Source organism: Ruthenibacterium sp. (genome assembly GCF_017421385.1).
Taxonomy (GTDB): Bacteria; Bacillota; Clostridia; order Oscillospirales; family Ruminococcaceae; genus Ruthenibacterium; species Ruthenibacterium lactatiformans.
Map to the genome: position 1 here is coordinate 1 of NZ_JAFOIN010000117.1, position 57,671 is coordinate 57,671.

The 57,671-nt window shown below is 60.0% G+C and carries 48 protein-coding genes, 1 pseudogene and 1 riboswitch (1 of these 50 running past the window's edge); of the genes and pseudogenes, 32 read left to right on the forward strand and 17 right to left on the reverse strand.

The annotated features are described in order from the left end of the window. Positions 1-27 precede the first annotated feature (27 nt). A riboswitch (cobalamin riboswitch) is annotated at positions 28-208 on the forward strand. Between the two features lie 129 nt (positions 209-337). The 5 genes from IIY41_RS13275 to IIY41_RS13295 all read left to right on the forward strand — a co-directional run bounded on the left by IIY41_RS13275 (position 338) and on the right by IIY41_RS13295 (position 5,351). Beyond that, positions 338-676, forward strand: coding sequence for a CGGC domain-containing protein (locus IIY41_RS13275; protein ID WP_009326226.1), 339 nt, complete (start codon positions 338-340; stop codon positions 674-676). 58 nt (positions 677-734) lie between these two features. Further along, on the forward strand, positions 735-1,772 hold the full coding sequence (locus IIY41_RS13280) for an ABC transporter substrate-binding protein (RefSeq protein WP_009326225.1): 1,038 nt from the start codon (positions 735-737) through the stop codon (positions 1,770-1,772). Positions 1,773-1,877: 105 nt separating this feature from the next. Beyond that, complete coding sequence (locus tag IIY41_RS13285; protein WP_009326224.1) at positions 1,878-2,957, forward strand: FecCD family ABC transporter permease; 1,080 nt, start codon at positions 1,878-1,880, stop codon at positions 2,955-2,957. Continuing rightward, a complete protein-coding gene (locus IIY41_RS13290) occupies positions 2,954-3,718 on the forward strand; it encodes an ABC transporter ATP-binding protein (protein ID WP_050005590.1) in 765 nt (254 codons plus the stop codon). The genes IIY41_RS13285 and IIY41_RS13290 overlap by 4 nt, the downstream gene beginning before the upstream one ends. A 283-nt stretch (positions 3,719-4,001) precedes the next feature. Beyond that, positions 4,002-5,351 (forward strand): MATE family efflux transporter, encoded by a 1,350-nt coding sequence (locus IIY41_RS13295; RefSeq protein WP_287401143.1) that lies wholly within the window; start codon positions 4,002-4,004, stop codon positions 5,349-5,351. Positions 5,352-5,726: 375 nt separating this feature from the next. Here the strand turns inward: IIY41_RS13295 and IIY41_RS13300 are convergent, their stop codons facing one another. Beyond that, entirely contained in the window at positions 5,727-7,976 is a 2,250-nt protein-coding gene (locus tag IIY41_RS13300) for a helix-turn-helix domain-containing protein (RefSeq protein WP_058722941.1), read from the reverse strand. Positions 7,977-8,171: 195 nt separating this feature from the next. On the opposite strand from IIY41_RS13300, the gene IIY41_RS13305 reads away from it, so the two are divergent. The 14 genes from IIY41_RS13305 (at position 8,172) to IIY41_RS13370 (ending at position 25,960) form a co-directional block, all read left to right on the forward strand. After that, complete coding sequence (locus IIY41_RS13305; RefSeq protein ID WP_119980976.1) at positions 8,172-9,158, forward strand: ABC transporter permease; 987 nt, start codon at positions 8,172-8,174, stop codon at positions 9,156-9,158. Between the two features lie 25 nt (positions 9,159-9,183). Further along, positions 9,184-10,086 (forward strand): carbohydrate ABC transporter permease, encoded by a 903-nt coding sequence (locus IIY41_RS13310; protein ID WP_050005587.1) that lies wholly within the window; start codon positions 9,184-9,186, stop codon positions 10,084-10,086. A gap of 54 nt (positions 10,087-10,140) precedes the next feature. Further along, complete coding sequence (locus tag IIY41_RS13315) at positions 10,141-11,778, forward strand: extracellular solute-binding protein (protein ID WP_117472833.1); 1,638 nt, start codon at positions 10,141-10,143, stop codon at positions 11,776-11,778. A 75-nt stretch (positions 11,779-11,853) separates the two neighbouring features. Then, the gene (locus IIY41_RS13320; protein WP_287401147.1) at positions 11,854-12,894 is read left to right on the forward strand and encodes a Gfo/Idh/MocA family protein; all 1,041 of its coding nucleotides are present in this window, start codon (positions 11,854-11,856) and stop codon (positions 12,892-12,894) included. 14 nt (positions 12,895-12,908) lie between these two features. Then, positions 12,909-13,724: a sugar phosphate isomerase/epimerase family protein gene (locus IIY41_RS13325; RefSeq protein ID WP_058722940.1), complete on the forward strand. Its 816-nt coding sequence runs from the start codon at positions 12,909-12,911 to the stop codon at positions 13,722-13,724. Positions 13,725-13,738: 14 nt separating this feature from the next. Beyond that, a complete protein-coding gene (locus IIY41_RS13330) occupies positions 13,739-15,211 on the forward strand; it encodes a PHP domain-containing protein (protein WP_050005583.1) in 1,473 nt (490 codons plus the stop codon). Positions 15,212-15,307: 96 nt separating this feature from the next. Next, complete coding sequence (locus IIY41_RS13335; protein ID WP_009326214.1) at positions 15,308-16,027, forward strand: cupin domain-containing protein; 720 nt, start codon at positions 15,308-15,310, stop codon at positions 16,025-16,027. A gap of 126 nt (positions 16,028-16,153) precedes the next feature. Continuing rightward, entirely contained in the window at positions 16,154-17,188 is a 1,035-nt protein-coding gene (locus IIY41_RS13340; protein WP_287401150.1) for a Gfo/Idh/MocA family protein, read from the forward strand. Continuing rightward, positions 17,185-18,516, forward strand: coding sequence for a sulfatase (locus tag IIY41_RS13345; protein WP_287401152.1), 1,332 nt, complete (start codon positions 17,185-17,187; stop codon positions 18,514-18,516). The genes IIY41_RS13340 and IIY41_RS13345 overlap by 4 nt, the downstream gene beginning before the upstream one ends. 295 nt (positions 18,517-18,811) lie before the next feature. Further along, complete coding sequence (locus tag IIY41_RS13350; protein WP_009326211.1) at positions 18,812-20,557, forward strand: ABC transporter ATP-binding protein; 1,746 nt, start codon at positions 18,812-18,814, stop codon at positions 20,555-20,557. Further along, positions 20,547-22,454, forward strand: coding sequence for an ABC transporter ATP-binding protein (locus tag IIY41_RS13355; RefSeq protein WP_009326210.1), 1,908 nt, complete (start codon positions 20,547-20,549; stop codon positions 22,452-22,454). Before IIY41_RS13350 ends, IIY41_RS13355 begins: the two co-directional genes overlap by 11 nt. A 138-nt stretch (positions 22,455-22,592) precedes the next feature. Next, positions 22,593-24,569 carry an elongation factor G gene (locus IIY41_RS13360; RefSeq protein ID WP_009326209.1) on the forward strand — a complete coding sequence of 659 codons (1,977 nt, stop codon included), beginning with the start codon at positions 22,593-22,595 and terminating at the stop codon, positions 24,567-24,569. An 83-nt stretch (positions 24,570-24,652) separates the two neighbouring features. Continuing rightward, positions 24,653-25,369, forward strand: a complete 717-nt coding sequence (locus IIY41_RS13365) for a nucleotidyltransferase domain-containing protein (protein WP_287401156.1) — start codon at positions 24,653-24,655, stop codon at positions 25,367-25,369. A gap of 45 nt (positions 25,370-25,414) precedes the next feature. Further along, entirely contained in the window at positions 25,415-25,960 is a 546-nt protein-coding gene (locus tag IIY41_RS13370) for a hypothetical protein (RefSeq protein ID WP_050005576.1), read from the forward strand. Positions 25,961-25,975: 15 nt separating this feature from the next. On the opposite strand, the gene gpr is transcribed toward IIY41_RS13370, so the two are convergent. Beyond that, complete coding sequence (gene gpr, locus IIY41_RS13375) at positions 25,976-26,776, reverse strand: GPR endopeptidase (RefSeq protein WP_009326164.1); 801 nt, start codon at positions 26,774-26,776, stop codon at positions 25,976-25,978. Between the two features lie 124 nt (positions 26,777-26,900). On the opposite strand from gpr, the gene rpsT reads away from it, so the two are divergent. Then, the gene (rpsT, locus tag IIY41_RS13380) at positions 26,901-27,164 is read left to right on the forward strand and encodes a 30S ribosomal protein S20 (protein ID WP_009326163.1); all 264 of its coding nucleotides are present in this window, start codon (positions 26,901-26,903) and stop codon (positions 27,162-27,164) included. An 87-nt stretch (positions 27,165-27,251) separates the two neighbouring features. On the opposite strand, the gene spoVAE is transcribed toward rpsT, so the two are convergent. The 5 genes from spoVAE to adhE all read right to left on the reverse strand — a co-directional run bounded on the left by spoVAE (position 27,252) and on the right by adhE (position 33,259). Further along, a complete protein-coding gene (gene spoVAE / locus IIY41_RS13385) occupies positions 27,252-27,608 on the reverse strand; it encodes a stage V sporulation protein AE (RefSeq protein ID WP_009326162.1) in 357 nt (118 codons plus the stop codon). Next, positions 27,605-28,639 (reverse strand): stage V sporulation protein AD, encoded by a 1,035-nt coding sequence (locus IIY41_RS13390; RefSeq protein ID WP_009326161.1) that lies wholly within the window; start codon positions 28,637-28,639, stop codon positions 27,605-27,607. The genes spoVAE and IIY41_RS13390 overlap by 4 nt, the downstream gene beginning before the upstream one ends. Before the next feature lie 3 nt (positions 28,640-28,642). Continuing rightward, entirely contained in the window at positions 28,643-29,095 is a 453-nt protein-coding gene (gene spoVAC, locus IIY41_RS13395; RefSeq protein ID WP_082670694.1) for a stage V sporulation protein AC, read from the reverse strand. A gap of 275 nt (positions 29,096-29,370) precedes the next feature. Beyond that, positions 29,371-30,372 carry a DUF2804 domain-containing protein gene (locus IIY41_RS13400; RefSeq protein ID WP_009326159.1) on the reverse strand — a complete coding sequence of 334 codons (1,002 nt, stop codon included), beginning with the start codon at positions 30,370-30,372 and terminating at the stop codon, positions 29,371-29,373. A 253-nt stretch (positions 30,373-30,625) separates the two neighbouring features. After that, entirely contained in the window at positions 30,626-33,259 is a 2,634-nt protein-coding gene (gene adhE, locus IIY41_RS13405; RefSeq protein ID WP_287401160.1) for a bifunctional acetaldehyde-CoA/alcohol dehydrogenase, read from the reverse strand. A 332-nt stretch (positions 33,260-33,591) separates the two neighbouring features. Here adhE and prmA point away from each other — a divergent pair, with 332 nt between their 5' ends. The 8 genes and pseudogenes from prmA to IIY41_RS13445 all read left to right on the forward strand — a co-directional run bounded on the left by prmA (position 33,592) and on the right by IIY41_RS13445 (position 41,447). After that, positions 33,592-34,515, forward strand: a complete 924-nt coding sequence (gene prmA / locus IIY41_RS13410; RefSeq protein ID WP_055081576.1) for a 50S ribosomal protein L11 methyltransferase — start codon at positions 33,592-33,594, stop codon at positions 34,513-34,515. 30 nt (positions 34,516-34,545) lie between these two features. Continuing rightward, positions 34,546-35,286 (forward strand): annotated as a pseudogene (locus IIY41_RS13415) (TraX family protein). Between the two features lie 56 nt (positions 35,287-35,342). Next, positions 35,343-36,062, forward strand: a complete 720-nt coding sequence (locus tag IIY41_RS13420; RefSeq protein ID WP_009326154.1) for an RsmE family RNA methyltransferase — start codon at positions 35,343-35,345, stop codon at positions 36,060-36,062. A 52-nt stretch (positions 36,063-36,114) separates the two neighbouring features. After that, positions 36,115-37,026 carry a M15 family metallopeptidase gene (locus IIY41_RS13425; protein ID WP_287401163.1) on the forward strand — a complete coding sequence of 304 codons (912 nt, stop codon included), beginning with the start codon at positions 36,115-36,117 and terminating at the stop codon, positions 37,024-37,026. 38 nt (positions 37,027-37,064) lie between these two features. Beyond that, positions 37,065-37,775, forward strand: coding sequence for a VTT domain-containing protein (locus IIY41_RS13430; RefSeq protein ID WP_287401165.1), 711 nt, complete (start codon positions 37,065-37,067; stop codon positions 37,773-37,775). Between the two features lie 71 nt (positions 37,776-37,846). After that, positions 37,847-38,722, forward strand: coding sequence for a DegV family protein (locus tag IIY41_RS13435; RefSeq protein WP_055081570.1), 876 nt, complete (start codon positions 37,847-37,849; stop codon positions 38,720-38,722). Between the two features lie 227 nt (positions 38,723-38,949). Then, positions 38,950-40,464 (forward strand): MFS transporter, encoded by a 1,515-nt coding sequence (locus IIY41_RS13440; protein WP_050005568.1) that lies wholly within the window; start codon positions 38,950-38,952, stop codon positions 40,462-40,464. Beyond that, positions 40,461-41,447 carry an alpha/beta hydrolase gene (locus tag IIY41_RS13445; protein WP_055081568.1) on the forward strand — a complete coding sequence of 329 codons (987 nt, stop codon included), beginning with the start codon at positions 40,461-40,463 and terminating at the stop codon, positions 41,445-41,447. Before IIY41_RS13440 ends, IIY41_RS13445 begins: the two co-directional genes overlap by 4 nt. A 115-nt stretch (positions 41,448-41,562) precedes the next feature. Here IIY41_RS13445 and IIY41_RS13450 read toward each other — a convergent pair whose 3' ends face one another. The 10 genes from IIY41_RS13450 to IIY41_RS13495 all read right to left on the reverse strand — a co-directional run bounded on the left by IIY41_RS13450 (position 41,563) and on the right by IIY41_RS13495 (position 52,870). Continuing rightward, complete coding sequence (locus IIY41_RS13450) at positions 41,563-42,354, reverse strand: M55 family metallopeptidase (RefSeq protein ID WP_055081567.1); 792 nt, start codon at positions 42,352-42,354, stop codon at positions 41,563-41,565. Positions 42,355-42,393: 39 nt separating this feature from the next. Then, entirely contained in the window at positions 42,394-43,245 is an 852-nt protein-coding gene (locus tag IIY41_RS13455; RefSeq protein WP_287401171.1) for an acyltransferase domain-containing protein, read from the reverse strand. Positions 43,246-43,364: 119 nt separating this feature from the next. Next, positions 43,365-44,648 carry a Gfo/Idh/MocA family protein gene (locus IIY41_RS13460; RefSeq protein WP_287401173.1) on the reverse strand — a complete coding sequence of 428 codons (1,284 nt, stop codon included), beginning with the start codon at positions 44,646-44,648 and terminating at the stop codon, positions 43,365-43,367. 218 nt (positions 44,649-44,866) lie between these two features. Then, entirely contained in the window at positions 44,867-46,747 is a 1,881-nt protein-coding gene (locus IIY41_RS13465; RefSeq protein ID WP_287401175.1) for a beta-N-acetylhexosaminidase, read from the reverse strand. Between the two features lie 30 nt (positions 46,748-46,777). Beyond that, a complete protein-coding gene (locus tag IIY41_RS13470; protein WP_009326144.1) occupies positions 46,778-47,545 on the reverse strand; it encodes a glucosamine-6-phosphate deaminase in 768 nt (255 codons plus the stop codon). Further along, positions 47,542-48,738, reverse strand: a complete 1,197-nt coding sequence (nagA, locus tag IIY41_RS13475) for an N-acetylglucosamine-6-phosphate deacetylase (RefSeq protein WP_055081564.1) — start codon at positions 48,736-48,738, stop codon at positions 47,542-47,544. Before nagA ends, IIY41_RS13470 begins: the two co-directional genes overlap by 4 nt. Continuing rightward, positions 48,735-49,598 carry a sugar phosphate isomerase/epimerase family protein gene (locus IIY41_RS13480; RefSeq protein ID WP_058722923.1) on the reverse strand — a complete coding sequence of 288 codons (864 nt, stop codon included), beginning with the start codon at positions 49,596-49,598 and terminating at the stop codon, positions 48,735-48,737. The genes nagA and IIY41_RS13480 overlap by 4 nt, the downstream gene beginning before the upstream one ends. Before the next feature lie 84 nt (positions 49,599-49,682). Then, positions 49,683-50,711: a Gfo/Idh/MocA family protein gene (locus IIY41_RS13485; protein ID WP_009326141.1), complete on the reverse strand. Its 1,029-nt coding sequence runs from the start codon at positions 50,709-50,711 to the stop codon at positions 49,683-49,685. Positions 50,712-50,890: 179 nt separating this feature from the next. Next, positions 50,891-51,826: a Gfo/Idh/MocA family oxidoreductase gene (locus IIY41_RS13490; protein ID WP_009326140.1), complete on the reverse strand. Its 936-nt coding sequence runs from the start codon at positions 51,824-51,826 to the stop codon at positions 50,891-50,893. Between the two features lie 192 nt (positions 51,827-52,018). Further along, positions 52,019-52,870, reverse strand: coding sequence for a helix-turn-helix transcriptional regulator (locus tag IIY41_RS13495; RefSeq protein WP_055081562.1), 852 nt, complete (start codon positions 52,868-52,870; stop codon positions 52,019-52,021). A 192-nt stretch (positions 52,871-53,062) separates the two neighbouring features. Between IIY41_RS13495 and IIY41_RS13500 the strand changes: the two genes are divergently transcribed. The 4 genes from IIY41_RS13500 to IIY41_RS13515 form a co-directional block, all read left to right on the forward strand. Next, positions 53,063-54,052: a hydroxyacid dehydrogenase gene (locus IIY41_RS13500; protein WP_050005559.1), complete on the forward strand. Its 990-nt coding sequence runs from the start codon at positions 53,063-53,065 to the stop codon at positions 54,050-54,052. A 5-nt stretch (positions 54,053-54,057) separates the two neighbouring features. Beyond that, on the forward strand, positions 54,058-55,350 hold the full coding sequence (locus IIY41_RS13505) for an enolase-like domain-containing protein (RefSeq protein ID WP_172726055.1): 1,293 nt from the start codon (positions 54,058-54,060) through the stop codon (positions 55,348-55,350). Positions 55,351-55,386: 36 nt separating this feature from the next. Then, entirely contained in the window at positions 55,387-56,418 is a 1,032-nt protein-coding gene (locus IIY41_RS13510) for a Gfo/Idh/MocA family protein (RefSeq protein ID WP_009326136.1), read from the forward strand. 474 nt (positions 56,419-56,892) lie between these two features. Further along, positions 56,893-57,671: the 5' portion of an extracellular solute-binding protein gene (locus IIY41_RS13515; protein WP_009326135.1), read on the forward strand. Its footprint extends 595 nt past the window's final position; the window shows 779 of its 1,374 coding nt (coding positions 1-779); the start codon lies at positions 56,893-56,895; the stop codon falls past the right edge of the window.

The window sequence follows — 57,671 nt, forward strand, 5'->3', positions numbered from 1 at the left end:
AAAAGCATGTAGAATTTAGATACACAAAAGAATCAGACTGGTCATGGTTGCACGAAAGTGCATGAAAAGGGAATCCGGTGAAAATCCGGGACAGCTCACTCTACTGTAAGGGCTACGAAACGCGGCAAAGTCACTGGGAAACCGGGAAGACACGCGGAATAGGCATGAAGCTCTAAGTCAGGAGACCTGCCATGAACAGAAACAATCTGTCGGTGGGGATAAGATTGGTGTGTTTCGTATTGTCGGATACGATTCATATAAAAGGCGGCCCACATTCGTGGGCCGCCTTTGTTTGTTTGGAAAAACAAACGGAAATATACGAAAAAGGAGGGATGGAATGAAAAAGATCGTAATGCTCAACTGCTTGAGGGCAAACTCCGTCTGCACAGGAGCGGCATGTCTTCAGGCTTTCAACGCCAAAACAAAAACCTTTGCGCGCTATGGGGACGAGCCGCTGGAGCTGGTTGCGTTTTTTCGCTGCAACGGGTGCGATGTACCACAGGACGACGCAGGAATGGAGGAAAAGATCGAGCGGCTTTTACAGCTTCGGCCTGACGCTGCCCATATGGGCGTATGTACCCGGCGCAAAGCAGACGGCACACGCTGTCCCACGATTCAGAAAGTAGCGGACCGGCTTGCTGCAGAGGGTGTCGTTCTGGTGGACGGTACACATTGACAAGCGCGGCGGGGGACTCCACCGTCTGTGCAGAACAGAAGAAAGGAATGAAATAAGCATGAAAAAAATACTGGCAATCGTACTATCCCTGACTTTGGCACTCAGCCTGGCTGCCTGTACGGGGAGCGGGGCGTCCTCGTCTGCCCCGGCTCCCTCCGCAGCGCCGTCGGCCAGTGCCGTCCGGCCTGTAAGCACGGCGTCTGCGAACAGCGAATATTATTATCCCGTGACATTGGAGGTGTACAACAATGCGCGCGAACTTGTGCCGTATACATTTGAGCAATGTCCTGAGCGGACGCTGGTCTATGGAAAAAACAATGTGGAGATCATGCTGGCGCTGGGGCTGGAAGACAAGATTCTGATGACGGCAGACTGCAGCAGCGTTCTGCCGGAGTATGAGGAAGCTTTCGCGGAGTTGGACCGTGTGAAAAACCATCAGGATGTTGGATATTTTGTGAAGGAATACGCCCTCAGTTTGGAGCCGGATATGGTCATCGGATGGTATTCCCTGTTCAACATTGAAGATCGCATGGGTGACGTTGGCTTTTGGCACGAACGCGGCATCGGCACTTATACCAGCATCAACAGCGTGTTGAAGGATGACCAGTCTCTTCAAAATGAATATGCGGATATCCGCAACATTGCAGCGATCTACAACAAGCAGGAAAAGGCAGAGGAGATCATTGCCGAGATAGAGGCGGATGTCGCCAAAGGAAAGCAGGCGGCTGCCGGCAGCGAGCCGCAGAGGATTTTGATCGCGGAAAAGTATGAGGGCGAATATGACATCTACCATGCAAAAAGCTGTGCGGGCGACATTGCCGCGCAGCTGGGGGCAGAGCCCTTGGGCGAAAAAGGCTGGACAGATGAACAGATTGTTGAAGCCAACCCGGAGGCGATCTTCTCCGTGCATGTGAGTTCTGTGACAGACGAGGAGGCCGTGAACCTGTTTCTGGACAATCCCGCACTGGCCAGCGTGGATGCCGTCAAGAACGGGCGTGTATATCCTGTGGAATACGGCCTGGCCTATACGCCCGGTGTCCGCACGGGCCTGACGGTGAAGATGTTCCTGAAGGACCTGTACGGAATCGGGGAATGAAAGCGCCAGGCCGAGCGGCGGAAACAGACGCACCCGGTACCAGCGTCCGGGTGCGTCTGCTTTAAGAAAGCCGGGGAGGAATCGAATCACAAAGGAATTGAAGGCATGAAACAGAAAATGAATTTGAAGAGCGGCATGTTCAACGGGCTGCCGGCTTATGCCTGCGCGCTTCTGCTGCTGGCCGCAGGCTTGGTCCTTTCCGTGCTGTACGCGGTCACAGTCGGCTCCGCGGAGCTATCGGTGGGGGAGGTTTACCGGGTGATCCTGTACGAGCTGTTCCGCTGGGGAGACCCGGAGCAGCTCGGCAGCGGAGCGGTACACGATATTGTATGGCTGATCCGCCTGCCGCGCGTTGTATTGGCTGTTTTGGTCGGAATGGGTCTGTCCGTGGTGGGGGCAGTGATGCAGGCCATCGTCAAAAATCCGCTGGCGGATCCGTATGTGCTGGGTATTTCCTCCGGCGCATCGCTGGGCGCTACACTTACGCTCCTGCTGGGCGCAGGACTTTTCGGTGCGGCCGGAGTGGGACTCGGGGCGTTCATCGGTGCGCTGGCGGCCGCATTTTCCGTAATCGCCATTGCCGGCATCGGGGGGCGCATCACTTCGGTAAAGCTGATTTTGGCCGGCGTTGCACTGAGCTCGCTCTGCTCTGCTTTTTCGAACCTGATCGTGTACGTCGCGGATGACCCGAGCCGGTTTATGACGGTGCAGTTCTGGCTGATGGGAAGCCTGGCCGGCGCACAGTGGAGCGGTAATTTTCGTATTCTGTGCGTCGTGCTGCCCTGCACGCTTTTCTTTATTTCCCAGGCGCGGATACTGAACCTGATGCTCATGGGGGATGACACGGCGGTCACGCTGGGGACGGACCTGCAGCCGTACCGGCGGGTATATCTGGTCATCGCTTCGCTGATGGTGGGATTTGTCGTGCACGTGTCGGGCGTGATCGGGTTTGTGGGGCTGATCATCCCGCATACGGTCCGCGGGATATTCGGCGTGGACCATAAAAAGCTGCTGCCGCTTTCCGCGCTGACAGGCAGCGTGTTCCTTGTGTGGGCGGATGTGGCGGCGCGCACGATTCTGCCGCGCACGGAGGTTCCCATCGGAATTTTGATCTCTGTTGTGGGCGCACCCTTTTTTATTTTTCTTATGGTTCGGAAAAATTACAGCTTTGGAGGAAGAGCATGAGCTTTATCACGGCCGAAGGCGTTTCATTTTCATGGGGACAGGCAAGAATCCTGCAAGAGGTTTCCCTGTGTGCGGGAAAGGGAAAATTTGTCGGCGTCATCGGCCCCAACGGAAGCGGCAAAAGCACGCTTCTGAAATGCATCTACCGGGTGCTGCACCAGGACGCAGGCTGCATTTTTCTGGATGGAAAGGAAAATACAAAAATGGGCTATAAGGAAACGGCGCGTTTCCTGGGCGTTGTGGCGCAGCACAACATCTATGATTTCGATTTTTCCGTCCGGGATATCGTGTTGATGGGCCGATCCCCGCACAAAAAAACAATGGAGCAGGACAACGCGGAGGACCGCCGCATCGCCCGGGAGGCACTGGCGCGGGTGGGATTGAGCGGCTTCGAGGAGAGGACATTTGCGGAATTGTCCGGCGGCGAGCAGCAGCGGGTGATCCTTGCGCGGGCATTGGCGCAGCAGACCCGGGCGTTGATCCTGGACGAGCCGACCAACCATCTTGACGTCAAATACCAGCTGCAGCTTTTGAATACGGTAAAGTCACTTGACCTGACGGTGGTGGCGGCTTTTCACGATCTCAATCTGGCGGGGCTGTACTGTGATGAGATATACGTTTTGAAGGATGGACGGGTGCGGGCCGCAGGCGCTCCATGGGAGGTGCTTACAGCGCCGCTGATCGAGGAGGTCTACGGCGTACATGCGGATATCCTTCCTGGAAAAGACGGCAACCCCCGTATAATTTATTACGCAGGCTGACAGTGTGCCGCGTCCGGCTGTTGGAGAAACCGGAAAACGGGCTTCCCGTGCTCTGGGCATTTTGCCGCGGCGCGGCAAAAAAGGCGCGCACCGCAAAGAAAGCAAAAATAAAACGTCAAATATTGAAGCGGATATCAATTTTTGCAGATGGAAAATTTGAGGACGGCGGTGTAAAATACAACAAATGGACGGCCTGGCTGGTGCAAAGCGGCCGCGTTGCTTCAAGATGCAGCGGCGCGGGACGCTCGGAGCGGGCGGACACCGTTGACAGGGGGAGTTGTGTTTGGCGCGTTCTCACGATATGACGAGCGGTTCCATCTGGCGCAGCCTGCTGGGATTCTCCATACCGATCATGATCTCGAATCTGGTGCAGTCTACCTACAACGCGGTGGACATGCTGTTTGTCGGCCGGTTTACCGGCACGGAAAGCCTGGCTGCGGTTTCTGTGTGCGGGCCGATCATGAACGTGATGATCATTACTCTGTCGGGCATGTCGGCGGGGGTGCTGGTGGTCATCAGCGGCCTGCTGGGTGCGGGCGATATAAAGCAGGCGCAGGATGCGGCCCACGCCAGCGTGGCGCTGTATGCGTTGATGGCTGCTGTTATGACCGTACTGGGGCTTTTGTTTGTGCCGCAGATATTGCGGCTTGTGCAGACTCCGGCCGCCGCGATGCCGGAGGCAAAGCGGTACCTGTATACGGTGTTTGCGGGAACCGTGTTCACCTTTGGATATAACCTGATCGGCGCGCTGCAGCGCGGGCTGGGCAATGCGGCGGCATCCATGTCTTTCGTGATCATTTCCTCGGCGGCGAATATTGCGCTGGACGCGGTGTTCATTGTATGGCTGGGCATGGGCGCCTTCGGCGCGGCGCTGGGCACCGTGCTTTCTCAGGTGGCGGCATTCGTCATCGGCACCGTACAGTTCGCAAGGGGCGGAGCGGCGCTGCGCCTTTCGGCAAGGGCAGTGCGCTTCCATAAAAAGCATTTGAAAAATATCCTGCTGTTCGGCGTGCCCACGGCGCTCAACGAGGTCATGGTCAACCTGGCCATGCTCACCGTCAGCGGCGTGGCCAACAGCTTCGGGCTGGCCTCCAGCGCCGCCTATGGAGTGGGCTCGCGGATCAACAGCCTTGCCATTTTTACGGACGGAGCCATGAACCAGACCATGTCGGCTTACGCCTCCCAGAACATAGGAGCCGGCCGGCAGAAGCGGGCGCTGGAAGGGTTGTGGAAAGCAATCATCCTTTCGGCAGGAGCCGCTCTGGGGACATCGCTCCTGGTGCTTGGGTTTGCCTCCGAGTTTTCCGCCTGTTTTGATTCCGACCCTGCGGTCATTGAGCAGTCCGCAGCATTTTTGCGCGTTACGGTGTGGTCTTACCCGCTGTTTGCCACGGTCGGCCCGCTCATCGGGTTCATCCGCGGCACGGGAAATGTGGAGGCGAGCCTTTTGGTGGGGGTCGTCGCGCAGTTGTGCTGCCGCGTTCCGGCGTCGTTCCTGTTCTCCCGGTGGATGGGGTTCCCGGGCGTCGGGGTGGCTGTTCTGGTGGGGCCGCTGGTCAGCGTTTCCATTTATCTTTGGTATATCCTCACGCGCCGATGGCACAGAGGGCTGGCGCGTGTTGCAAGGCTGTGAGGCGCGTGGAACGCCGCAGCGGAAAAAATGAAAGCCCGGGCCCAGACAGACCGACGAAAAAGGTAAAGAAGCAAAAGAAGCGTCCGGGGAAAAAGCTGGCGGTGGCAAAGCCATGCATCTTTGCGCAGCAAAGTGCAAGCCACGCGGCGAATGCCGCCAAAAGGGGTGGAGCCCCTTTTTCATTTAAAATAACCCCGCGACGCCCCGCAGGGCTAGTGCCGAGGCGTGTAGAGCGAAGCGACCGCCGAAGGCCGCCGTGCGCGGCGAACGGGGCCGCAGGCCCTGTTCGTAGGTAGCTTGGCGCAAAAGCGCAGCTTTTTCGACAAGCTGAGCCCGGCGCTTTCCCAGAAACGGGAAAGCGCCGGGCTTTTGCCGTTATTTCTGCATGGCGCGGTATTGAGTGGGCGTAACGCCTTCATATTTTTTGAATTTGCGGGAAAAATTCGCCTCGTCGGTGTAGCCAACGCGCTCCACAATGGCCTTAACGGGCAAAGCGGTGGCAGCCAGCAGGCGCTTGCTCTCCTCAAAGCGCTTACGGTCGATGTACTGCATCAGGGAAATACCTGTCTTTTCCTTAAAATAACGGGTGAGATAAGAGGGAGAAAAACGCAGGCTCTCGGCAATGGAGGAAAGCGAAAGCGCGGGCGAGGCATAATTTTCCTCCACATAGTCATAAATCGTGCCCAGCAGGCCGCCGCTCAGCTGCGCCGAGCGCTGCTCGTACAGGGTATCGGCCAGCAGGATACAGAATTTGTACAGGTCCTGCTGGAGCACTTCCGTGCTCTCGTAACAGTTTTCATACAGCAGGTCCAACATGTTTACCAGCATGGTCTGCTTGTTTTCGGCGCATTCCGGAATCAGCTTGTTCAGGCGTGAAAGCATGTCAAAATAGGCGAGTTTGTAGGAGGGAAGGGTGGCGGCCCGGGTGATATCGGCAAAGAAGCGCCCCACTCCGCGGGAGATGTCCGGGTAGCTGCACGCCTTGACTGCTTGAAGAATATCGTCCGCGCCCGTATAAGAGAGACGCGTGCGCTGGTTGCGGATGTCGGCCACAAATTCCGGCGTAATGGTGGAATTGGCGTGGAAGAGGCGGTACCGGCAGTTGGCGCTCGCCTCCCGGAAGGCATGGGGCAGATCTCCGGCCGCATAGACCGCGCTGCTGATGCCGCAGGAGAGCGACAGCCCGCAGCTGCGGCACAGCGCTTCGCGGATGGCGTCCAGAATGCAGGCGCAGTCTGCGTCCGGCCCGAAGGCAGCGACCGCCGCGATCCCCTGCCCGTTTTGCAGGTCCACCGCCGCGCCGAAGCCGTCCTGCGCCCCGCACATCGCGGCAAATTCCTGCCGCAAAGCGGATTTGATGCTCCATTGCTGCTTGGGGAGATACGTCTCCACAAAATGAATGGTATCGTCAAAGCGGAACACCAGGACGCGCAGGCCGAAGCGGCTCCAGCGGGAAAGCAGCGTACTGTATTTCTGTACGACGGTTTCGGAAAAGTCCCGCCCGCCAAGCACGCCCAGCAGATACAGCAGGTACTGGGATTCCTCCAGTTGGCTGTGGCTCTCCATAGCGGCTGTCAGAGAAGTCTGCTGCTCCACGAGGTCTTCAAAAATATGAGAGAGCCGGGCGATCTCATCCGGTTCCTCCGCGGGCGTCACGCCGCCCAGCTGGGAGGCGCGCTGTACCAATACGGAAAACGGGCGGGCGGTATTTTGTGCCAGCACATAAGAAAGGCGGAGGCCCGACACCGTGACGAAAGCTGCCAGCAGCACAAGGCTGAGAACAGCTGTGAGCGTAGGCTGATAATATTGCCAGAAATCCAGGGCCTGCACCACCTGGATACCGTAATTCTCCAGCTCGTGGCGAAATACGGCCTTGCCGGAAAGGCTTTCAGGCCCGACTGCGGCAGCACGGGCGGCGGTGATATCGTTGCCGTAAGTGGGGCCAAAGTACAAAAGCAGGTTTTCTTCGCTGTCGAATACATAAATGTCGCTGTTTCCGGCCGCTGTGGCGCGCAGCCCGCGTGTAAAGGAGGTATAGTCCAGCCGCAGCAGCAGTCTGCCGGGAGAGAACACATACGAGGAGGGGATGGGCATCACATACAAAAGGCTTCTGGTATTGCCTGAGAGTTGGGGCACGAAATGGGCATGATCCGCGGCATACACCACTTCCATAAGCTGGTTTTCCGTGAGGCTGCCGCTCAGTTCGTCGCGGCAGTAATCGGCGTAGCTGAACCGCCCGGCGCTGGAATAGATGACGCCGTTGATTTGCGGGTACAGCGAATCTACGTAAACGATGCTGAGGGAGGAGAGAGAGTTGACGGAGGGCGCCAGCATTTCCAGCTCCCAGACGATATTGTGGGGCAGGTCTCTGTTATTATAAAGGTTATAAGCCATGAGCTGGGAATCATTCTGGACGACGATGCCCAACTGTTCGGCACTGGCGATGAAATCCCCGATTTGCTGGCTGGCCTGGCTCAGGGCCATCGTCTGCAGGCTGGCCTGCCGCTGCTGTGTGCGGACAATGGAAAAAACATTGAAAACAGAGAACATCAGAATGATGACCATTACAGCGGTTACATTGAATTTCATCAGCGGACGAAAGAGCCCGGGCAGCTTTTCTTTCATACTCATCACCTCCAATTGTAGAATTTTGCTGTTTTTTCTTCTGTTGTAAAAATATTATAGGAATATTTAACAATAAAAACAAGAATTAAGGGTGTATCTGGGCAAATATTGCGGCGGATGTCAATTTTTGCACATGGCAAATCGTGTTTTGGGTTGTACTATGAACACAAATCCAAAGGACGGACGGTGAAAAAAATGGTTAAAATGCTGCAGGGCGGCCGGACGGCCGCACCGGCACGGACACGCGCCGAAAAGCGGGCGCGCGGCAGGCAGCGGCGCAGGCGGGTGCTCACAAAGCTCAACCAAAGCAAGAGCCTTTACTTGTTTTTGATCCCTGCGATCGTCTATTTCATTATTTTTTGTTATCTGCCGATGTACGGCGTGCAGATCGCCTTCAAGTACTACTCGCCCCGGCTGGGCATCTGGGGCAGCACGTGGACGGGAATGGAGAACCTGAACCGTTTCTTTGATTCATATTATTTCTGGAGGCTGCTGCGAAATACGGTAGGGTTGAGCCTGTATAACCTTATAGTGGCGTTCCCGTTCCCGATTTTGCTGGCGCTGGCATTCAACGAGGTGAAAAGCCCAAAGCTGAAAAAAGCCGTGCAGACCATTTCTTACGCGCCGCATTTTATTTCTGTGGTGGTCCTTGTAGGCATCCTGAACCTGTTCTTCAACCAGGGCAACGGCCTGATCAACGTGTTCCTCGACAAAATGGGTTTTGAGAAGTTCGGGTTTCTCACAAGCTCGGCGGCGTTCCCGTCCATGTATGTATGGTCGGGCGTGTGGCAGAACGCGGGCTGGAACTCCATCATTTATATTGCGGCGCTGGCCGCCATCGACCCGCAGCTGCATGAGGCGGCACAGATCGACGGCGCGTCCCGCCTCCAGCGTATTCTGCACATCAACCTGCCGGGTATCCTGCCTACGGCCATCATCATGTTCATCCTGGATGTGGGCCAGGTAATGAATATGGGCTTTGAAAAAGTATTCCTGATGCAGAACGCCCAGAATACTGAAACGTCGCAGGTGATATCCACCTTTGTATATGAAGCGGGCCTCATCAACAGCGATTACGGGTTTTCCACGGCCATCGGGCTGTTCAACAACATTATCAACATTGTTTTGCTGCTGACAGTCAATAAGATCGCAAAAAAAATCAGCGATACGAGCCTGTTCTAATGGTGGGAAGAAGGAGGTATGGATTATGTCGGCAGTAAAAAGGCGCAAACAAAAATTGGGCGCAGGAGACAGGGCGTTCAATATTGTGCTTGGGGGCCTCACCGCAGTCAGCGTTGTAGTGATTTTGTATCCTCTGATTTTCGTGCTTGTCGCATCCATCAGCGACCCGATGGAGATATTTCAGGGGAACGTGTGGCTGTGGCCGAAAGGCTTCAACCTGGAAGCATACAAGCAGGTATTCCGCAACGGGGACATTTTTACCGGTTATAAAAACACTCTGATCTATACGGTTGTGGGGACGCTTGTCACCATCATAATCACATTCAGCGCGGCATATCCGCTGTCCCGCAAAAAACTGTACGGACGAAGCAAGCTGATGGGGTTTTTCCTGTTCACAATGTTTTTTTCCGGAGGGATGATACCCACTTACCTGATGGTGAAAAATCTGGGCCTATACAATACCATGTGGGCCGTCATCCTGGTGGGAACGGTGTCGGTGTATAACATTATCGTTGCCCGCACTTTCATGCAGAACACGATACCGGAAGAGCTGTATGAGGCCGCATCCATGGACGGCTGCGGAGACATCCGCGTATTCTTTAAAATGGTGCTTCCGCTTTCGGCGCCCATCCTTGCCGTTCTGGTGCTGTTCTACGGCGTGAACTTCTGGAACAGCTATTTCAACGGCCTGATTTATTTGAGCGAGCGCTCGGCCTATCCGCTGCAGATGTTCCTGCGGGAAATACTGCTGAACAACATGGCGGACAGCATGATCGACACCGCGGGTATGGACATCAGTAAGTTTATGGTGGGAGAGAGCATCAAATACGCGGTGATCATCGTTTCCAGCGTGCCGATGCTGGTTTTGTATCCGTTCCTGCAGAAGTTTTTCGTCAAGGGCGTCATGATCGGCGCGGTAAAAGGGTAGACGGGAGGCCGTAAGGCCTCCGGGATATATAAAAAAGAGAAAGAAGGATGAAAGATGAAAAAGTGGTTGAGCATGTTTTTGGCAGCCGTGATGCTGTGCGGCGTGCTGGCGGGCTGCGGCGGCACACAGAGCGGCAGTACGCCTGCGTCCGGCGCGCAGAGCGCGAGCGCGGCGGGGGACTCCAACGTGAACGCCGAGGGCTTCCCCATCGTGAACGAGCCGATCACGCTGCGGGGCATGGTCGCCCTGAACGCGAATGTGAAGGACTGGAACGAGCACCCGGCCCTCAAGCGCATGGAGGAGCTGACAGGCATCCACATCGAATGGGAATGCGTGCCGGACGCGGGCTTCACGGAGAAGCGCAACCTGGCCTTTGCCTCCGATGACCTGCCGGACATTATCCTGCGCGCGAAGATCAGCCCGCAGGAAGAGATGAAATATGCGGCCAACGGACAGCTCGTTGCGCTGGACGAGTATCTGGATTATGCGCCCAACCTTTCGGCGCTGATCGAGCAGGACGACGCCATCCGCAAGGGCATTACCATGCCGGACGGCCATATCTATTCCTGCCCGCAGCTCAACAAGACCGAGGGCAACCTGATCCACCACTACTGGATCAACAAAACCTGGCTGGACAACCTGGGCCTGGAAGCGCCTACGACGGTTGACGAGCTGTATGACGTGCTGGTGGCGTTCCGCGACAACGACCCCAACGGCAACGGCCAAAAGGACGAGATCCCCTACTGCGTGGTGGGTAAGGACTATCCCCACCGTATGTTCTACGACCTGCTCGGCTCCTGGGGCTTCGGCATCAACGGCGTTATGGATTCCGACTATGCCTTCAGCTGGCTGGATATCGACGACGCGGGCAAGGTGCGCTTCATCGGCCGTGAGGACAAATTCAAAAATATGGTGGAATTTTACAACAAGCTGTGGACGGAGGGCCTGGTAGACAAGGAAAGCTATTCTCAGGACCAGACCCAGGCCGCCGCAAAGGTGAACGCCGGCCAGGTGGGCTTTGTGGCCCGCGCGCAGAACACCCAGTGGATGGGCGCTGCCGCTGAGAACTATGTGCAGTGCCCCGTGCTGGAAGGCCCCTACGGCGACCGCGCGCTCATCAACGTGGAGAGCAACGTGCAGATGACGGGCGTTGCCGTCATCACCACCGCCAACAAATATCCCGAAGCAACCATGCGCTGGCTGGACTATTTTTACAGCGAAGAAGGCACCGTGCTGTGCCGCCTGGGCATCGAGGGCGAGAGCTATGAGGTCGTGGACGGCAAGTACCAGCTGCTGGATAACATCAAGAACAACCCCGACGGGCTGACGCTGGACCAGGCTCTGGGCCAGTGGGCCATCTTCCCGGGCGGCTACCTGCCTCAGTATATCACCAACGAAGTGGACCAGAGCGCGGCCCAGCTGCCCGAAACCAAAGCGGCCAACGATGTGGTACGCGATTATGTGGTGCCCTTTGAGACAGTGCCTCGTGTAAAGTTTACCGAGGAGGAGAGCATCAAGCTGGGCACCTATGCGCAGGATATCGTCAACTACGCCACGGAGAATGTGGTGAAGTTCATCACGGGCGAAAAGAGCCTGAGCGAGTGGGACGCCTACGTGGCGGAACTGAACAATATGCCGGTTGAGGATTACATCAAAATCAACCAGGACGCTTACGACCGCTGGAAGGGTTGAGCGGAAAATGCATTATGCGGCGCCCCGCGCCTGTAAACCAGGCGCGGGGGGACGCCGCTCCAAAGGAGAAGAACAATGAAAAAAATCAGATTTGGCGTGATCGGCTGCGGAAGCATCGCCAACGAATACCATCTGCCCGCGCTGCGGCGCGTGGAGGGCGCGCAGCTCGTGTGGGCCTGCGATCTGATCGAGGAGCGCGCGCAGAAAGCAAAGGACGACTTCGGCTTTGAAAAATATACGCTGGATTATCACGACATCCTGAACGACAGCAGCATCGACGCGGTGTGCATCTTCACAAAGATCGAGATGCACGCGACGCTCTGCATCGAGGCGGCCGCCGCGGGCAAGCATATTTTTTCGCAAAAGCCCTTTGCCTATAACATTGAGGAAGGCCGCAAGATCATCCGCGCTGTGGACGAGGCGGGCGTCAAACTCACGCCGTCCTTCATGCACAGCTATATGGACGGCTCCATCGCGGCGCGCAGGATCGTGGAAGAGGGGAAGATCGGTGAGATCCGCCACATCCGCATGCGCAACGCCACCAAAAATCCGTTCGATTCCGCGCCCGGCTACGGCGGCTGTATGATGGACATCGGCTGCCACGGGATGGACCTGATCCACACAGTGGCGGGGTCCTCCATTGAAGAGGTGTTCGCGCTGCACCTGTCCCCGCGGGACGAAAAGCGCAGAGAGGAATTCGGCGAGCGTGCCAACCTGAACGGTGTGGAAAATACCGCCATCCTCAACTACAGGCTGGCCAGCGGCGCAACGGTGTTCCACGAGGTTTTCTGGACGCAGGTGGCGCAGACCAACCGCTTTGAAATGGAAATCTACGGTGCGAAGGGTGTTATCTATCTGTACAATCCCCACCGCAGCGATATCGTATATTATGGCTGGAATCTGGACGGCCATCCCCGCAAGGATATCCACTGGCAGGCCGCCCCCGTCGACCCGCAGTTCTTTGGGTACATTCATCACAAGACATTTGTGGACGATCTGCTGAACGGCACGAACAACAGCAAAACAGCGCGCGACGCATTTATGCCGCTCCAGGTGGTAGAGGCCGCCCGGCGCTCCTTTGAATCGGGCCGCATCGAGCGCGTGCTGGGCATCTGAAGGAGGAATAGAACATGAAAAAACTCGGTTTTATCGTAGAGATGAAGGACTGCAAGGACGCAGCCGACCTGCGCCGCTGGGTGGACCTGGCCCAGCAGCAGGGCATCGACGGCGTGGAACTGCTGTTCAACTCAAAGTGCGGCGTGGACTTCACGCTGGACAAAATCAAGCCTGCGTTTGAAAATACACCCGTGGAGCCCGCTGCCTGCGGCCTCTGGTGGCTGAACACCATCAGCCCGGACCCGGACGAGCGCGCGGCAGTACGCAGGACCATGCTGGAATTTCTGGACATGGCGGAGGCCATCGGCTGCAGGATGGCGTTTTTCAACACCGGCGAGTACGACCCGGAGGACCCGGACAAGAATATCGCCGAGTTCAAAAAAGAATATCTTTACTATAAGGACATCGCGGACAAAAAGGGCATCAAGCTGGCCTGCTACCTGGGCCACGGCGGAAACTTCGTCCATTCCCGCGAGATTTTGGACAAGCTGCTGAAGGAAGTGCCTGAGTTCAACATCAAGCTGGACCCGGTGGGTATTATGCGCAACATGAAGGACGACCCCTATGAGATCATGAAGCGTTACGCCAACCGCATCGCGCACTTCCATGCCAAGGACATTTTCCGCTATGGCGACGACGGCTGGGAGATCGAACCCATCGTAGGCATGGGCCAGCTGAAGTGGAACGTGATGCTGGGTATGCTGTGGAATGTGGGCTATGACGGCTATATCATCATCGAGCCCCACGGCGACGTGTGGGCCGAGCCGGAGAACCGCTGGAAGCACATCGTGCTGGCGAAGCGCCATCTGGAACAATACATGATCCGCTGAGAAAGGAGCCGCTCATGCTGTTATGGGGAGATTTACATAACCACTGCGGCATCACCTATGGTTTCGGAAGCCTGCAGAATGCGCTGAAGATCGCCCGCAGCCATCTGGATTTCTGCTGCATTACAGGACACGCCATGTGGCCGGACATCTATGCGCGTACGCCGGAGACGGAATTTATCGTGGATTTTCACCGGGAGGGCTTTAAAAAGCTTCTGGAGCACTGGGACGAGATCCGGGCCGAGATGGCGCGGCAGAATGACGGCGAACTGGTGACCTTCCAAAGCTATGAGATGCATTCCTCGCTTTACGGAGACCACCACATCATCTCGCCGGATGACACATTCCCGCTCATTTATCGGGACAGCCCTGCGCGGCTGGTGGCGGATTGCGGCGTGCGCGCCATCGCGGTGCCGCACCACATCGGCTATACGCCGGGATACCGGGGCATCAATTGGGAACTGTACGACCAGAACATCTCGCCCTGCGTGGAGGTATGCTCCAAGCACGGCTGCGCCATGAGCGAAACGGCTCCCTATCCGTATTATCACGACATGGGCCCGCGGGATTCCCGCAACACGGTATACGCCGGATTGCGGCGGGGCAGCCGGTTCTGCTTTTTGGGCTCCACCGACCACCACGCCGGGTTCCCCGGCTCCTACGGCGACGGCCTGACGGCTGTTTTGGCAAAGGAGAAAAGCCGGGAGGCCATTTGGGAGGCGTTGCTTTCGGGCCGTGCCTACGCGGTGACGGGCGACCGGATCGAATGCGATTTTACCGTCAACGGCCAGGGCTTGGGCGAGACGGTGCGCGGCGCAAAGAGAAAGCTGCGCTGCGCCGTAAAGGGCGAATACTGGGCCGACAAGCTGGTGATCTATAAAAACTGCAGACCGCTGGCGGTTTTGTGCGGCGAACAGCTTCGCCCGAAGCCTGCCCGTGCGTACAAGCTGCGGGTGGAGATGGGCTGGGGAAACAGCGAGGAGCTGACGCGCTGGGCCGGGCGCATTACAACCGACGGGCGGCTGGCCGGCGCGAACCTGTACCTGCGGGGCCGCAGCCTGCTTTCGCCCACAAACCACGACGGAAGCCCTGTCGAGGTAAACGAGATCGACAACCGTGTGCTGGAACAGGACACGCAGGCCTTTGCCTGGCAGTGCGAGACCGTGCGCAACAAGAGCACGCTGCACCCCCAGACGGACGCCGTCGTTGCCGAGATAGAGGGCGGGCCGGACACTGTGGTAAACGTGACGGTAAATGGCCGTACGCACACGGCGTCCATCGCGCAGCTTTTGGACGGCGGCGTAACCTGGCACGTGAAGCCCTGGCATTCCGAGGCGGTAAAAATTCATGCCGCCGTGCCGGACAGCGCCTATGAAATGGTGCTGGAGGCAGAGGACGAGGGCAGCGGGGGCATGGATGTGTATCATGCGGAATTTGCCCAGAAGAACGGCCAGTGGGCGTTTGTCTCGCCCATATACGCCGGGCTGTAAAGAAGAGGCCCGGCGCAGACGCAAAATGGAAAAACCGCCGCTCGGGACGGCGCACGCTGTACCCGGCACGGAAAAACAAGAAAGAGGGTAAACACAATGTCTATCGCGATTGTAAAAAAGGAAGAAATGGCGCCTCAGTATGACGCAAACGGATTTTCCCGCATGGAAATGCTGCCCGGAACGTTCCCCGGCGCCCACAACTACAAATGCTTTTTGAAGGCCGGGCATGATGTGCAGCCGGAAAAATATGCAGATAAGACCGCAGTGTACTGCTTTACAGCCGGCAAGGGCTATGTCACCACGGATAAGTTCGCCCGCAACATCACCGAACTGGCTTTTTTTGTGCCGGATTTTGACAACGGCGATTTTACCATTCACGCCGTCGAGGATCTGGAGTTCCTGTGCCTGGTGCTGGATATGACAGAGGGAGACCACAAAAATTATGCGGCGTGCCACACAACGCTGCCGATCTTCCGTTCCTTCTCTGAGACGCATGAATATACGCAGGACTGCAAGGGCCCCCACACCCGCAGCTGGCAGGTGCTGTACTCCGGCGAGGTAGGCCGCAATCTGCTGGGCGTGGTGAAAGCCGTGGGCGAAGGCACTGTGGAAAAAGGCCATCCCGCGGTGGACCAGTGGAACTACGGCCTGGACAATGCCGATTTCACGCTGACGGTGGAAAACGAGAGCGTGGCCCATCATGCGGGCGACTGGAGCTTCGTGCCCGCCGGGCTGGACCACTCCCTGACGGCGGAGCCGGGCAAGGAAGTGGCGTACATCTGGTTCGAGCGCTTCGTGAAAGAGCGGGAGGCCTGAATTTCTGCAGCGGCAGAAAAAAACAGAAACGGCGGGATGCGCTCCGGTGTGCCCCGCTCATCCATCAGGCTGTTTCAAGGCAATAGCTTGCCTTGGGGCGGCCTGATGCCAAAAGGGGACGAAGTGATGGAAGTACGGAAACTGAAAACGGCAATCGCAGGCTGCGGAAAGATATTCCCCATGCATGCCGTACCGGTCTCCAGGGACCCGCACGCCGTGCTCACGGCGGTGTGCGATATGAAGCCCGAGCGTGCCGGGGCTGCGGCGGAGCGCTTCGGCTGCCGGGCGTATACGGATTTTGAAGTGATGCTGGAGCAGGAAAAGCCGGATGTGGTGCATATCTGCACGCCGCACTATCTGCATGCGCCGCTGGCGTGCCTTGCCATGGAGCGCGGCTGCCATGTGCTGACAGAAAAGCCTATGGCCATTGCGCTGGCGGACGCGCGCCGTATGCTGGACACCGCGGCCGCCACAGGCAGAACGCTGGGCGTCATTTTCCAGAACCGCTATAACGCGGGTTCCCAGCTCATCCGCCGTTGCCTGGACAACGGAGATTTGGGCGAGGTGCGTGCGGCGCGCGTGCTGCTGACATGGGACCGCTCACCGGAATATTATTCCCAAAGCGACTGGAAAGGCACCTGGGATAAAGAGGGCGGCGGCGTCATCATCGACCAGGCCATCCATACGCTGGACCTGATGCGCTGGTTCATCGGCCGTCCGGTGACAGGCGTACAGGCCAGCCTGGCCAACCGCACGCACCCGGATATTCCGGTGGAGGACACAGCCGAGGGACGGGTGGAATTTGAAGGCGGTGCGTACGGCGCCTTTTATGTGATGAACCACTACTGCACAGACGAGCCGGTTCGTCTGGAGCTGGCGTGCACCCGGGGCAAAGCCGTTATGGAAGGGCCCAAGGCGCGGGTGGAGCTGAACAACGGCCTCACCTGCCTTGCGGACAACGACCCGGCACAGATGTTTGAATACGGGGACGTCAAGCAATATTGGGGCACCAGCCATGTCAAGCAGATCGGTAACTTTTATCAGAGCCTGCTGGGGCTTGCGCCCATGTATGTCACCGCGGAAAACGCCTTTTTGACACAGGAAATGATCTGCGCCCTGTATGAGCACGGCCGCAGGCATTTTGTAAGGGAAGTACGATGAAGGTCATCTATTTTGATATCGACACGCTGCGGCCGGACCATTTGTCCTGCTGCGGGTATGGGCGGCCGACGCCGCACATCGACGCGCTGGCGGCGGACGGGGTGCGTTTTTCCCGGGCGTATGCTTCCAACACGCCCTGCATGCCGGCCCGCGCAGCGCTGTTTACCGGGTGCTTCGGCGTGGTCAACGGCGTGGAGACCCACGGTACGGCTGCACTTTCCGTGGCCACGCCGCCGGAAACGGCCCTGCCCCGTGTACTGTCCTGGGAGGGCGTGCACACGGCGGCGGTTTCTTCGTTCGGGCGGCATCCTGCGCCATGGTTTTACAATGGATTTTCCCATGTGATCGACCCCTCCTACCGCTGCCGTGCGGAAAATTTCCAGCGCTTTCCGGGCGCCGCGGTGAATGAGGCGGCAATGGATTTTCTGGACGGCTTTTGTGGGGAAGACCTTTTCCTGCATCTGCATTACTGGGATCCTCACGGGCCGCTGTCCCCGCCGCCGGAATGGATCGACCGCGGCTATGAGCCGGACACCTCCGCCGTAACCGATGAACAGCTCACCCGGCTGGCCGCATCTCCGCTGTACCGAGGCGGCCGGCATACGGGCGTGCGCAGCCGACGGGAGCTGGCGGAGCTGCTTCGCCTGTATGACGCCGAGATCCGCTATACCGACCATCTGGTAGGGCAGATGTGCGAATACCTGAAAAAAAGAGGCTGGTATGACGACTGTGCCGTGATACTGAGTGCGGACCACGGCGAGCAGTATGGAGAGGGGCAGATGATTCTGGAGCACGGCACGGTGCATGACAGCTGTATCCATATCCCGATGCTGCTCAAGCTGCCGGGCGGCGCCCACAGGGGCGAGGTGTGCGCCCATCCTGTGTATGGGCTGGACATCGCGCCTGCTGCGGCGCGCTTTTTCGGCGTGGCCGCACCGGAGATGTGGCACGGTACAGCACTGCAGGACACGCTGGACGGAACAGCGGCGCCCCGGGAATATCTTGTGTGTGAGCACGGGCTGTACACCTGCCAGAGGGCGGTTTTACAGGACGGCTGGAAGATGGTGCATACCTTCAGCCCCGGCCTGTGGGATTTTGCAGAATATGCCCTGTATCATACGGAAGAGGACCCGCGGGAAACGGCGGATGTAAAGGCCCGGTATCCGGAGGTGCTGGCGCGGATGCAGGCGCTGGAGGCGGAATGGCTGGAGCGCACGCTGCACGGCGCGCCGGACCCGCTTGCACGGCTGGGCGCTGAAAATGCACAGCACGGCCTGCGTGTTGCCCGGGAGGTGACCCGGCGCCTGCATGCGGACAAGGAGCAATAACCGGCTGCCAAAGGGACAAAAGGGTGCGGAAAGCTGAACGCTTTCTGTACCCTTTTTCTATTGACAAACCTAAAAAAAAGCAGTAAGATATGGTTCGCCCCCTAACAAACGGGGCATAGCTGGCGCTTAAAATTCAAGAGCCGCGGGCGGCAGCCCGCATGGCCGCGTCGGGCCGCACTGCCTGTCGCAGGGCGGCCGAAGAGACTGCGGCTGATTTTTTTGAGTCGAATTGTTAGCGTCATAACAAATAATACAGAAAGGCTCCTCGGAGCCGGAGAGAAAGGGGTATCTTTTTATGCTGAGTGTTTTGGCCAAAAGCATCCGCGAGTACAAGAAGCCTTCGCTGCTCGCGCCGCTGTTGGTCTCGGGCGAGGTGGTGATGGAGTGCATCATCCCGTTTGTCACGGCGAATCTGGTAAACCAGATCAAAGCCGGGTGCTCCATCGGCGTCATTGTGCAGTACGGCGCGGTGCTGGTGGTGATGGCTGGGCTGTCGCTCACCTTCGGCGCACTGGCGGGCAGCGCCTGCGCCACCGCAAGCTGCGGCTTCGCGCGCAATCTGCGCAAGGACATGTTCTATAAAATACAGGATTATTCTTTCGAGAACATCGACAAGTTTTCGGTGTCCAGCCTTGTGACACGCATGACCACCGATGTGACCAACGTGCAGATGGCATATATGATGATCGTGCGCACGGCCATCCGCTGCCCTCTGATGCTGGTGTTTTCGTTTGCGATGGCGTTTATCATGGGCGGCAAGATGGCGGTGATCTTCCTGCTGGTCATCCCGGTGTTGGGCGTGGGGCTGGCGCTGGTGGTGCGCAGCACGATGCCGCTGTTCAAGCGCGTGTTCAAAAAATACGATGCGTTGAACAGCTCTGTGCAGGAAAACATCAAAGGTATGCGCGTCGTGAAGTCCTATGTGCGCGAGGAATATGAAAAACAGAAATTCGGTGCGGCGGCAGCAGACGTCCAGCGGGACTTCACGAGAGCGGAGCGCATCCTTGCTTTCAACAACCCGCTCATGCAGTTCTGTGTATATGCGGTGATGGTGTTCGTGCTGTCCTTCGGCTCGTATACGGTCATCACCAGCCGCGGCCTTGCGCTGGATGTGGGCCAGATGTCCTCCATGCTCACGTACAGCTTCCAGATATTGATGAGCCTGATGATGCTCTCCATGGTGTTCGTGATGATCACCATGGCCAGTGAATCGGCTCAGCGCATCGTGGAGGTGCTGTGCGAAGAGAGCGCGCTGCAAAGCCCGGAAAACCCTGTGCGCGAGGTGAAGGACGGCTCCATCGATTTTGATAATGTGAGCTTCAAGTACGCAAAGACGGCGGAGCGCATGGCGCTTTCCGGCATTGACCTGCACATTCGTTCCGGCGAGACCATCGGCATTATCGGCGGCACGGGCTCGTCCAAATCCACGCTGATCCAGCTCATCTCCCGTCTGTATGACGCCACTGAGGGCGCTGTGCGCGTGGGCGGTGTGGATGTGCGCAGCTACGACCTGGAGGCTCTGCGCGACCAGGTAGCCGTGGTGCTGCAGAAAAACGTGCTGTTCAGCGGTTCCATCCGGGAAAATCTGCGTTGGGGAAACAAGGACGCCACCGATGCAGAGATGGAGGAGGCCTGCCGCCTGGCGCAGGCGGATGAGTTTATCCGCCAGTTCCCGGACGGCTACGACACCCATATCGAGCAGGGCGGCGCCAATGTTTCCGGAGGGCAGAAGCAGCGCCTGTGCATTGCCCGCGCGCTGCTGAAAAAGCCCAAGATCCTGGTCCTGGACGATTCAACCAGTGCCGTGGATACGCGCACCGACGCACTGATCCGCCAGGCGCTGCGCCGGTATATACCCGAAACGACAAAGATCATCATTGCCCAGCGCATCGCCTCCGTACAGGACGCGGACCGCATCGTCGTCATGGACGGCGGCGCGGTGAATGCCGTGGGCACCCATGCGGAGCTTATGAAAACAAACAAGATCTACCGCGAGGTGTATACCTCTCAGAACAAGGCAGGTGACGACGATGCCGAATAAAGGAACCGCAAAGCGCCGCGCGCCCAAGGGCGTGCTGGGCCGTCTCATCCGCACGCTGTTCGGTTTTTATCCGGTGCTGCTGCCCGTTACCGTGGCGTGCATCCTGTTCAACGCCGTCGTTAGTTCGGTGCCGTCCATCTTCATGCAGAACGTCATTGCCGCCGTGGAGCAGAGCTGGCAGAGCGGCGATTGGTCCGCCGTATCCGGCCGCATTTTGGGACTGGTGGCGTTGCTGGCGGTGTTTTATGTCCTCAGCCTGGCAGCGGGTGTTGTATATACTCAGCTCATGGCCGTCATCACGCAGGGCTCGCTGGAAAAAATGCGCGAGAAGATGTTCAACGGCATGCAGGACCTTCCCATCCGCTATTTCGATACCCACAATCATGGCGATATCATGAGCTATTATACCAACGATATCGACACGCTGCGCCAGATGATCAGCCAGAGCTTTCCGCAACTTCTGATCTCCGCCGTAACGGTGATAACGGTGTTCAGCATCATGCTGTATTACAGCATCTGGCTGGCCGCCGTGGTGGTGCTGGGCGTGGTGTGTATGGTGCTTGTGGTGCGCAGGATCGGCGGCGGCTCCGCCAAATATTTTGTACGCCAGCAGCAGGCGTTGGGCCGTACCGAGGGCTACATTGAGGAAATGATGAACGGTCAGAAGGTCGTTAAGGTGTTCTGCCACGAGCAGGAGGCCAAGCGCGCCTTCGACGCCATCAATGATGCCCTTTTTTCCGACGCCGAAAAAGCCAACCGCTACGCCAACATGCTCATGCCCATTCTGAACAACATCGGGAATGTGCTGTATGTGGTGGTGGCGCTGGCCGGCGGAATTCTGCTGCTGAGCGGAGCGCCCAACCTGAGCATTTCAGGCCTGGCGTTCAGCATCAGCATCGTGGTGCCGTTTCTGAACATGACGAAGCAGTTTTCCGGCAATGTCAGCCAGGTGTCCAATCAGATCAATTCCATCGTCATGGGCCTGGCCGGCACGCAGCGCATTTTTGCGCTCATCGACGAGCATCCGGAAGCCGACGAGGGCTATGTGACGCTGGTGAACGCGAAAGAGGGGGCGGACGGCACGCTGGAGGAGTGCGCGGCGCGCACAAATGTATGGGCCTGGAAGCATCCGCATGGCGACGGAACTACCACCTATACCCGCCTGACCGGCGATGTGCGTCTGTTTGACGTAGATTTCGCCTACGAAGAAGGCAAAACGGTGCTGCATGATGTGACGCTGTATGCAAAGCCCGGCCAGAAGGTGGCTTTTGTGGGCTCCACCGGCGCGGGCAAGACGACCATCACCAATCTCATCAACCGTTTTTACGATATCGCGGACGGCAAGATCCGCTATGACGGCATCAATATCAATAAAATAAAAAAGGCAGACCTGCGCCGAAGCCTGGGCGTTGTGCTGCAGGATACCAACCTGTTCACCGGAACGGTGATGGACAACATTCGCTACGGGCGCCTGGACGCCTGTGACGAGGAGTGCATCGCCGCGGCCAAGCTGGCGGGGGCGCACGATTTCATCACGCGCCTGCCGCAGGGCTATGATACGCCGCTGAGCGGCAACGGCGCAAGCCTGTCCCAGGGCCAAAGACAGCTGCTGGCCATTGCCCGTGCGGCGGTGGCGGACCCGCCCGTGATGATCCTGGACGAGGCGACCAGCTCCATCGACACCCGCACCGAGGCCATTGTACAACGGGGCATGGACGCGCTGATGACGGGCCGCACGGTGTTTGTCATCGCACACCGGCTGAGCACTGTGAAAAACGCCGACGCCATCATGGTGCTGGACCACGGACGCATCATTGAGCGCGGTACGCACGACGAGCTGCTGGCCCTGAAGGGGACTTATTACCAGCTTTATACCGGCGCGCTGGAACTGGATTGAAGCGCGCGGAAAACACCGGCAGGCGCGCCCCGCTTCGTGCGGAGCGCGCCTGCTTTTTTTGCAGGGCGGGCGATGCTTGCAAAGCGCGGTGCCCGGCGGCTATAATAAGATGTATTTACCACGGAAAGGGGCGGTTTTATGGAAACTGTCGTGGGCGTTTTCGCTCATGTGGACGCGGGCAAGACGACGCTTTCGGAGCAGCTTTTGTACCGGGGCGGCACGCTGCGGCGCGCCGGGCGCGTGGACAGCGGCGACACCTGTCTGGACCATGACGTCATCGAGCGCAGCCGCGGCATCACGGTATTTGCCGACGAAGCGGCGTTTACGGCCTGCGGGCTTCCGTTCCGCTTAATCGACACCCCGGGCCACGCGGATTTCAGCGGCGAGATGGAGCGCAGCATCTGGGCCGTGGACTGCGCGGTATTGGTGGTAAGCTGTGTGGAGGGCGTACAGGCCCATACGGAGACCGTCTGGCGGCTGCTGCGGCAAAACGACGTGCCCGTGGTGTTTTTTCTGAACAAGGCGGACCTGCCCACCGCTGATGCTGCCGGAACGCTGGCGGCGGTACGCGCACGCCTGGGGGCGGATGTGCTGGCGTGCGGGCCGGATTTCTGCGCGGCGGACATTGGAGAGGCCTTGGCGGAGGAGCTGGCCGCGCGGGACGAAACGCTGATGGAGGATTATCTTGTCCGCGGCTATGACGCGCAGGCCGCCCGGGAGCGCGGCGCCGCACTGGTGCGGGCGGGGCTTGTTTGTCCGGCAGTGGTGGGCGCGGCTCTGAACGGCACAGGCGTTGACACGTTGCTGAACGTATTGGCGGCGTTCTGCGCCGCACCGCAGGAAGAGGCCGGAGACGCGCTTTTCCGCGCCCGTGTGTACAAGGTGCGTCATGAGAAAAACGGCGGCCGCATCGTGTTTTTGAAGGTGTTGGCAGGGCGTCTGCGCCCCAAAGAGAATGTGGCCTGCCCGGAAAAGGGCGGGACTGCGTATTACAAGGTGAACGGGCTGCGGGCATACAGCGGCGGAAAAAGCGCGCCGCTGGCCGAAGCGGGGCCTGGCACGCTGTGCGCCGCCGCCGGTCTGGGCCGGGTGATGCCCGGGGATGTTGTGGGGGCGGATGCCCGGCCGGGTATGCCGCCCGCACTGCGGCCGCTGCTTTCCGCCCAGGTATTGGCAGGGCCGGAGCTTCCGCCCCGCCGCCTGCTGGAGCTGCTGCGTGAGGTGGAGGACGAGGAGCCGCTGCTGGGCGTGGAATTCAGCGAAGAGCTGCAGCGTGTGAACGTTCAGGTGATGGGAGAGGTCCAGCTGGAGGTACTGCAGGCCGTGCTGCGGGAGCGGTACGGCGCAGAGGTATCGTTCGGCCCCTGCGGCGTGCTGTACAGGGAAACCATCGCAAACGCCGTAGTGGGCTGCGGCCATTTCGAGCCGCTGCGCCATTATGCCGAGGTACACCTGCGCCTTTCGCCGGGCGCGCCGGGAAGCGGCATAACGTTTGACAGTGAATGCCATACCGATGTGCTGGCACAGAATTGGCAGAATCTCATCCGCACCCACGTTCTGGAAAAGAGCCACCGGGGCGTGCTTACCGGCGCGCCGCTGACAGACGTGCGCGTGACGCTGCTGGCCGGGCGCGCCCATCTGAAGCACACCGAGGGCGGGGATTTCCGCCAGGCCGTATACCGTGCGGTGCGCCAGGGGCTGATGCAGGCGGAAAGCGTGCTGCTGGAGCCATGGTATTCTTTCACGGCAGAGGCGGATGCGGCACTGGCGGGGCGTATCCTGTCCGACATACCGCGTATGGGCGGCCGGTATGAAGCGCCTGTGACAGGCCGCAACGGCCGGGTGGCTGTGACGGGTACATGCCCTGTGGCACAGATGCAGGCCTATGCCCGGGAGCTGACCGCGCTGGGCAAGGGACGGGCGCAGCTTTCGTTGGCGTTCGAGGCATATCATCCCTGTACGCCTGCACAGCAGCAGCACCTGGCCGAACAAACCGGCTACGACCCGGAGAGGGATGTGGAAAACACGCCGGATTCCGTATTTTGCAGCCACGGAGCGGGGTATCCCGTCAAATGGAACGAGGCACCGGCCCAAATGCACATCCAGTTAAAATAAAAGCAGCCGGGACCTGAACCGCCGTTCGCCCACGGGAGGCAGGCGGAGGAAAGAGAGATTCACCATTGCATAGGGAGGGAATTATGACAGATCACAGGGCGTGGGCTAAAATGCTTGCGGAAAAGGCGCTGGCGCATTTTGGTGCGCGGGTATGGTTTATGGGGCTGCAGGGCAGTGTCCGGCGGGGTGCGGCCACAGAGAGCAGCGACATTGATTTTGTGCTCATTTTGGACAGGCTGGACACGGCCGACCTGTCGGCTTACCGGGAATTGGTGCGCAGCATGCCGGACAGCGAAAAGGCCTGCGGCTTTGTTTCAGGCAGGAAAGAGCTGCTGGCTTGGCCCCGGGCGGACCTGTTCCAGTTTTACCATGACACAGAGGCGCTGTACGGTTCACTTTCGGAGGTGGGCGCGCTGTTGTGCCCGCGGGACGCGCGTGGCGCCCTGCACATGGGCGCGGCGAATGTATATCACGCGGCGTGTCACAGCTTTTTGTTCGAGGATGTCTCTGCCAATCTGCCTGCGCTGTACAAGGCCGCGTTTTTTGTCCTGCAGGCGCAGGCCTTTGCCGCGTCGGGCGTGTACTGTGAGGACGCCGCCGCGCTGGAGCGGCATCTGCCCGACGCGGACAGCCGGGCCGTGCTGGCGGGGCGCGGGCAAAAGGCATTCACGCCGCAGGAGACGCCGGAGCATTATGCGCTGCTGGTGCGCTGGGCCGGGGCGGTTTTGCGCGCTTCAGCGGTTGGGCAGGATGCGCGAGATGCGGTAAATTATAGAATAAACGGCTTACAAAACAGGTAAGAGGAAACATTCCTCTCGCTGTGTATCGTATAAGGAGGCTTAAAGTTGCAGGCAAAGTTCACAATACAATACGGCGAATTTGCTGTGGCGCAGTATTTATCAGACAACATAAAGAATGCGTCAGTGTTTGTTCCCACATCGGCGCAGGAAAAAGGAATCGACCTGTTACTGTATAAATTCTGTAGTGGGGTGAATCTGGTCAATACGATTCAGGTCAAGATGTCAAGAGCCTATCGTCACCCAAATAAGAGATATCAAAATATGCTTTGGTTCAACCGATTCACGCCCCAAGATAATGCGGATTGGTTTATTTTGCTTGGACTCTATGCACAATTCCCCTCTGAACCAGATACACCAAGTAAAGCAATTCGGTGGGAAGAAATCATGCTTGCGTTCAAAAACAAAGAAATGAAGCATTTTATGGAGGAGGTCCGGTTCAAATCAGATCCGGAACGGGCAGATAAAATGTTTGGCTTTAGTTTTAACAGTAGAGATGAGATAAGACAAACAAGGGGTTATGCAGAAGAAAGAGATATGAGCGCATATCTGATAGAAAACAGAATAAAGGAGATAGAAAACTCGTTCAAATAAAAGGGGACGTATCTATTAAGAGGTAAGGAACGTCAGCTCTCCCACCGAGAGCGCCGGCTGCAGCGCTTTATTGATGGCCAGCGCCAGCAGCGTCGCGCCCCGGCGGATGATGGCGTCGATGTCCTTGGGCGTCACCACCAGCGGGCGTTTTGCGCCCAGCATCGTGTCGGCCTCCATAACGGTGGGCACGCCTACGGCTACCACGGGCACGCCCAGCGTCTGCTGCGTGAGCGGCGGCGCAGTGTGGGGCGAAAGCCCTGCCGTGGAAAGCTGGACGCTGCATCCCAGCCGGCGCACGTCTGAGGTACACAGGCTGTCCACACACACAACGGCCGCCGGCTCCAGCCTGCGCACCACGCTTTGCAGAAGCTCGGCTGTGGCAAGGCCTGTATTGCCCTCTACCCCCGGTGAAAACGCGGCTACGGGCCGCAGCGCTACATCGTCCCCGGCGTCCGGGTGTTCGCACAGATGGCGTGTGACGAACACGCGGTCCGCGGTTTCGGGGCCAAGGGCATCCGCGGTGACGGCCCGGTTGCCCACTCCGGCTACCAGGACAAGCCCCTCCTTGGGCAGAAGCGCGCGCAGCTGGCTGGCAATGGCCCATACATAAGCCTCGTTGCGGTCGTCGATGGCGGCGAACTGGGGCATATCCAGCGTGATGTACCGTCCTTTGGGGCGGCGCAGGCCGCTGCGCTCAATCTCCACCCGCGTCAGGCCGATGCCCGACGCGGTGGCCGTGAAGGTCTTGACGCCGCGGGGGACGCTCCCGCGGGATTCGGGATACAGTTCGGCGGCGATATCCGTGTATACTGCCATGATATTCCTTCCTTTCGGGAGATAATGCGCCTGTTTGGGCGCTTTTTTCAAAAAAAGGCTTGCCTTGCGGGGCAAAAAGTGGTATTATAAATTGCACTGTTATGGGTATTAAGGAGGTGGTACGATGCCTAATATTAAGTCGCAGAAAGACCGTGTGGTGCAGGCGAAAAAAGAGGCTCTGCACAACAAAGCGATCAAGTCCAACCTGAAAACAGTCGTCAAGAAGGCAGACGCCGCCATTTCCGCCGGCGCCGCCGACAAAGACGCTGCTGTGAAGGCTGCTGTCGTCGCGATCGACAAGGCCGCGGCGAAAGGTGTGCTTCACAAGAACACGGCTTCCCGCAAGGTTTCCCGTCTGGCCAAGGCCGCAGACAAAGCCGGCAAGTAAGCTACGCTTTCAAATAAACCCGCTGTTCGTCTGAACAGCGGGTTTTTTGTCGTGCCTTGGCCGGGTTCTGCGCCCGGCGCAGCGGGGTCAGCTCTGGTCCCGGCTTTTGCCCAGCAGCGCGGCCAGAAAGCCCGCCGTCAACGAGGCTGTCACACCGCCCGCGGCGGCCGTAAAGCCGCCCGTCAGCGCGCCCACAAGGCCGCTCTGCGCCACAGAATCCATTACGCCCTGGGCCAGCAGGTGCCCGAAGCCGATGAGCGGCACCGTGGCGCCCGCGCCTGCAAAATCAACCAGCGGATCGTACCAGCCCAGCGCGCTGAGCACCACGCCCGCCACAACGTACAGCACCAGAATGCGCGCGGGGGTAAGCTTGGTCAGGTCGATGAGGAGCTGGCCTACCACGCAGATCAGCCCTCCCACAAGAAACGCCCATACAAAATTCATCGCACGCCGCCTCCTTTTTCCGTTTCCTCCGGCAATTCGGAGGAAAGCTCGATCAGATGGGCGACGCCCGGGATGCTCTCGCCCTGTAAAAACGTAGTTTGGCTCATCAGCGCGCCGGTGGAGAGGAACAGCACGCGCTTCATGCGGCCCTCGCGCAGCGCGGGCAGCACGTGGCAGCACAGAACCGTGGCGCTGCAGCCCGCGCCGGACCCGCCCGCCTGCACGTTCTGCGCGTCCCGGTCGTATACCAGCAGGCCGCAGTCCTGATGGTTTTCCAGCGGCAGACCTTCCTCCTTGAGCAACTGCAGCAGCAGCGTGCGGCCCACAAAGCCCAGGTCCCCGGTGAAAATGGCGTCAAAGTGCTCTGGTTTTTCGCCCGTATCGGCGAAGTAGCGCAGGATCGTTTCACAGGCGGCCGGGGCCATGGCCGCGCCCATATTGTTGATGTCGGTGACGTTATAATCCCGCACGCGGCCGAATGTGACGGCGCGCACATAGGGCGGACCGCCGGCCGGAGCCAGGATGGCGGCACCGGCGCCTGTTACCGTCCACTGGGCCGTGGGCGTACGTTTGCCGCCATAGTCCAGCGGCGTGCGGAACTGGCGCTCCGCCGCGCAGAAATGGCTGCTGCTCATGGCCGCGGCATACTGCATGTGGCCGCCTGCCACCATGCACGCGGCCAGGCCAAAGCCTTCGGCCATGGTGCTGCACGCGCCGTACAGGCCCAGGTACGGGGTGTCGAACCCGCGCATCGTATAGGCCGACGCGGTGCACTGGCACTGCAGGTCGCCCGCGAACACGGCGTCCAGCGCGTCCGCCTGCAGACGGCCTTTTTTCAGCGCGGCCTCCAGACAGTAGCGGGCAAAATCGCTCTCGGCCTTTTCCCAGGTCTTTTCGCCGCACAGGGTGTCGGCGATGAGCATATCAAAGGCGTCTGCCAGAGGGCCTTCCGCCTCTTTTTTGCCGCCCACGGCCGCATATGCGACGGCGCTGGGCGGAGCTTCAAACAGAATGGTGTCTCCCTTACGCATGCGTTACCCTCCCATCAGCGGGCGGATGAAATGGTAGATCACGCCCCACACAACGCTGGCCAGCATGCCGTAAACGATGACAGGCCCTGCGATGATGAACATTTTTGCACCCACGCCGGAGACAAGCCCCTCGTTGCGGAATTCGATGGCGGGGGCGACGACCGCGTTGGCAAAGCCTGTGATGGGTACCAGTGTACCGGCGCCGGCCTTGGCGGCCAGCTTCTGGTACCAGCCCATTGCTGTGGTAAAGGCCGACAGGCCGATGAGCGTGGCGCTCGTCAGTGTGCCAGCGTCGGTAAGTGTGAAGCCCAGGGCCGCATACAGCGTGCGCAGGCCCTCGCCCAAAAGGCAGATGGCGCCGCCCACGAAAAACGCCCACAGGCAGTCCTTCAAAAGCGGCGAGGGCGGCGACGCGGCCTTGCGCATCTCGTCGTATTTTTTTGCGTCCAGTTTCATTTTTCTGTCGCTCCTTCTGCGAAACATATTTGCGGCGGCCGTTTTCATACTGTCCCCAAAGCCTTGTTGGATGCGTTCCGGCCCGGGAAAGCATAGGATCTTACGGCAGTGGTAAAAGTGTTTGCAGGCGCGGGGCGGAATATGTGCGCGCAAACGCGAAAAAACAGGGCGGGACGCGCTTCGGCATATCCCGCCCTGTTTCGCGGAAAAAAGCGGCGCGCCGCTCCCTGAAAAGGGAAGCGGCGCGCCTGTTGGTTTGATTTGAGCAGGTGAGCCTACCAGTTGTTCACTGCGTGTTCGGCAAAAGCCTGCAGATCGTCGATCTGCAGCACGGTGCCGTCGTCCAGCACGGCTCTGCCTGAAAAGCCGCCGAACATCTGGTGGCAGCAGTTGTCCACGAACAGCACTTTCATGCGGGTGGTGCGGTCATAGCACGGCGTCAGGGTCAGGTCCAGGCGGCCCTCGTCGTCATACAGCCGCCAGGGCTTCATGTATTCGGTGTCCAGGTCAAAATGCACGCGGCCCAGCTTATGGTATTTCCCGTTGTAGAACAGCATGTTTTCGGTGGCCTGGCTGGTGTTGCCGAAGCCGGTTCCCAGGTTGAAACCGAAAATTTTGCCATCCACTGTGCCGGTGCCGTTGGACCAGTACCATTCATTGTGGAACGGCCACACGCCGCGCCCCCAGTCCAGCAGGCCGAAAGCGCCGTCTCCGAAAATGTATTCCTTTCCTCCGCATACCGCCCGGCCGCGGGCCGTCATGCAGTTGATCTTGTGGTTATAATAGAACGCTGTTTTGTATTCATCAAAGGGGATATGGATGACCAGAGAATAGGGGTTTTTGCGCTCCAGCGTGATGTTCGCTTCAAAATCCGGCGCGGAAAACGAAAGGTAACGCGTGTCGCCCTCCACCTTAAAGCGCAGGTGCACGCCGCCTTTGTCGTAGCATATATCGCTGTCCTGCTCGGCGTTTTCAGGCAGATGCAGGCTGCCGAAGGGCAGGGCGAGCAGCTTGCTGATATTGGCGATGACTTCACCCGTTTTGAAGTTGAACAGCATCACCGCTACCTGGCCCGCATAAGAGGCATGGCCATATGTAAACTGGAGACACTTTTCGCCGTCGGACACCTGATAGAAGTCCCATTCCTTGATGCGGTAGAACGGGGCTTTGATATCTGCGCGGCGGTAAGTACAAATGGACCGTTCCGAATAGCCGGGCGTGATGACGCCGTGTTCGTCCAGCACGGGGCCGGGCGTGGTGATGTGGCGTTCCTGCATGCGTATTCCTCCCCCGGACGGACGCGTTTTGCCGCGCCGCCGCAAAAGCGTATTTTTAAAGAGCTTATTTACAAACAGTATAGCACACATCCGCCCATGCGGCGTAACAAATTTGTCGGCGGTTATTTGTGCTGTTTTGCGCGGGTACCATGTGCCGGTACATATACCAAAAAAGGGGCCCGCTTTGCACGGGCCCCATGAAAGGAGGTCGGGCCGGAAAAAGAACGGCCCGGGATTCAGTTTTGGGCGGCGCTTATTCGCCGTAGTAAGCTTCCCTGTACAGCTCCTTGATTTCGGACACCAGGGGATATACCGGGTTTGCGGTGGTGCACTGGTCCTCGAACGCCTTGTAGGAAAGCTCGTCGACCTTGCTCATGAACTCGGCCTCGCTGACGCCGCAGTCCTTGATGCAGAGCGGGCGCTCGGTGACGGTCATCAGTTCCCGGATGGCCTTCACAAGGCAGTCCACTGCCTCGGAGATGGGCGTGTCCGCGCTGCACAGGCCCACGCGGCGGGCGATCTTCGCATAGCGCTCGTCGGCCACATATTCCTTGTATTTCGGGAATGAGGCGAACTTGGTCGGTTTGGTAGCGTTGTATTTGATGACATACGGCAGCAGGATGGCGTTGGCGCGGCCATGGGGAATGTGGCACTCGGCCCCCAGCTTGTGCGCCATGGAGTGGTTCAGGCCCAGGAACGCGTTGGTGAAGGCCATGCCGGCGATGCAGGACGCGTTGTGCATCTTTTCGCGGGCCAGCGGGTCGCCGTTGTAGGATTTCTCCAGATAAGTGAACACCATTTCGATGGCGTGCAGCGCAAGGCCGTCGGTATAATCGCTGGCCATGACGGATACATACGCCTCAATGGCGTGGGTCAGCACGTCCAGGCCGGTGTCGGCCACGATGCTCTTGGGCATCGAGCGGGTGAACTGCGGGTCGATGATGGCCACGTCCGGCGTCAGGCGGTAGTCGGCCAGGGGATATTTGATGTTGCCGTTTTGCTTATCCGTAATGACGGAGAAGCTGGTGACCTCGGAGCCGGTGCCGGAGGTGGTGGGGATGGCGACCAGTTTGGCCTTCTGGCCCAGCTTCGGGAACTTGAACGCACGCTTGCGAATGTCCAGGAAGCGCTGGCGCAGGCCGTCGAAGCTGGTGTCCGGATGCTCGTAGAACAGCCACATGCCCTTGGCCGCGTCGATGGCCGAGCCGCCGCCGATGGCGATGATGACGTCCGGCTGGAAGGCGTTCATGGCCTTGACGCCGCGCATGATGCACTCAACGGACGGGTCGCTTTCCACGTCGGAGTAGATCTCGCTGTGGCAGTATTCCTCGCGCTTGCGCAGGTAGTACAGGACTTTGTCCACATTGCCCAGCTTCACCATCATCGGGTCGGTGACGATGAAGGCGCGGGAGATGCCCTCCATCTTTTCCAGGTACTGGATGGAATCCTCCTCAAAATAGATGCGGGGCGGCACCTTGAACCACTGCATGTTGACCCTCCTCTTGGCGATGCGCTTTTTGTTGATGAGGTTCACCGTCGTGACGTTCTGGGACACGCTGTTCTTGCCATAGGAGCCGCAGCCCAGCGTCAGGGAAGGCGTGTTGGTATTATAGATGTCGCCGATGGCGCCCTGGGAGGACGGGCTGTTCACAATGATTCGGCCCACGCGCATGGCCACGCCGTATTCATCGGCGATCTTCATGTCGCCGGTATGAATGACGGCGGAGTGGCCCAGGCCGCCCAGCTCCAGCATCTTGTTGGCGTAATCAAAGCCCTGCTGCTTGCTGTTTACAACAAAGTAGGCCAGCACCGGGGAAAGCTTTTCCTTCGCCAGCGGATGGTTTTCGTCCGGCGAGGAGATGGGCGCGATGAGGATCTTCGTTTTTTCGGGCACCTTCAGGCCGGCCTGCTCGGCGATCCAGTTTGCAGATTTGCCCACCAGCGGGCCGTAAACGCCCTTGCTGGGGTCCGGGAACATGAATTTCGTCAGCTTTTCCGTTTCTTCCTTGTTGAGGAAGTAGCAGTTGTTGGCCTTCATATAGTCTTCGAACGCTTTGGCGATCTCTTCGTCCACGATGACGGCCTGCTCGGAAGCGCAGATCATGCCGTTGTCGAAGGTCTTGGACATCATCAGGTCGGTGCAGGCGCGGTGCAGGTCCGCGGATTTTTCAATATAGCACGGCACGTTGCCCGGGCCGACGCCCAGCGCCGGTTTACCGCAGCTGTAAGCGGCCTTTACCATGCCGGGGCCGCCCGTGGCCAGGATGGTGGCCACGCCGGGGTGGTTCATCAGCGCCCCCGTCGCTTCGATGGACGGCGTGTCGATCCACTGGATGCAGTTCTCCGGCGCGCCGGCCTTCACAGCGGCCTCATATACGATGCGCGCAGCCTCGGCCGAGCACTTCTGCGCGGACGGGTGGAAACCGAAGATGATGGGGTTGCGCGTTTTCACGGCGATCAGGCTTTTGAACAGCGTAGTGGAGGTGGGGTTGGTGGTGGGGGTGACGCCTGCGATAACGCCTACAGGCTCGGCCACTTCCACATAGCCCTCCATCTCGTTCTCGTCCAGCACGCCCACGGTCTTTTCCTTTTTGATGTCGTGCCAGATATACTCGGTGGCAAACATATTCTTGATGACCTTGTCCTCGTACACGCCGCGGCCGGTTTCCTCCACGGCCATGCGGGCCAGCTCCTGGTGCTTGTCAAGGCCGGCCAGCGCCATCTCGTGCACGATGTGGTCGATCTGTTCCTGATCCAGCGTCAGGAATTCCTTCAAAGCTGCCTGGGCTTTTTCCACCAGGCCGTCGATCATTTTGTTCACAGGGTTCTCCACGGTCTCCACAGCGGGGGCCGGAGCGGTTTTGGCGGTCGTCTTTTTCTCTGCCATCAGTTTGTCCTCCCAAAGTTCATTGATATGGTTTGAACGGTTCGTTTTGTGATTTTAGGATGCTTTCTCACTGACACTATCATACCATATCGTTAAAAGTTTATCAATGTACAACACGACGAATGTTATAAGTTTAACAAAGCTCTTTTGTGCATTCTAACAAAAGAAGAGGAAAGAAGATTGTGAAAAATTTCTGCAGAACCGGCACGAAATGCGGGATATACCGCCGGCTTGTTTCGTTTTTGGATGTATTTGTGTATAATGAAAAGAAAACGGCGCCTTACGGCGCAAAAACAAATTGCAGGCGCGCCAAGCGCAGGGAGTAAAAAGCTATGGAATGGACAGACATCAAGACGACGGTGCCGGCGGTTTGGGCCGAAACGGCGGAGGCCATTGCCACGGGCATCTCGGGCGGCGGCATCTACATCGAGGATTACCGGGATCTGGAGGCCCAGGTGGAGGCCATTGCTCACGTTGACCTCATTGAGCAGGAACTGCTGGATAAAAGCCGGGATGAGGTAGCGGTGCACCTGTACATTGCGCCGGACGAGAATTTTGCGGAGATCGGAGAGCTGATGCGGGACCGCCTGGAGCGCGCCGAGGTGCCTTACCGGATGGAATATACGGGTGTGCGCCAGGAGGACTGGGAGACGGGCTGGAAGGCATACTACCACGCTATGGATATCGGCACACGGCTGGCTGTGGTGCCGAGCTGGGAAGCGTACGAAACGGACCGCGCGGTCATCACGCTGGACCCGGGGATGGCCTTCGGCACCGGCACGCACGAGACCACGGCCCTGTGCCTGGAAACGCTGGATGGCCTGGTGAAGGGCGGCGAGCGCGTGTTGGACATCGGAACGGGCAGCGGCATTCTTGCCATTGCGGCATTGAAATTGGGCGCGGCCAAAGCGGAAGGCGTGGACATCGACCCGATGTGCGTGCGCACGGCAGGCGAAAACGCGGCCCTCAATGGCGTGCAGAACGACCTTACGGTACTGGTGGGCGACCTTTCCGAAAAGGCCACGGGTGTATACGACGTCATCTGCGCCAACATCGTGGCCAATGCCATCATCCACCTGGTGCCGAACGTACCCGCGTTGCTGGCAAAGCATGGAACCTTTCTGGCCAGCGGCATCATCGACACCCGCAAGGATGAGGTGATCGCCGCGGTACAGGCCGCAGGCCTTGCACTGCGGGAGGTAAAGGAAAAGAACGGTTGGGTGGCGCTGGTGTGCGGCCACACAGGGCGGGAATAACTGCGCGCCAAGCACAAAGGCGGAAATACCGTGCATACGCCGGGTGCTAAATTATCTGCCACCGGGCTGAAATGGATTGCGTATGCCTGTATGCTGCTCGATCATTTTGCATACGCCTTTTTGTATTACCGCTCTCCTGCATGCATTGCGCTGCGCACCGCCGGCAAAATGACGCTGCCTATTTTCTGCTTTCTTTTGGCGGAGGGCTATTGCCACACCAAAAGCGTGCGCCGCTATTTGATGCGGCTGCTGATGTTTGCAATGATTTCGCAGCCGTTTTACAGCAGCTTTTGCGGCTGAGTGTATACGCGCGAATGGAAATTTACGGTATTTTCGGGCGGAGGCAATGTGTTGTTTACGCTGTTTCTTGCGCTGCTTTCGCTTGTGGCATGGGAGCACATCAAGCCGTTGTTCGCACGGTGCGCCGCTTGCGCCGCCCTTTTCGTCTGCGCCGCTCTTCTTCCTTTGGATTGGGGCTGGTATGCGTTGGCCATTGTTTGGGGCTGCTTTTACATGCGCGACCGCAGCGGCCGCCCGGCTTTGCTGCTGTGCGGTATCTTTACGGTAATTGTCGCGTCGCTTTGGCTTGGCGCGCTGCCCAATTTGGGCTCGCAGTATCTGCAATTTTTCGGTGTGTTTTTTTCGCTTTTGCCAATGCGGCTGTACGACGGCACGCCCGGCGCCGGTGCGCGCGTGAAGTGGAGGTTTTACCTCATCTATCCGGCGCAGTTTATCTTAATTCCGCTGCTTGGCATGCGGCTTGCGCCTTAAACAGCGCACCGCAGTGCCGCGCCCTTGCGCCATAAATACACAGAAGGAGTTTTATTATGCCCCACCGTTATTTTACAACTGATATCTCCGGAGGCACGGCCGTGCTGTCGGGGGCGGACGCGCATCACCTGGCCCATGTGATGCGTGCCCGGCCCGGCGAGACCGTTACGCTTTGCGACGGCAAGGGCACGGACTATGCCTGCGCGGTGCGCGGCTTTGGCCCCGATACGGTAGAGCTGGAAATCCTTTCCAGCTCTACCAGCGTATCGGAGCCGGGCGTGCGGGTTACGCTATATGTGGGTTACCCAAAGCAGGATAAGCTGGAGACAATCGTCCAGAAGGCTGTGGAGCTTGGCGCCGTGCGGGTAGTGCCGTTTTTCAGCCGCTACTGTGTGGCTGCGCCAAAAAAGGAAGAGCAGAAAAACCTGCGCTATAACCGCATCGCCTTTGAGGCCGCCAAGCAGAGCGGACGGGGCGTGGTGCCGCAGGTGGAACTTCCGGTAACATACAAACAGATGCTCGCGGACGCAGCGCGCAACGACGCGGCGTTTTTTTGCTACGAGGCGGGCGGGGAGCCATTACTTAGCCGGCTGGGCGGCGCCGAGACCATCGGCCTCATCACCGGCAGCGAAGGCGGCTTTTCCCCCGAGGAAGCGGCCGCGGCCCGCGAAGCGGGATGCGTACAAATCGGCCTGGGGCCGCGCATCCTGCGTTGTGAGACCGCGCCGCTGGCGGCGCTCGCTGCGGTAATGACCCTGACCGGCAATTTACAATGACCTTCCCGCGCGCCGCCCGGCGTCTGCGGGCAGGCGAAAGGGAGTTTGTATTTTGCCTAAGAAAACTTTGGTCCTTACCCTCGCGCTGGTGCTTGTGGCGGCGCTGTTCGCAGGCTGCTGGGGCAGCTCCGGCAGTTCGTCCTCCAAGCCTTCGTCCAGCTCCTCCATGGCGCCCAGCTCCTCGTCTGTGACATCCGGCTCCGGCAGCATGTCCGGTTCCATGTCCGGCTCCATGAGCGGCGTCCCCGGCGACGGCGGCGCTGCCTCCGGCTCTGTTTCCGGCAGTATGTCCGGCAGCGGCGCGGGCGGCGCTTCTTCTTCCGGCTCCATGAGCGGTTCCTCCTCGGCTGCGGCACCCGCCGCAGCCCCGGCGGACGGCGACGGCTGGATGACGCGCCTTGTCAACGCCGGGAACCCTCTGCCCGAGGGTTTTACCGTGGAGACCGTGGACATCAGGGGATACGAAAACCGTCCTTTTGACAAGCGCGCGGCGGCGGACCTGGAGGCCATGCTGGCGGACGCCGAGGCGGCGGGCTGCAAGCTCTACTTAGTGTCGGGCTACCGCAGCGTGGAGCGGCAGACGGCGCTGTTCAAGCGCAAGACAAATTCCTTCATGGCGGAGGGCTTCAGCCGGGAGGAGGCCGAAAAACAGGCTGCCATGTGGGTGGCGCGCCCCGGCACCTCGGAGCATAACACGGGCCTTGCCGCAGATATCGTTTCGGCGGACTGGTATTCGAAGCACAGCGACCTGACGGCGGATTTTGAAGACACGCCGGAATTTGAATGGCTGTACGCCCACTGCGCGGACTACGGCTTCATCCTGCGCTACCCCAGGGGAAAAGAAAATGTCACGGGCGTGACGTATGAACCGTGGCATTATCGTTATGTAGGTAAGGATGCCGCGAAAGCCATCATGCAGGCGGGCGGCACCCTGGAAGAATACACCGGGGCGCATACCGCCTGATGCAGCGACGCGCCCGGGAAGACGGGGCGTGGATACGAGTGGCATTTATAAAAAAATACGCGGGCACGGTATTGGGCGCGGCGCTTCTGCTGGCGCTGGCCGTGTTCGGCATTACATATCGAAACGAGATCTGGGCCGTGCTGACGCAGCAGGATGCGCGGGATGCGTTTATTGCGTTTGTCCACGACAGCGGTTTTTTGGGCCTTCTGGCATTTTTGGGCCTGCAGGTGCTGCAGGTGGTGGTGGCCGTGCTGCCCGGCGAACCGGTGGAGCTGATGGCGGGGCTTTTGTACGGTACCTGGGGAGGGCTGGCCTTGTGCCTTTTGGGCGTGGGCCTTTCCAGCGCCGCAGTTTATTACTGCGTGCGTGCCGCGGGTGCCAGAGCCATCGACGCTTCCGTTCTGGCAAAATACCATTTTCTGCGGGACGAGGCGCACGTGAAGTTCTTTTTGTTCCTGCTGTTTTTCATCCCGGGCACGCCCAAGGACGTGCTCATCTATCTGGGCCCGTTCCTGCCCGTCAGGCCCCATGCGTTTTTTCTCATCTCCACACTGGCGCGCATCCCGTCGGTGATCACCAGTACCTTTGCGGGCAGCCAGTTCGCCGAGGGAAGCTGGGACGTGAGCCTGGTGGTGTTCCTTGCCACCGGGGCTGTGGCGGGGCTGTGCGTGATTTTTCAGGACCGCATTCTGGTAGGCATTGCCGCGCTGAAGGGGAAATTCAGTCTGGAAAAGCACGGGGATTTGTGATATACTGCCTGTGGATTTCCCAGCAGAGAGCTGGGGACTGATTTTCCAGCAAACATAAAGGAGCGACAACGATGCGTGAATATAAGATCCTGACGGATTCCACCACGGACCTTTCGCCGCAGCTTGTGGCGCAGACGGGCGTTACTGTACTGCCCATGACCTATACCATCGGCGAAAAAAGCTATCGGAACGACCCTGAGGAAACAGACCTTTCTTCCGGGGACTTTTACGATATGCTCCGCGGCGGGGCTATGTCCACCACCAGCCAGATCAATGTGGAGACATTCCGGGAAGTGGCGGGTAAAATGGCGCGGGACGGCTTCGACGTGCTGTATGTGGGTTTTTCGTCCGGGCTGTCCGGCACATTCAACTCCGCGCGCATCGCCTTCGAGGACCTGAGCGCAGAATATCCGGAGCACAAATTCCTCGCGGTGGACAGCTTGTGCGCCTCCATGGGCGAGGGCCTGCTGGTCTACCATGCGGCGCAGCAGCAGAAGGCGGGCCGCAGCATTGAAGAAACGGCCCGGTGGCTGGAGGAAAACAAGCTGCATCTGGCCCACTGGTTCACGGTGGACGACCTGAATCATCTCAAGCGCGGCGGGCGTGTGTCCGGCGCGGCGGCGTTTTTCGGCACGATGCTCAACATCAAGCCGGTGCTGCACGTGGATGACGCGGGTCATCTGATCCCCATGGAAAAGGTGCGCGGCCGCAAAGCCAGCCTGGACGCGCTGGTGGCGCATATGGAAAAGGACGCAGTGGACCCGGCCTCCCAAACGGTGTTCATCAGCCACGGGGACTGCCGTGCGGACGCGGAATATGTAGCGGACCTGGTGCGGGAAAAATTCGGCACGCAGGATATCCGCATCCATTCCATCGGCCCGGTCATCGGCAGCCATTCAGGCCCCGGCACAGTGGCGCTTTTCTATCTTGGCCGCACGCGTGGATAAAATACTTGAAGTATAAACCGGATTTAAAATAACAAAACCAGCCCCCGGCCGCGCAGGATAGACCCGCGGCCGGGGGCTGGTTTGTATTCGCAAAATATGCACGGAAATACCTGAGGCGGCGGGCAGAGTTCCTCATTGCGCGCGTTCCCGTTTTTTGCTATGATGGGAACAGGAATCATCTGCTTGCCGCGGGCGGTTTTTCGCGGCGGAAAAGGGGGAATGCAGCAATGAGCGCACAGGAAAAAACGGCGGGCGGGCTTTCGCGCCGCAACCTCTGGGCGTATCCCGTGGGCACCGTGGGCCGGGATATGGCCGGATGCATGTTTACCAACTATCTGCTCACCTATGTGTTGTTCACCAAAACGCTTACGTCGGTGCAGTTTGCCTGCATCAGCGTCATCATGGTGGCGGCGCGCGTATTCGACGCTTTCAACGACCCGATCATGGGCAACGTGGTGGAGGCCACGCGTACGCGCTGGGGCAAATTCAAGCCATGGATCGCCATTGGCGGCGTGCTGAGCGTCATCGTGTTCATCACCTCGTTTTCCACCACGCTTCAGGGCTGGGCTTATGTGGCGGCCTTCGGCTTGTTGTACTTCGCGTACAGCGTCGTATTTACAATGAACGACATCGCCTACTGGGGCATGGTGCCGGCGCTGGCGCGCCGCGCCGACGACCGCAACCGTCTTACCTCCCGCACGGTGCTGTTTGCGGGCGTGGGGCAGTTTCTGGGCGGCATCGTTGTACCCACGTTTACGGCGGGCAGCCTTGTGATCGGCGGCAACGCCGTCACCGCGTACCGTGCCGTTGTCCTTATTGTATGCGCTGCGTTTACGGCTACACAGCTCATCACGCTGCTTGTGGTGCGCGAGCCGTCTGCGCGGGACGAAGCGCCCGCCGAAAAGGTCGGCATCCGGAAGGCCTTTTCCACCATTGCCCGCAACGATCAGCTTGTCTGGTGCGCCGTTGTTTTTCTGATTTTTTCCGTGGCGCAGACACTGATGGGCGGCGGCCTTTCGGTGACATACCTGTATTTTGAATTCGGCTACAACGGCCTGCTGCTGTCCATCTTCAGCATTCTGGGCAATGTGGCGGGCGCGGTGCTGATGCTCGTGTTCGCGGCTCTGTCCGGCCGTTTCACCCGCGCGCAGCTGATGAAGGCAGGCGCTTTCGGCGCTGCGGCGGGATACCTCTGCATCATGCTCTCCGGCCTGTTCATCCCGCGGGAGATGTGGGCGCTCAAGTTCACGATGCTCACCGTGAGCAACCTGTTTGCATTTCTGGGGCAGACGCTGGTTTACCTTATTATGATCATCTGCATTGCAAATACCGTGGAATACAACGAGTGGAAAACGGGCCGCCGGGAGGAGGGCATCGTCTTTTCCGTGCGGCCCTTCATCACCAAGCTGGGCACTGCGCTGGTGCAGCTTCTGGTGCTTGTCATCTATCTGGCGGTGGGAGTGCGCGCCGTGACGAACCAGATCTCCGATTTGGAGAACGCGGCCTCCCAGGGGCTGATCACCATAGCGGAAAAGACGGAACGAATCGGGGCGGTGCTGGCCTCGGTGCCCAGCGGCAAAAGCGCCGCGCTGCTGGTCTGCATGACGGTCATCCCGGCGGCGCTTCTGTTGGCTGCTTATTTCATCTACCGTGTCAAATATACGATCACGGAAGAATCTTATGAAGCGATGGTGCGGGATATTGAGGCGCGCCGCGCGGCGAAAGGAGAAACAGCGGAATGAAAGGCTGGAAAACGGCACTGGCGCTGGGCGCCGCGGCCGCGGCTGCGGGAGCTGTGGCCGGAGAGTACTTTTACCGCTTTGCGCTTACACAGCAAATCGACAAAACAGCGGCGTTCAACGCGCCGCATAACCGTCCCACCGGCGCGCCCCGGGGCACGCTGGCGGCGGACAGGGAATGGCTGAACGCGCAGCCCCATGAGGATTGGTGGCTGACCTCGGGCGACGGCCTGCAGCTGCACGCTCTGTGTGTGCGCGCGGGCGGGAATGCGCCCTGGGCGGTGCTGTGCCACGGCTATACCGGGCAGGCATCGGGCATGGCGGAATACGCGCGCCGGTTTTATGACGCGGGCTTCAGCCTGCTGCTGCCGGACGCACGCGGCCACGGCCAAAGCGAGGGCGGGTATATCGGGATGGGCTGGCCCGAGCGGCGGGACATTGCCGCATGGGTGCAGCGTGTTACCGCAGAGAACGGCGCGCCGGATATCGTGCTCATGGGCGTGTCCATGGGGGCCGCCACCGTAATGATGACGGCGGGCGAGCCTCTTCCGCCCAACGTGCGGGCGATCGTGGAGGACTGCGGCTATACCACCGCATGGGAGGAGTTCCGTTATCAGCTGAAAAAAACCTATGGCCTGCCGCCGTTTCCCGTGCTGTACACGGCAGACGCGCTGCTGCGCCGCCGGGCGGGCTTTTCTTTGCGGGAGGCCAGCGCTGCGGCACAGGTGGCGCACTCCCGCACGCCGATGCTGTTCATCCACGGCGGGAAGGATGCCTTCGTTCCCTTTGCCATGCTGGATGAGGTGTATGCGGCGGCGCGGTGTCCCAAGGAAAAATATGTGGAGCCGGATGCAGGCCATGCGGAGTCCCTGCGCATGGCGCCCGCGCGCTATTGGGCAAAGGTGTTCGGATTCATCGGCCGCTGGATGCCGCTGCCCGGCGCGGAGCGGACAGTGGCTGCGGACCCGGCGGAAAAGCCGGTATAAGGCGTCGCATACATAAAAGAAAAAGCAGCGGAGAACAGGCAGATGCTGCCTGTTCTCCGCTGCTTTTGTTGTGACATACTGCTTGAACACAAAGAAGGAAAGCATATCCCGGTGCTTAAAACAGGGCGGAGACGCCGTCCACGACTCCGGACCGTGTGAAAGGGTCCGGCTGAGCGAAAGGATGGCCGTTCCGGTCGGTGAGGGCGGCGCGGGCCGCGTCCTCCATACGCTTGTACCGGATCTCTACGGAGAGAGGGCCGGGCATGCGATAGGGGACGAGCGTCCCGGCGCCGGGTACGGCGGCCCGCACGGTGCGGTAGATGTCGTCGCACACAGCCTGGGGATGCCGGCTCAAAGCAGACGTCCAGGAGAGCGCCTCCTTCGTCACAACGGCGGCGAGGCCGGGAAACAGCGCACGGGCCTCGGCCACACAGGCGTCGTCGCCCGCGCAGAACAGCACCGGAACGCCCAGCTCGCCCGCGTATGCCGCGTCGATGGCAAGCTCGCCCGCTTCTTTTCCGTCCAGCTTATAATATTGGAACGCGGTGGAACAGAAGGTGTGGGCCAACACGGCCCGGGAGGTGTTTTCCCGCGCATGATAGCCGATGAACAGCACGGCGGTATAGCTTTTGTCCATGCCTGCAAAGCGGCCTCTGTGCCCGCTGCCCAGCAGGATGCGGCAGCGTGGGTCCAGCAGGTCGTACTGCAGGTTTACGCCTGTGCCGTGCGCGTCCCAGACGACGACCTCCTGCGCGCCTGCGTCGAACAAAGCACGGGCCGCTGCGTTCGCCTCCCGCGTGGCCTGCAGGCAGGCGAACCGGTAGTTTTCTCCGCTGCCCAGGCCCTTTCCCGGTTCGCCCACCACACAGGCGGGGCCTTCGCAGTCTACCGCGATATAAAATTTCATGGCGGCACTCCTTTTTCCTTCACTTGAAGCGTCAAACGTTCACAGCTTCAGCAGCCCCAGCCCCGAGCCGAGCGGTTTGCCTTGCAGCAAAAGCTCCTTTGCGCCCCGCTGCAGAGACGTGCGCTCAGGCAGCGCGGCGTCCGGGATACCCGGTGCGCCGAACAGCCAGAGACGGCCGGAATTGTCGTCGGGATCCCAGTCTGCCAGCGTGTAATCCTCCATAAAATTGCGAATGCCGGAACCGGGCGGGAGCAGCTCCTTCACGCGGGGCGAAAGAAGCCATGTGCGGCAATAGGTCAACGGCAAAGCGCCGTCGCGGGCAAAAAAGTCCGCACGCCGCGCATAGGAGGCATGGAGCGCTTCGGGCATACACATCGCATCGCCGGGAATATGCACCGAGAGCGCGGGCGCGCCCGCCGCCGCGCCCAACGGCCCGGCAAGCTCAGCGGGCAGGGGAAGCGCCTCGAATTCCAGTGTGCCAAGGCGGAGCAGCCGCCCGCAGAGCTGCCGCCAGACCCAGAAGCCGCGGTCGAACTGCCAGCGGCCTGTCCAGCGGTGCGTCTCGTTCAGAAAACGGGAAAAGCAGCCCATCGTGGCAAGGTAGACATCGTCGGGAACGCCCCGCGCCGCATAATGTTTGCGCGCCTCCAATGCGGCGGACAGCAGCACGGCCAGCTCCAGCAGCCCATTGGGGCACAGCGGCGCGCATTTCGCCTGAAGTTCACGCATGGCGGCTTCGGCCCGCGATGCATCCAGCAGAGCGGGGATATGGCGCAGCAAGGGCGCCGCCTGTGCCGAAGCGGCCTGCGCAAGGCAGGCTTCGGCGGCGGGGCCGGGAATCGAAAGCTCGATGCACAGCGCGTGCAGGGCCGGGATGTCAAAGGCTTCCATGGCTGCCTCCTTGTTTGTTGTGCAAAGGCCGGCCCGGCCCCTTCGCTGTAAAGGGCTTTCCGCCGGGCCGGCCTGCGGCACCGGTTCCGGCCGCCCTTGAGCACGGCCGGAAAAGCGCGTTATTTTTCGGTAAACTCGGCCAGCTCCACTGCGGAGCCGCCGTGTGTGCGGGAGTGCTCGGCCGCCAGCGCCATCACGTGGCTTTCCACCGAGGCGTCCACCGAGGTGAGGCCTTGCGCACCGCCTGCGGCGATAAGCTCGCACACATAATCCATCATCAGCGCGTCGCCGCCGCCGTGACCGGCAAAGCGGTCGGGGATGGTGCCCAGGTCCAGAACCTGCTCGGGCTGTCCGAATTTGCGCAGGTACAGTACGTTGGCGTCCATATCGCCTTCGATCTCACCCATCGTACCCATCACCTTGATGCTGCGGTAGCATTTTGCCGTGAAGGCGCTCATGGTGAAGGTGGCTGTCGCGCCGCCGGCAAAGCGCATGGAGACGACCTGGTGGTCCACCACGTCGTTGTCGCACCGGTATACGCACCGGCCGTAGGGCCCTGTGCGCAGCGCGTCATACAGCTTTTCCTCGGTGGGTTTATTCACCAGCACCGAGCAGGGCCACTCGTCATTGCCCGAACGGATGCCGCTTTTGTCATTGAAAATGTAGATCTTTTCCGCGTCGTAGGGGCATCCTTCCTTACAGGCGCAGCCGGAAAGACAGCGGTCTGCACTGCCATCCGGCGCGTTTTCCGCGCGGAACCAGTCCAGAGAGCCGTAGGAGGAAACGCTTTCGCAGGGAACGCCCATCAGCCAGCGGATGATGTCCATGTCGTGGCAGCTTTTTGCCAGGATCATGGGGCTGGATTCCTCCGCCCGCCGCCAGTTGCCGCGTACATAGCTGTGGGCATAATGCCAGTAAGCCACGTTCTCCACCGCGTCCAGGGATTCGATACGGCCGATGGCGCCTCCGCGCAGCAGCTCGTACAGCGTGCCGTAGAATTTGGTATAGCGCAGCACATGGCACACCACCACCACGCGGTTCGCCTCATGCGCTTTTTTTTGCAGTGCAAGGCATTCGTCCAGCAGCGGGGAAATGGGTTTTTCCAGCACAAGGTGATAGCCCTTGTCCAGCGCGGCCAGCGCCTGCGCCACATGCTGGCGGTCCTGCGTGGCAATGATCATCACATCCGCAAGGCGCGGCTGGGCCAGCAGCTCTTCGCCTGTGGCAAAGCAGCTTCCGGCGGGCACGCCGTAATTCGCCTGCAGTGCGGCGCGGCGGTCGGGGTCCGGGTCGGCTCCGGCGGTGATCTTCATTTTTTCAGGGTGCTGCTTCTGGAAGGCGGCATACGCCTCCAGCCCGCGGATGCCCAGGCCGCAGATGGCAAAGGTAACGGGTTTGTCCATGGTAGTTCGTCCTTTCTTTTTTTGCGGATAACAGCGCGGCCGGATGCGGCGCGCTTAGAACCCGTATTCACAGAACGGAACGCCATCTATCCGGCGGATTTTGCGCCCTGCTGCGTTAAATTTCCTTGAAATAGCGCTGCTATTCCTGCGAAAATTTGCCTTGCATGGCACAAAATCCGCTCGAATATCCGACATTCCTTATCTAAGAATACAGATTCTTAGATATCGAGCTTGCAGGCGGAGACGATCTCCCCCACCGCGTAGCTGCCGAACAGCGTGCCGTCCGGGCGCAGCGTATAAGGCAAGGCGGGAGCGGAAAGCTCGGGGATGTCCGCGCAGACGCCCGCGGCAAACGCGCGCATGCGCGCTGCGGCGGTGGAAAGCCTTGCGGCCACGCCGCCCAGGCGGAGGTCGATGATCTCGAAGCCCTGGGGCCTGTTTGTGGCTTCCCACAGCGCGCGCCATGCGGTGCGAAGCGCCTCCGTCGCCGCAATGGTCCCGGGCAGGGCTTCGGCAAGGCGTGCCGCCAGAGCAAGATCCTTTCGGCGGACGGCCTGCGCGGCCTGCTCGTGCCAGGCGCATTTGCCGGCCAGCACGCGGGCCAAAAGGGAGTAAAAACGGAAAAGCGGTTCAAAGGCCGGGTTTTCATCGGCATACCGGGTATAGCGCGCCTCAAGCTCCGTATAATGCGCGCTCATGGCGAGCCCGGCGGTGTCGGCGGCAAAGAGCTGCACCAGGGGGTCCTGATACAGCAGGAATTTGGCCGCGTTGACAGGCCGCAGCGCGCCCGAGCGCATGCCGGGCACGGCGTTGAACAGCGAAAGGTCCAAAAACGCCTGTGCGTCTGCACCGCAGCAGCAGGCAAAGCGGCGGGCGAGAGAGCCGGCATCGTATGTGCCGGTATACATGAATTCGGCGTACAGCTGCATGCCCAGCAGAGCGGACGTGAGATTGGCCTCGGCGCCGTTGTCGCCCCAGGCCGTGGCCAGCACCAGCGGCACGCCCGCTTTTTGGCAGGCGGTCAGCGCTGGGACGGCCGCAGCCAGCGTTTTGGCGTAATCCGGCGCAGGCCCGCACCATGTCCAGATCCCGCCCGCGAATACAGTGGGCGCGGGCAGTGCCGCGTGCTTTTGCAGCATAGCGGTATACTCCTGCTCGGTCTCGTGGTAATAGTCCCAATACACAAGCGTCACATCCGGCGGCACGGCGGCCACTGCTTCGGCCGAGGGCATACCGCTGTCATAATAGCCGTCGGTGGGGGAATCGGGACGGAAATACATATCGCTCCACATCATGGCCGAAAGGCCGTGGCGGCGTGTGATCTCCAGCACACGGGAAAGATGCCGGCGGATGATGGTGTGGGGGTCCTCGTAGCCGTGGCGGCGCAGGTGCGCGCCCAAACCGATGCCGTGGGCCTCGTCCATGCCGATGTGGATGCGTTTGGAACGGTAGGGCGCGGCGGCAGCCGCGATAAGCTCCTCCAGGAATGCGTAGGTTTGCGCATCGTCGGCCAGCAGAACCTCCTCGTTGTCCTTCAGATGCGCCAGCGCGGGCCAGTGCAGCGCGCGGTTCAAATGGCCCAGCGTCTGGATGCAGGGACAAAGCTCGATGCCCAGCATATCGGCATAATCATCCAGCGCCCGCAGCTCGTCTGCGGAATAACGCCCGCGCTGATAGCCGAAGTAGGGCTGGCCGGGCACCTCATAGGTGTCCTCGGTGTACATCATGCCCAGGTTGAGCCCCATCATGGCCATTTTGCGCAGGAAAAACCGCAGCGTGTCCGGCTGCAGCACCGCATTGCGGGAAACGTCGAACATCATGCCCGTTGTTTCAAAGCAGGGCGTTTCCTCAATGCAGAAAGCGTCCTCCGCCCAGTGCTGGCGCAGCAGTGAAAGTGCGCGGTATACCTGTACGGGTTCGGCCCAGGTGACCACCACGCTGTCCGCACGCCTTTCCGCGCGCAGGCAGCCGCCCTGACGCAGGGCTACGCTCAGGCCTCCCTGTCCGGCGCGGGCAAAGCCCAGCTCGGGGCCGATCTCCGCAAAAGCAGCGTCAAAATGCTCCGGCAGCTGGCCGGAGAAGGAGAGAATTTCGTTCATGGCCGTCTCCTTTCCCTGCACGCGGCAGGCTTACAGCAGGCTGGCGCTGTCCGCGTCCAGATACAGTGTCGCAGCGGGGTGGCGCCGCAGGATGCTGGCGGGGCAGGCGGTGCGGATGTCGCCAAGCAGCGTGTCGCGCACGGCGCGCGCCTTGGTGGCGGCGGGCACCACACAGAACACCTGGGCAGCGTGCATCAGTGCGGGCACTGTCAGCGTCAGCGCATGGGTGGGCACGTCGTCCAGAGTGGCGAAGCAGCCGTCATGCACCTGCTGGTTGCGGCATATCTCGTCCAGCGCCACGGGCTTTACCAGGGCGGGGTCGTCGAAATCGGCCACGGGGGGGTCGTTGAAGGCGATGTGCCCGTTTTCCCCGATGCCCATGCAGGTGATGTCCACGGGGAAACGGCGCAGCAGCTGGGAATAGCGGGCACACTCAGCTGCCGGATCCCGGGACGCCGCGGTCCCATCCAGGCAGTTAACGGATCGAAAGGGCACCTTGGTGAAGATGGCCGCCCGCAGAAAATTGGCAAAGCCCTGGGGCGCGTCCGGTGCAAGGCCGATGTACTCGTCCATATGAAAGGCGTTCACACGGTTCCATTCAATGCCCGGCTGCGCCGCGAGCGCGGCCAGCATCTCGTTCTGCGAGGGTGCGGCGGCGAAGATCATATTACACTCTTCCTTCTGCGCCAATACGCCGCGGATGGCGGCGGCAGCTTCGTCCGCGGCGCAGAAGCCCATTTCCGCGCGGGTGTCGTAGATCTTTACGCGGAACTGGTTGATGGAAATGGTTTTTGTCATTGGAATGCCTCCTCTCGGTTTTCAAAACACACGGCGCCGTCCTTGAACACCATGGCGATGCGGACGGTATGGTCGAACACGGCAAGGTCTGCCGCGCGGCCCGCCTCCACGCGGCCGTAAAAATCGGAAAGGCCCAGTACGCGGGCGGGGGTTTCGGTGATCATACGCACTGCATCGGGCAGGCTGGCGCCGGCCAGCGTCACCATTGTGCGGACCAGCCTGTCGGCTGTGCAGATGCTGCCCGCGAAGGCCGTGCGGTCCGGCATTTTGGCGACGCCGTCCTCCAGGATGACGCGCTGGCCGTTTTCCAGGCTGCCCAGGATGCTCTCGCCCTGTGTCTGTCCGGCGCCGCGCATGGCGTCCGTGACCAGCACCAGCCGCTGCGGGCCGATGTGTCTGTAAGCCAGCTGCAGCAATGGAGCGGGCAGGTGGCAGCCGTCGGCGATGATCTCGCTGGACAGCTCATCGTACAGATACGCACTTTCCACGATGCCTGCGTGGCGGAAGCCGGCCTTGCGCACGATGGTGGACATGGCCGAATACAGGTGCGTCACATGGCGGTAGCCGCAGGGAATGGCGGCACGCACCGCTTCGCTGTCGGCCTCACTGTGGCCGATGCTGGGCAGTACGCCGCGCGCCAGCAGCGCAAGCCCCATCTCCCGTGCGCCGGGCAGCTCGGGCGCGATGGTCCAGCGAAGGATGTGCGGGCAGGCGTCCAGCAGCTCGTTGTATTCGGCGGGGTCCGGCTCGCGGATGAAGCGCGGGTCCTGTGCGCCGCACTGGCTTTTGGCGATGTAAGGCCCCTCGATGTGCAGGCCCAGAAGCTTCGCGCCGTCCGCAAAGCCGTCCCGGCAGCGTTCAAATACAGAAAAGGAGCGCAGCAGCTCTTCCTTTGAGGCGGCCAGCGTAGTGGGCACCATGGCCGTGGTGCCGTGGCGGAGGTGCAGCGCGCTCGCGCCGTGATATGCCTCCGGCGTGCCGTCCATAAAATCGTGTCCGCCGCCTCCGTGGACGTGGATGTCGATAAAGCCCGCGCTGACGTACAGGCCGGCCAGGTCATATACGAAGTCCGCCGCCGCGCCGCTGTCCGGCGGCAGGACGGCATCCACAGCCTTGCCGCACAGCAGAATATCGCAGCGGGTGATGCAGCCATCCTGCACCAGGCGCCCGCCGCGCAAAAGTGTTGTGCTCACAGCAGCCCCTCCTTTTGCAGAATGTCCTTCAGCGCCGCGACGCTCTCGGCCGTGGCCGCCGCACCGCCCGCTGAAAAGCCCGCGCCGCCGGGCAGGCGCATTTGTTCCTCCGTCAGGTGGGAATCCAGACGGTAATGGGTCTCCATGGACAGCCAGCCCGCATAGCCGTCCGCCGCAAGGCGGCGCAGCAGAGCGGGATAGCCCACCTGCCCCGTGCCCACCTTTACGCAGTAGCTTTCCGGCACAGCGCGCACCGCGTCCTTGATGTGCACATGGGCAAAGAAGGGACGGATGGCCTCGTAGCCGTCCGGATAGGGCGTTTCGCCCAAGGGGTCGTACAGGCAATTGCCCGGGTCGAAGATTGCGCGCACACGGGGCGAGCCGATGGCTTCGACAAGCCGGGCCAGCGCCGCATGGTTTGAGGTGTTGACGCTGGGGTCCGCCTCCAGCAGCAGCGTTTTGCCGCGCTGCTCCAGCAGGCGTACGGGCCGCTCAAAATAAGGCGCCAGCGTTTCGGCGGGCAGGGGCCCTTCCTCCGGTGCGAAGAATGCAAAGCCGCGGATGAACGCGCAGCCCAAAATGTCCGCCGCGGCGCACAGGCGTTCCAGCTTGGCCAGCTCGGCTTCCACAGCGTCCGGTTCCGGCGCGCATTTGTAAAACGAACCGGCCAGGCCGCAAACGGTCAAACCCTCGGCGTCCAGCCTGCGGCGCCATGTGCGCAGCGTTTCAGCCGGAAGCATGTCGATGGCAGTGTCCTCCACGCTGCGCAGCTCCAGCCCTGCCAAGCCGTTCTGCCTTGCGAACCGTACGGCCTCGTCAAAGCTCTGCGTCACCTCGTCGGTGATGAATGAGATTTTCATAAGGACCTCCATGTGCCGCGTCCCATAGCTTGAAAAGGAACGCGGCACGTCGTTTTTACAGGGATGAGGGGAAAACGCGCGGGCTTAGAAAACGATGGGCCTGCCCGTGCGGGTGGATTCGTAAATAGAACAGATGACGCGCACGGCCAGCGCGGCCTCCTGCGGGGGAATGGCAGGAGAACGGCCGTCGCGTACGGCCTGTGCGATATCGCGCAGCAGGCAGATGTGGCCGTAATTGCCGATTTTCGTCGGGTCGCCCGCACCGCCCACGCGTTCGCCCATATCGGGGCGCTGAGGCGCGTCGGCCTCGTCGAGGAACTTCCACTCCAGTATGCCCTCGTCGTTGAATACGACGGTGCCCTTTTCGCCGTGAATATAGAAGGTGGACGAAAAGCCCGGATATGCCGTGGTGCAGCCCTGGATGACGCAGATACCGCCGTGCTTCATATTCAGCACGGCCGCGGCGGTATCCTCCACAGGGATGTCGCGGGCCAGCGTCTCGGCGCGGCCGTACAGCGTGGAGACCTCGTCGCCCAGCATCCACAAAATAAGGTCGATGCCATGCACGCCCTGGTTCATCAGCGCGCCGCCGCCGTCCTGCTCCCAGGTGCCGCGCCAGCCCGCGCTGTTGTAATAGGCCTGGTCACGATAATATTTCAGGTCCGCTCCGGCCAGGCAGATCCTGCCGAACCTGCCCTCGGCCACGGCCTGCTTCACAGCGATGGCCACAGGCATCATGCGCCGCTGGAAGATGCACTGCATCTTCGCGTGGGTGCGCTCCACCACGCCGATCACATCCGCGATCTTCTCCGGCGTGATCTCCATAGGCTTTTCGCACACAATGGCCTTACCGGCTTCGGCGGCGGCTTTGCACACCTCGCCGTGGGTGCCGCTGGGTACGCAGACGCATACGATGTCCACGGCAGGGTCCGCCAGAACGTCGTGATAATCATAGTAGACGTGGGGCACGCCGTGTTCGGCGGCATAAGCGTCGGCCTTTTCCGGGATGATATCGCACGCGCCGTACAGCACGCAGCCCTCGCCGCGCAGGGCCTCCAGCGCTTTGGCATGGGTGAAAGCGATCACGCCGCAGCCGATGATGGCAAAATTCATACTCTCAAATCTCTCCTTTTCGCCGTGCAGGTCACACGGAGTTCTGATTTGATGGTACTCCCTTTTGCTCAAAAGAGATTTGCATATCATCCCATAAAGTTGGCAAATCGTCAAAACATAGGCGCTGTGTACAAAAAAGCAGCGTCCGTGCCGGGGCAGGGCGCTGCTTTCGGAGAATATCAGTACAGTCTGCCAGCCGCCGCGCCGTAGCTCCTGCAGAAGGCACGGCCGTCGTAAGCGGGCATTGCGTCCGTCAGGGCATCCAGCGCAACGGGCGCGCCTCCCTGCGCGCGGGAGGCCGTGGCCGCCAGCATTACTTTGACGGATTCCAGCAGTGCGTCCGGCCCCGCCAGAAGATTGGGCTTGCCCTCCATATAATTGCAGATCTCGCACATCAGCGCCTCGTACAGGCGGTTGGAGTCCATGCGGAAATGGTGGGTGGTTTTGGTCGTCATAATGGTGAGAACAAAGGGCTGCCAGGTGCCTGTGAAGGTGTTGAAAACAGCGCTTTTTCCGTTTTCGTACTGTACGAAATAGCTCTCGGAGTACTTGCCGCCGGCTTCGCCGCGGCCCATGTAGCGCACGCTCTGTGCGCCCTGTCCCAAAATGCCGCCGATGGCCTCGGCAATGTGTACGCCGTAGTTGAATTCGTCCACGCCGGCAGTGCCGAACACGTTCACCACCTCGCCGCGCTCCTCTTCAGGCAGCGCCAGGAACTGCTGCACTTCGTAAGCGTAGCGCGCGCTGGACGCGCCGAGGATCACCGCGCCGTCTTTTACAAGCTGTTCCACGCGGCGGCAGTCGGCCAGATTTCCCACCAGAGGCTTGTCGATGAACACAGGCTTGCCCTGCTCGATGAAAGGCATTGCGCAGCGCAGATGGTCGTCCCAGTCGCAGCCGTGGATGAAGCCGATGTCGCACATCGCGGCAAGCTCCTCCAGCGTATTGCAGCGCTTTTCCAAGCCGAAGCGGCGGATGAAGCCCTCCACCTCGCTGTCCGGACGGAAAGAGTCGTTGTACACGCCCACATAGCGTGCACGGTCGTCCTTTTCCATGACCTCGCCGAATCCCAGAGGGTGGGAGGTGTCGATGTTGACGGCGCCGATGCGTATCATAAATTCAGCACTTCCTTTTACGGGCCGCCGCACAGGCGGCTGTTGTTTTGTTTGCATTATAGGGCTGTTGACAGGCCCGCGTCTTTCCGGGCCGTTTTGTTTGTCAACGGCCTCATTATAAAACGAAACCGCCGGGATTGCTTTGCATATTATCCAGAATTTTTTGCTTTTTTTTCGCCGGCGGCAGCAGCCTTACCACAGGCTGCTGCCGCCCTGCCGCTGAAAGTTGAAATAACGGCTCTGCCCGTTGCGCATGCGGTATTCCATGGGCGTGCAGTTTTCCTTCGCTTTGAAAAAACGGCTGAAATAATGGATGCTCTGGAAGCCCACAAGGTCTGCGATCTCGCTGACGCTGGTGTCGGTGTTCACCAGAAGCTCCTTGGCCTTGCGCAGGCGGATACGGTTGATGTAGCGGATGGGCGTGGTGCCGTACACCTCCTTGAAGATGCTGATGAGCGTTGTTTTGTTGACGCCCGCCAGGGTGGAAAGATCCTCCAGGCTGATGATGCGGGAATAGTTGAAATCGATATACTGCATCAGTGCGGCAACGTCCACACCCTTGAACGTGGCGACGCGGGGCGCTTCCTCCTCGGGCGCTGCGGCGGGCTGGCCCAGCCGTTCCCGCACGATACGTACCAGCATTTCCAGCAAATAGCCGCTGATGATGGAGTAATAATAGGGGCGCTGCTGGGCGCTCTCTGCGATGATCTTGTCAAAAAAGCGCACGAACCATCCGAAATCCTGCAAATGGAACATATCGCCCACGCGCACCAGATCCTCGAACAGCGCGGGATCCGCCACGGTGAATTTTACATCCAGCATTTTCAGCGGCGCAGCGTTTTTTTCACCGCAGTGGATGGCGTGCAGCTGCTGGGGGCACAGCAGAAACACCTGCTCCTTTTCAATCTCATAAGGCTGGTCGTCCACATACACGGTGCCGCTGCCGCTCAGAATGCCTACCATTTGGAAATAGTTGTGGCAGTGCAGCTCGTTTTCCCAGTTTTGGTGGTACTTGCCGCACCAGAGGATGCTGCATTCGTTCATCCGTGTTCCCCTTCCTTTCACTGCTTTTCTACAATATCAGTATACAGCAACGCCATGCGCAAAGGGAACACCTGCGAAAAAATAGTACAATATTCCTAAAAAAAGTGTAAAGACACCGGCGGGAGGCGACGGTATAATGTGGGCAAGAGGGCCGGCCGGACAACGGGCGGCGGAAAAGGAGCTTACCGAACGATGAAAATTGCCGTGCTGATGGACGCGCCGCTGCGCGCGACGCTGCTTTCCGAAAAAACAATGGCCCGCCTGGCCGAATGGGGCGAGGTGGCCGTGAACGAAACGGACAAGGCCGAAAAAGAGACCGTCAAGCAGATCATTGCCGGGGCGGATATCGCCATTACATCCTGGGGCGTGCCGCAGCTGGATAAGGAAATTTTGGACTGCGCACCCAACCTGCGCTTTGTGGCCCACGCCGCAGGCAGCGTGAAGGGTATCGTCAGCGACGAGCTGTATGCCCGCGGCATCCGCGTTGTCAGCAGCGCGCGCATCCTCAGCTACGGTGTGTCGGAAACGGCGCTGGGCCTTACCATCTGCGCCTGCAAAAACGTGTTTGCTTTCAACGAGGAGATCCGCAACGGCGGCTGGGTGGAGGATTACAGCGTCATCACCGAGCTGTTCGACATCACCGTGGGCGTGGTAGGCTGTGGCTTTGCAGGCTCCCACTACATCGAGCTGCTGCAGGCGTTCGGCGTAAATGTGCTGGCCTATGACCCGCTGCTGGACGAAGCCGCCATCGCCGCCATGGGCGCGAAAAAGGCAGATTTGGATACGCTGCTGGCCGAAAGCGATGTGGTTTCGCTGCACGCGCCCGCGCTGGATTCCACCCGCCATATGATCAACGGCCGCGCGCTTTCTTTGATGAAGGACCGAGCCATCCTCATCAACACCGCCCGGGGCGCCCTGGTAGACGAGGAAGCGCTTGCGCAAGCGCTGCGCGGCGGCAAGCTGAAATATGCCTGCCTGGATGTGACGGACCCCGAGCCGCCTGCCGCGGACAGCCCGCTGCGAGGCATCCCCAACTGCATCATGACGCCGCATCTGGCGGGCCTTGCCAACAACGGCAAGCTGAAAATCGGCGCGCACGTGGCCGACGAGATCGGACGGTTCCTTACAGGCGGGACGCTGGTGTCTGAGATCACGCAGGCCATGCTGGCCACCATCGCGTAAGCGCCATGGAACGTATCGTTAACACAGAGCTCGGCGTCATACGGGAACCGCTGCGCGCACCTTTCGGCTTCAAGGGAGGCACGCTGAGCGAGCTGTGGCAGACGGCCGTGCGCCTGACGCTGGACAGCGGAGCGAGCGGCATGGGTGTGGGCGTACAGAGCGTGCTCTGGTCCGACCCCGTCACATTCTGCGCTTGTGACGAAGCGGGCGGCAACGAAAGAATGCTGGCGGTCACGCGCCGCGCGCTGGAGCTTTTGCAGGGACAGGTTTTCACAGACCCGCCCGGTATGACCGCGGGCCTGGTGCCGGAGCTTCTGGCGTTCGCCCGCAGACTTCTGGGACGGGCAGACGTGCCGCAAACCTTTGTACTCAACGCGCTGGTACCCGTGGATTTTGCGCTGTGGCAGCTTTGGAACGCAAAACGGGGGAACGGCACCTTCGACGCGCTGTGCGCGTCCTTCTGCCCGGAGCTGACGAACCGGGAAAAAGAGTTGGGGAGCATCCCGCTCATCACTTACCATACGCCGGAGGACGAGCTGCACGCCCTGCTGGAGGACGGCGCCTTTTTATTAAAGGTAAAGATCGGTTCCGATCCGGAGAAGAACGGAGATCCGGAGGCCATGCTTGCGTGGGACATCGGGCGCCTGCGCACCGTCCACACGGCAGCCGCCGGCTTTACCACGCCGTATACGGAGTGTGGCCGCCCCGTCTATTATCTGGACGCCAACGGCCGTTATCCGGACAGGGAATTTCTGCTGCGCTTTCTGGATGCTGCGGACAAGATGGACGCGCTGGAGCGCATCGTGCTGCTGGAGGAGCCGTTTGCGGGGGACCGGCCGGAACCCGTGCATGGCCTGCCGGTACGCGTAGCGGGCGACGAAAGCGCCCACAGCGCACAGGACGTTGCCCGCCTGACCTGGGAATACGGCTATTCGGCCATCGCCTGCAAACCCATTGCAAAAACGCTGTCCGTCACGCTGGAGATGGTGCGCGCGGCGCAGAAAAGCGGCGCGGCGTGCTTCTGCGCGGACCTGACGGTGCCGCCTGCGCTTTTGGACTGGAATATGTCTCTGGCGGCGCGGCTGCCGCGTGTACCGGGCCTGCGCGTGGGTGTTGTGGAGAGCAACGGCCCGCAGAATTATACCGATTGGCGCCGTCTGGACGCTATGTGCGCCGCGCCCGGAGCCGCCTGGCGCACACCGCAGAACGGCGTGTACCGGCTTGACGGAGGTTTTTATGGGGAAAGCGGCATTTTTGCGCCGCTGCCCGCTTATGCGGACACGCTGCGCCCGGTTTGAACAGGAGGGCCGCGCCCGGAAAGGAATGTTGAACCTTTGGATTTGAAAGTGCATTTTGCCGTGGCGGGCTGCGGCGTGATCTCCCGGTTCCATCTGGACGCGATCCGCTCCATCGAGGACGCGGCGCTGTGCGGCGTGTATGACCCTGTGGAAGCAAGCGCCCGTGCCGCGGCACAGGCTTACGGCACCCGGGCGTATCCGGATTACGACGCGCTTCTGGCAGACCCGCAGGTGGACGCGGTGTGTATCTGCACGCCCAGCCACCTGCATGCGCCGCTGGCACTGCAGGCTGTGGCCGCGGGCAAGCATGTGCTCATTGAAAAGCCCGTGGCGCTGACGTTGGAGGACTGCGACGCTGTGGCCGCCGCAGCACGCGCCGCCGGTGTTCAGGTGGGGGTAGTCTCCCAGCTGCGTTACGGCCCGGCCGTGGCGCGCGTAAAGCGCGCCTTGGAGAGCGGGGCGCTGGGGCGCATCACGCGCTGCGATTTGTATATGAAATATTTCCGCCCCCAGAGCTATTATGATTCGGGTACCTGGCGGGGCACACAGGCGATGGACGGCGGCGGGGCGCTGATGAACCAGGGGATCCACGGTGTGGACCTTGTGCGGTATCTGATGGGGCCGGCAGACAGCATCTATGCGCTGAGCGGCACGCTGGTGCGGGATATTGAGGTGGAGGATACACTCACAGCTGTAGTGGCCTGGCACTGCGGCGCGCAGGGCGTCATTCAGGCGTCGGTGGGGGATTACCCCGGCTTTCCGCGCCGCATCGAGCTGAACGGCGAGTCAGGAACGATCATTTTGGAAGAAGACCGCATCGTTAAATGGGAGGTGGCGGGAGACTCCGCTTACCATATTTATGAGCAGGAACCCGCGCCGGAGGTGCGCTCCCACAGTGAGGCGGGCGCGATTGACCCTTCGGGGCATGTGGCACAGCTGCGCAACTTTATCGACGCGGTGCGCGGCGAGGGGACGCTGCTGGTGGACGAGGCCGAAGGCCGCAAGGCACTGGCGCTGGTGCTGGCCGCTTACCGCTCCGCGGCCGAGGGGAAGCCCGTAGTTCTGTGACGCTTTTACCAGTAAAACTGCTCGGCGACGGTTCTGTTTTGGATGTTTTTTCAAATTCGGTGGGTCAGGATTGAACGATTTATCAAGTTTGCCTGCCAAATGCGGCGTTTTGAAATTTAATTTTGTGTAAATTGTTTTTACGAGGCGAAGGACGCAGCAAAGCCGTTTTTAGGCGGAACTGCCCGCGGCGCCTCAAAAAAAGTGCAAAAAAGGCCGCCCGGAAGGCGGCGGCCGAAAATGGAAGATTTGCCAAGAAGAATTTTTGCAGATTTGGTATAGTATAGGAGGGCAAAAAAGCACCCGGGGCACATCGACGCGCGCTTTTGCGCAAAAGCGCCGGTGCCTGGAGCCAACGGCTCCAGGATATTCTTTTAAAAGAGACCCGTGTGCACGCCCGGAATTGATGCCATGTACGGGCCGGGCTGACCGGTCGTCCGGCCCGTTCGGAAATAATGTTTCATCAGGAGGTCACTTATGAAAAAGGCACTCGCTTTGATCCTTTCTCTTGCGCTGGCTGTTTCGGCGCTCACCGCCTGCGGCGGCGGAGCATCTTCTTCCGCAGCCGGCAGCACATCTGGTTCCGCCCCGGCATCCGCCGCGCCCTCCGGCGAAAAGACGGTGGTCACCGTCTGGCACATGTATGCCGAGGATGAGGAAGTAACCAAGCCCCATCAGCGTCTGCTGCAGTGGGCCGAGAATTACAACGCCACCAACACCGATAACATCGAAGTCGTTGTGTCCGGCGCCAAAACGGCGGACGTCATCATGACGACGATCGCTTCCGGCTCTACGCCGGACATCTTCCAGAACTACTGGAACAACGCGCCTACCTGGGCGAACAACGGCGCTTTGTACGACCTTACCGAGTTTGTCAACGGCGGCGACGCCGAGTGGAACAAGGACGATTTCATCGACGCCGCATGGGATGTGTGCACCTACGAGGATAAGGTATATTCCATCCCCTTCACGTACAGCTCTACGTTCCTGTTCTACAACAAGGACATGCTGGCCGAGGCCGGCTGGGAAGAATTCCCCAAAACGATGGACGAGCTGATCCAGTGCATTGACGACTGCACGAAGGTTGGCGCTGACGGTTCCATTGAGCAGATGGGCCTGATCCCCGATTATCCCTGGCTGGACAACGTTCTGTGGCCTGTGGCGTTCGGTGCGCAGTTCATCGACGAAGAGACCAACACCATCACCTTCGATTCTCCCGAGATGCTCAAAGCTTATCAGTTCCAGGCCGACATTTA

Excerpts from the sequence above, each read along its gene's own strand:
- IIY41_RS13275 (WP_009326226.1), top strand. The coding sequence starts at position 338 with ATGAAAAAGATCGTAATGCTCAACTGCTTGAGGGCAAACTCCGTCTGC.
- IIY41_RS13280 (WP_009326225.1), top strand. The coding sequence starts at position 735 with ATGAAAAAAATACTGGCAATCGTACTATCCCTGACTTTGGCACTCAGC.
- IIY41_RS13285 (WP_009326224.1), top strand. The coding sequence starts at position 1,878 with ATGAAACAGAAAATGAATTTGAAGAGCGGCATGTTCAACGGGCTGCCG.
- IIY41_RS13290 (WP_050005590.1), top strand. The coding sequence starts at position 2,954 with ATGAGCTTTATCACGGCCGAAGGCGTTTCATTTTCATGGGGACAGGCA.
- IIY41_RS13300 (WP_058722941.1), bottom strand. The coding sequence starts at position 7,976 with ATGAAAGAAAAGCTGCCCGGGCTCTTTCGTCCGCTGATGAAATTCAAT.
- IIY41_RS13305 (WP_119980976.1), top strand. The coding sequence starts at position 8,172 with ATGGTTAAAATGCTGCAGGGCGGCCGGACGGCCGCACCGGCACGGACA.
- IIY41_RS13310 (WP_050005587.1), top strand. The coding sequence starts at position 9,184 with ATGTCGGCAGTAAAAAGGCGCAAACAAAAATTGGGCGCAGGAGACAGG.
- IIY41_RS13315 (WP_117472833.1), top strand. The coding sequence starts at position 10,141 with ATGAAAAAGTGGTTGAGCATGTTTTTGGCAGCCGTGATGCTGTGCGGC.
- IIY41_RS13320 (WP_287401147.1), top strand. The coding sequence starts at position 11,854 with ATGAAAAAAATCAGATTTGGCGTGATCGGCTGCGGAAGCATCGCCAAC.
- IIY41_RS13325 (WP_058722940.1), top strand. The coding sequence starts at position 12,909 with ATGAAAAAACTCGGTTTTATCGTAGAGATGAAGGACTGCAAGGACGCA.
- IIY41_RS13330 (WP_050005583.1), top strand. The coding sequence starts at position 13,739 with ATGCTGTTATGGGGAGATTTACATAACCACTGCGGCATCACCTATGGT.
- IIY41_RS13335 (WP_009326214.1), top strand. The coding sequence starts at position 15,308 with ATGTCTATCGCGATTGTAAAAAAGGAAGAAATGGCGCCTCAGTATGAC.
- IIY41_RS13340 (WP_287401150.1), top strand. The coding sequence starts at position 16,154 with ATGGAAGTACGGAAACTGAAAACGGCAATCGCAGGCTGCGGAAAGATA.
- IIY41_RS13345 (WP_287401152.1), top strand. The coding sequence starts at position 17,185 with ATGAAGGTCATCTATTTTGATATCGACACGCTGCGGCCGGACCATTTG.
- IIY41_RS13350 (WP_009326211.1), top strand. The coding sequence starts at position 18,812 with ATGCTGAGTGTTTTGGCCAAAAGCATCCGCGAGTACAAGAAGCCTTCG.
- IIY41_RS13355 (WP_009326210.1), top strand. The coding sequence starts at position 20,547 with ATGCCGAATAAAGGAACCGCAAAGCGCCGCGCGCCCAAGGGCGTGCTG.
- IIY41_RS13360 (WP_009326209.1), top strand. The coding sequence starts at position 22,593 with ATGGAAACTGTCGTGGGCGTTTTCGCTCATGTGGACGCGGGCAAGACG.
- IIY41_RS13365 (WP_287401156.1), top strand. The coding sequence starts at position 24,653 with ATGACAGATCACAGGGCGTGGGCTAAAATGCTTGCGGAAAAGGCGCTG.
- gpr (WP_009326164.1), bottom strand. The coding sequence starts at position 26,776 with ATGGCAGTATACACGGATATCGCCGCCGAACTGTATCCCGAATCCCGC.
- rpsT (WP_009326163.1), top strand. The coding sequence starts at position 26,901 with ATGCCTAATATTAAGTCGCAGAAAGACCGTGTGGTGCAGGCGAAAAAA.
- spoVAE (WP_009326162.1), bottom strand. The coding sequence starts at position 27,608 with ATGAATTTTGTATGGGCGTTTCTTGTGGGAGGGCTGATCTGCGTGGTA.
- IIY41_RS13390 (WP_009326161.1), bottom strand. The coding sequence starts at position 28,639 with ATGCGTAAGGGAGACACCATTCTGTTTGAAGCTCCGCCCAGCGCCGTC.
- spoVAC (WP_082670694.1), bottom strand. The coding sequence starts at position 29,095 with ATGAAACTGGACGCAAAAAAATACGACGAGATGCGCAAGGCCGCGTCG.
- IIY41_RS13400 (WP_009326159.1), bottom strand. The coding sequence starts at position 30,372 with ATGCAGGAACGCCACATCACCACGCCCGGCCCCGTGCTGGACGAACAC.
- adhE (WP_287401160.1), bottom strand. The coding sequence starts at position 33,259 with ATGGCAGAGAAAAAGACGACCGCCAAAACCGCTCCGGCCCCCGCTGTG.
- prmA (WP_055081576.1), top strand. The coding sequence starts at position 33,592 with ATGGAATGGACAGACATCAAGACGACGGTGCCGGCGGTTTGGGCCGAA.
- IIY41_RS13420 (WP_009326154.1), top strand. The coding sequence starts at position 35,343 with ATGCCCCACCGTTATTTTACAACTGATATCTCCGGAGGCACGGCCGTG.
- IIY41_RS13435 (WP_055081570.1), top strand. The coding sequence starts at position 37,847 with ATGCGTGAATATAAGATCCTGACGGATTCCACCACGGACCTTTCGCCG.
- IIY41_RS13440 (WP_050005568.1), top strand. The coding sequence starts at position 38,950 with ATGAGCGCACAGGAAAAAACGGCGGGCGGGCTTTCGCGCCGCAACCTC.
- IIY41_RS13445 (WP_055081568.1), top strand. The coding sequence starts at position 40,461 with ATGAAAGGCTGGAAAACGGCACTGGCGCTGGGCGCCGCGGCCGCGGCT.
- IIY41_RS13450 (WP_055081567.1), bottom strand. The coding sequence starts at position 42,354 with ATGAAATTTTATATCGCGGTAGACTGCGAAGGCCCCGCCTGTGTGGTG.
- IIY41_RS13455 (WP_287401171.1), bottom strand. The coding sequence starts at position 43,245 with ATGGAAGCCTTTGACATCCCGGCCCTGCACGCGCTGTGCATCGAGCTT.
- IIY41_RS13460 (WP_287401173.1), bottom strand. The coding sequence starts at position 44,648 with ATGGACAAACCCGTTACCTTTGCCATCTGCGGCCTGGGCATCCGCGGG.
- IIY41_RS13465 (WP_287401175.1), bottom strand. The coding sequence starts at position 46,747 with ATGAACGAAATTCTCTCCTTCTCCGGCCAGCTGCCGGAGCATTTTGAC.
- IIY41_RS13470 (WP_009326144.1), bottom strand. The coding sequence starts at position 47,545 with ATGACAAAAACCATTTCCATCAACCAGTTCCGCGTAAAGATCTACGAC.
- IIY41_RS13480 (WP_058722923.1), bottom strand. The coding sequence starts at position 49,598 with ATGAAAATCTCATTCATCACCGACGAGGTGACGCAGAGCTTTGACGAG.
- IIY41_RS13485 (WP_009326141.1), bottom strand. The coding sequence starts at position 50,711 with ATGAATTTTGCCATCATCGGCTGCGGCGTGATCGCTTTCACCCATGCC.
- IIY41_RS13490 (WP_009326140.1), bottom strand. The coding sequence starts at position 51,826 with ATGATACGCATCGGCGCCGTCAACATCGACACCTCCCACCCTCTGGGA.
- IIY41_RS13495 (WP_055081562.1), bottom strand. The coding sequence starts at position 52,870 with ATGAACGAATGCAGCATCCTCTGGTGCGGCAAGTACCACCAAAACTGG.
- IIY41_RS13500 (WP_050005559.1), top strand. The coding sequence starts at position 53,063 with ATGAAAATTGCCGTGCTGATGGACGCGCCGCTGCGCGCGACGCTGCTT.
- IIY41_RS13505 (WP_172726055.1), top strand. The coding sequence starts at position 54,058 with ATGGAACGTATCGTTAACACAGAGCTCGGCGTCATACGGGAACCGCTG.